Origin of the sequence: Protofrankia sp. CiP3 (genome assembly GCF_917627345.1) — a bacterium.
GTDB lineage: Bacteria > Actinomycetota > Actinomycetes > Frankiales > Frankiaceae > Protofrankia.
Genome location: NZ_CAKJTM010000033.1, coordinates 1 through 49,846 on the forward strand (window position 1 = coordinate 1; position 49,846 = coordinate 49,846).

Annotated in this window: 38 protein-coding genes and 1 pseudogene; 31 read left to right on the forward strand and 8 right to left on the reverse strand. The window is 67.1% G+C overall.

What is annotated here, in order from left to right:
• Positions 1–268, forward strand: a pseudogene (locus MJ797_RS13460) (ABC transporter ATP-binding protein); the annotation flags it as partial.
• 162 nt (positions 269–430) lie between these two features.
• Here the strand turns inward: MJ797_RS13460 and MJ797_RS13465 are convergent.
• Positions 431–1,420: an acyl-CoA desaturase gene (locus MJ797_RS13465; protein ID WP_239334694.1), complete on the reverse strand. Its 990-nt coding sequence runs from the start codon at positions 1,418–1,420 to the stop codon at positions 431–433.
• Positions 1,421–1,892: 472 nt separating this feature from the next.
• Here MJ797_RS13465 and glmU point away from each other — a divergent pair, with 472 nt between their 5' ends.
• The 3 genes from glmU (at position 1,893) to MJ797_RS13480 (ending at position 5,641) form a co-directional block, all read left to right on the forward strand.
• The gene (glmU, locus tag MJ797_RS13470) at positions 1,893–3,389 is read left to right on the forward strand and encodes a bifunctional UDP-N-acetylglucosamine diphosphorylase/glucosamine-1-phosphate N-acetyltransferase GlmU (RefSeq protein WP_239334695.1); all 1,497 of its coding nucleotides are present in this window, start codon (positions 1,893–1,895) and stop codon (positions 3,387–3,389) included.
• A 61-nt stretch (positions 3,390–3,450) separates the two neighbouring features.
• Positions 3,451–4,425 (forward strand): ribose-phosphate diphosphokinase, encoded by a 975-nt coding sequence (locus MJ797_RS13475; protein ID WP_239334696.1) that lies wholly within the window; start codon positions 3,451–3,453, stop codon positions 4,423–4,425.
• 124 nt (positions 4,426–4,549) lie between these two features.
• Entirely contained in the window at positions 4,550–5,641 is a 1,092-nt protein-coding gene (locus MJ797_RS13480; protein WP_239334698.1) for an esterase family protein, read from the forward strand.
• A gap of 91 nt (positions 5,642–5,732) precedes the next feature.
• On the opposite strand, the gene MJ797_RS13485 is transcribed toward MJ797_RS13480, so the two are convergent.
• On the reverse strand, positions 5,733–6,428 hold the full coding sequence (locus MJ797_RS13485) for a NeuD/PglB/VioB family sugar acetyltransferase (protein WP_239334700.1): 696 nt from the start codon (positions 6,426–6,428) through the stop codon (positions 5,733–5,735).
• A 167-nt stretch (positions 6,429–6,595) separates the two neighbouring features.
• Between MJ797_RS13485 and MJ797_RS13490 the strand changes: the two genes are divergently transcribed.
• Both MJ797_RS13490 and pth read left to right on the forward strand, forming a co-directional pair.
• Positions 6,596–7,237 (forward strand): 50S ribosomal protein L25/general stress protein Ctc, encoded by a 642-nt coding sequence (locus tag MJ797_RS13490; protein ID WP_239334747.1) that lies wholly within the window; start codon positions 6,596–6,598, stop codon positions 7,235–7,237.
• A gap of 19 nt (positions 7,238–7,256) precedes the next feature.
• A complete protein-coding gene (pth, locus tag MJ797_RS13495) occupies positions 7,257–7,862 on the forward strand; it encodes an aminoacyl-tRNA hydrolase (protein WP_239334702.1) in 606 nt (201 codons plus the stop codon).
• A gap of 57 nt (positions 7,863–7,919) precedes the next feature.
• On the opposite strand, the gene MJ797_RS13500 is transcribed toward pth, so the two are convergent.
• Positions 7,920–8,921, reverse strand: a complete 1,002-nt coding sequence (locus MJ797_RS13500; RefSeq protein ID WP_239334704.1) for a TolB-like translocation protein — start codon at positions 8,919–8,921, stop codon at positions 7,920–7,922.
• A 74-nt stretch (positions 8,922–8,995) separates the two neighbouring features.
• On the reverse strand, positions 8,996–10,372 hold the full coding sequence (locus tag MJ797_RS13505; protein ID WP_239334705.1) for an MFS transporter: 1,377 nt from the start codon (positions 10,370–10,372) through the stop codon (positions 8,996–8,998).
• 429 nt (positions 10,373–10,801) lie between these two features.
• Between MJ797_RS13505 and MJ797_RS13510 the strand changes: the two genes are divergently transcribed.
• The 8 genes from MJ797_RS13510 (at position 10,802) to MJ797_RS13545 (ending at position 23,339) form a co-directional block, all read left to right on the forward strand.
• Positions 10,802–15,688 (forward strand): DUF4082 domain-containing protein, encoded by a 4,887-nt coding sequence (locus MJ797_RS13510; RefSeq protein WP_239334706.1) that lies wholly within the window; start codon positions 10,802–10,804, stop codon positions 15,686–15,688.
• A gap of 88 nt (positions 15,689–15,776) precedes the next feature.
• On the forward strand, positions 15,777–16,823 hold the full coding sequence (locus MJ797_RS13515) for a Gfo/Idh/MocA family protein (RefSeq protein ID WP_239310934.1): 1,047 nt from the start codon (positions 15,777–15,779) through the stop codon (positions 16,821–16,823).
• Positions 16,820–17,821 carry an SDR family NAD(P)-dependent oxidoreductase gene (locus tag MJ797_RS13520; protein WP_239334708.1) on the forward strand — a complete coding sequence of 334 codons (1,002 nt, stop codon included), beginning with the start codon at positions 16,820–16,822 and terminating at the stop codon, positions 17,819–17,821. Before MJ797_RS13515 ends, MJ797_RS13520 begins: the two co-directional genes overlap by 4 nt.
• Positions 17,818–19,041, forward strand: a complete 1,224-nt coding sequence (locus tag MJ797_RS13525) for a glycosyltransferase (RefSeq protein WP_239334709.1) — start codon at positions 17,818–17,820, stop codon at positions 19,039–19,041. Before MJ797_RS13520 ends, MJ797_RS13525 begins: the two co-directional genes overlap by 4 nt.
• Positions 19,038–20,219 carry a DegT/DnrJ/EryC1/StrS aminotransferase family protein gene (locus MJ797_RS13530; RefSeq protein WP_239334710.1) on the forward strand — a complete coding sequence of 394 codons (1,182 nt, stop codon included), beginning with the start codon at positions 19,038–19,040 and terminating at the stop codon, positions 20,217–20,219. The genes MJ797_RS13525 and MJ797_RS13530 overlap by 4 nt, the downstream gene beginning before the upstream one ends.
• Positions 20,216–21,559 carry a glycosyltransferase gene (locus tag MJ797_RS13535; protein WP_239334711.1) on the forward strand — a complete coding sequence of 448 codons (1,344 nt, stop codon included), beginning with the start codon at positions 20,216–20,218 and terminating at the stop codon, positions 21,557–21,559. Before MJ797_RS13530 ends, MJ797_RS13535 begins: the two co-directional genes overlap by 4 nt.
• Positions 21,556–22,698: a DegT/DnrJ/EryC1/StrS aminotransferase family protein gene (locus tag MJ797_RS13540; RefSeq protein WP_239334712.1), complete on the forward strand. Its 1,143-nt coding sequence runs from the start codon at positions 21,556–21,558 to the stop codon at positions 22,696–22,698. The genes MJ797_RS13535 and MJ797_RS13540 overlap by 4 nt, the downstream gene beginning before the upstream one ends.
• Entirely contained in the window at positions 22,695–23,339 is a 645-nt protein-coding gene (locus MJ797_RS13545; protein ID WP_239334714.1) for an acyltransferase, read from the forward strand. Before MJ797_RS13540 ends, MJ797_RS13545 begins: the two co-directional genes overlap by 4 nt.
• On the opposite strand, the gene MJ797_RS13550 is transcribed toward MJ797_RS13545, so the two are convergent.
• A complete protein-coding gene (locus tag MJ797_RS13550) occupies positions 23,261–24,907 on the reverse strand; it encodes a lipopolysaccharide biosynthesis protein (protein ID WP_239334716.1) in 1,647 nt (548 codons plus the stop codon). The genes MJ797_RS13545 and MJ797_RS13550 overlap by 79 nt on opposite strands.
• Positions 24,908–25,471: 564 nt before the next feature.
• On the opposite strand from MJ797_RS13550, the gene MJ797_RS13555 reads away from it, so the two are divergent.
• The 9 genes from MJ797_RS13555 (at position 25,472) to MJ797_RS13595 (ending at position 36,018) form a co-directional block, all read left to right on the forward strand.
• On the forward strand, positions 25,472–26,194 hold the full coding sequence (locus MJ797_RS13555; protein WP_239334718.1) for a DUF4082 domain-containing protein: 723 nt from the start codon (positions 25,472–25,474) through the stop codon (positions 26,192–26,194).
• Positions 26,195–26,563: 369 nt separating this feature from the next.
• Positions 26,564–27,466 (forward strand): hypothetical protein, encoded by a 903-nt coding sequence (locus tag MJ797_RS13560; protein ID WP_239334720.1) that lies wholly within the window; start codon positions 26,564–26,566, stop codon positions 27,464–27,466.
• Positions 27,467–27,892: 426 nt separating this feature from the next.
• On the forward strand, positions 27,893–28,894 hold the full coding sequence (locus MJ797_RS13565; protein WP_239334722.1) for an O-antigen ligase: 1,002 nt from the start codon (positions 27,893–27,895) through the stop codon (positions 28,892–28,894).
• A gap of 409 nt (positions 28,895–29,303) precedes the next feature.
• The gene (locus MJ797_RS13570) at positions 29,304–30,197 is read left to right on the forward strand and encodes a WecB/TagA/CpsF family glycosyltransferase (protein WP_239334724.1); all 894 of its coding nucleotides are present in this window, start codon (positions 29,304–29,306) and stop codon (positions 30,195–30,197) included.
• Positions 30,194–31,270, forward strand: a complete 1,077-nt coding sequence (locus MJ797_RS13575; RefSeq protein WP_239334725.1) for a glycosyltransferase — start codon at positions 30,194–30,196, stop codon at positions 31,268–31,270. The genes MJ797_RS13570 and MJ797_RS13575 overlap by 4 nt, the downstream gene beginning before the upstream one ends.
• A 100-nt stretch (positions 31,271–31,370) precedes the next feature.
• The gene (locus MJ797_RS13580) at positions 31,371–32,612 is read left to right on the forward strand and encodes a nucleotide sugar dehydrogenase (RefSeq protein ID WP_239334726.1); all 1,242 of its coding nucleotides are present in this window, start codon (positions 31,371–31,373) and stop codon (positions 32,610–32,612) included.
• 37 nt (positions 32,613–32,649) lie between these two features.
• Entirely contained in the window at positions 32,650–33,528 is an 879-nt protein-coding gene (locus MJ797_RS13585) for a glycosyltransferase family 2 protein (RefSeq protein WP_239334727.1), read from the forward strand.
• Between the two features lie 5 nt (positions 33,529–33,533).
• A complete protein-coding gene (locus tag MJ797_RS13590; RefSeq protein WP_239334728.1) occupies positions 33,534–34,562 on the forward strand; it encodes an NAD(P)-dependent oxidoreductase in 1,029 nt (342 codons plus the stop codon).
• A gap of 31 nt (positions 34,563–34,593) precedes the next feature.
• Positions 34,594–36,018: a hypothetical protein gene (locus MJ797_RS13595; protein ID WP_239334729.1), complete on the forward strand. Its 1,425-nt coding sequence runs from the start codon at positions 34,594–34,596 to the stop codon at positions 36,016–36,018.
• Between the two features lie 6 nt (positions 36,019–36,024).
• On the opposite strand, the gene MJ797_RS13600 is transcribed toward MJ797_RS13595, so the two are convergent.
• A complete protein-coding gene (locus tag MJ797_RS13600; protein WP_239334730.1) occupies positions 36,025–36,678 on the reverse strand; it encodes a PIG-L deacetylase family protein in 654 nt (217 codons plus the stop codon).
• A 171-nt stretch (positions 36,679–36,849) separates the two neighbouring features.
• Positions 36,850–38,184, reverse strand: coding sequence for a glycosyltransferase family 2 protein (locus MJ797_RS13605; RefSeq protein ID WP_239334731.1), 1,335 nt, complete (start codon positions 38,182–38,184; stop codon positions 36,850–36,852).
• 114 nt (positions 38,185–38,298) lie between these two features.
• On the opposite strand from MJ797_RS13605, the gene MJ797_RS13610 reads away from it, so the two are divergent.
• A complete protein-coding gene (locus MJ797_RS13610) occupies positions 38,299–39,516 on the forward strand; it encodes a glycosyltransferase (protein ID WP_239334732.1) in 1,218 nt (405 codons plus the stop codon).
• A 9-nt stretch (positions 39,517–39,525) separates the two neighbouring features.
• Here MJ797_RS13610 and MJ797_RS13615 read toward each other — a convergent pair whose 3' ends face one another.
• Positions 39,526–40,662: a glycosyltransferase gene (locus MJ797_RS13615; protein WP_239334734.1), complete on the reverse strand. Its 1,137-nt coding sequence runs from the start codon at positions 40,660–40,662 to the stop codon at positions 39,526–39,528.
• 14 nt (positions 40,663–40,676) lie between these two features.
• Between MJ797_RS13615 and MJ797_RS13620 the strand changes: the two genes are divergently transcribed.
• From MJ797_RS13620 to MJ797_RS13650, 7 genes are all read left to right on the forward strand, one after another.
• Positions 40,677–41,702: an NAD(P)-dependent oxidoreductase gene (locus MJ797_RS13620; RefSeq protein WP_239334736.1), complete on the forward strand. Its 1,026-nt coding sequence runs from the start codon at positions 40,677–40,679 to the stop codon at positions 41,700–41,702.
• Complete coding sequence (locus tag MJ797_RS13625; RefSeq protein WP_239334738.1) at positions 41,702–42,250, forward strand: dTDP-4-dehydrorhamnose 3,5-epimerase family protein; 549 nt, start codon at positions 41,702–41,704, stop codon at positions 42,248–42,250. Before MJ797_RS13620 ends, MJ797_RS13625 begins: the two co-directional genes overlap by 1 nt.
• Positions 42,251–42,593: 343 nt before the next feature.
• Positions 42,594–43,877, forward strand: coding sequence for a class I SAM-dependent methyltransferase (locus tag MJ797_RS13630; protein WP_239334740.1), 1,284 nt, complete (start codon positions 42,594–42,596; stop codon positions 43,875–43,877).
• A gap of 114 nt (positions 43,878–43,991) precedes the next feature.
• On the forward strand, positions 43,992–45,623 hold the full coding sequence (locus tag MJ797_RS13635; protein ID WP_239334742.1) for a hypothetical protein: 1,632 nt from the start codon (positions 43,992–43,994) through the stop codon (positions 45,621–45,623).
• Positions 45,624–45,777: 154 nt separating this feature from the next.
• Positions 45,778–46,698: a hypothetical protein gene (locus MJ797_RS13640; RefSeq protein ID WP_239334744.1), complete on the forward strand. Its 921-nt coding sequence runs from the start codon at positions 45,778–45,780 to the stop codon at positions 46,696–46,698.
• Between the two features lie 76 nt (positions 46,699–46,774).
• On the forward strand, positions 46,775–48,409 hold the full coding sequence (locus MJ797_RS13645) for a Wzz/FepE/Etk N-terminal domain-containing protein (protein ID WP_239334745.1): 1,635 nt from the start codon (positions 46,775–46,777) through the stop codon (positions 48,407–48,409).
• A 92-nt stretch (positions 48,410–48,501) separates the two neighbouring features.
• Positions 48,502–49,836 (forward strand): hypothetical protein, encoded by a 1,335-nt coding sequence (locus MJ797_RS13650; protein ID WP_239334746.1) that lies wholly within the window; start codon positions 48,502–48,504, stop codon positions 49,834–49,836.
• Positions 49,837–49,846 lie beyond the last annotated feature (10 nt).

The following is a 49,846-nucleotide window of genomic DNA, read 5'->3' on the forward strand; positions in this document are numbered from 1 at the left end:
CGCCGGCGGCGTCCGGACCGCAGCCGCGGGCACGGCCGCGCCCGCGGCGGGCCGGACGCGGGTCGCGCGCAAGGAACTCAACCGGCTGGAGCGCGCGCTGGAGCGGCTGGGACGGCAGGAGACCGCCCTGCACGCGGCGCTTGCGGAGGCGGCTGCCGACCATGAGCGTCTACTCGCACTCGACGCCGACCTGCGCGCGGTAGTCGCGGAAAAGGCTCGGACCGAGGATGCCTGGCTCGCTCTCGCGACCGACCTCGAGGATGCCTGACCCGTTTCATCCGGATAGCGCCCTTCAGCGCGCGTTTCGCGCAGCAACGAGGTACGCGTCAACCAGGTAAGCGCGCCCGGCAACAGGGATTCGGTTTGGCCGGCGACGCGGCCGGGGCGCGCGTCTGAACGCGCCCCGCCGGAATGACGCTTCCGAACACGCTCAGGACGTTGGCTGGACTTCTTTTGCCCGGATGCGTTCGGGATCCGGCCAACGGACATCATGGACGATTCGCAGCGTTTCCAACAGCTTGATCAGATAGGCGCTGGTGTCCAGTTGCCAGGGCTTGACCCCGTGGCGGGCCAGGGTTGGTTCGGCATGATGCAGGTTGTGCCAGGACTCGCCCATCGAAAGGAAGGCGAGCGGCCAGACATTTCCGGAACGGTCCCGCGATTTGTACGGGTGCTTGCCGACGACATGACAGATGCTGTTGGTCGACCATGTCACGTGGTGCAGCAGGGCCACCCGGACCAGGCTCGCCCAGAAGAACGCCTGCAGCGCGCCTTCGAACGAGCCGCGCCACAGCCCGCCGATGAGCGCGGGCGCGGCGAGGCTCACCGCGGCGCAGACCGCGAACATCCGGCTGACCCGGACCATGTCAGCGTCGTCGAGCAGGTCCGGGGCGTATCGGCGCTGGTCGGTCTGTTCGACGTCGAACAGCCAGCCGATGTGAGCGTGCCACAGGCCCCTGGCCACCGCCCAGGTGCCGGTGCCATAACGCCACGGTGAGTGCGGGTCACCGTCCTTGTCGCTGAAGGCGTGGTGGCGCCGGTGGTCGGCGACCCAGCGGATCACCGGTCCCTCGATCGCCATGTTGCCGGCGATGGCGAGCGCGACACGTACGGGCCTGGAGGTCTTGAAGCCGCGGTGTGTGAAGTAGCGGTGGAAACCAATGGTCACGCCATGGCCAGTGATCATATACATGGTCGCGGCCAGGAGCACGTCCTGCCAGCTGATCCACCGATTCCACAGCAGGGGTACCGCCGCGGCCAGCGCCGTCAGGGGAAGCACGATGATCGTGGCCAGCGTGATCTGTTCACCGCGGGCCTTGAGCGATGAACGCGGCGCGACGGTGTGGCGAGGCGGGGCGGTTACACCAGGTGCCGCGCGGGCTGTGACGCCCGTCGCGTTCACTGTGTCTGTAGTGGTCATGAGACAATCCCGCCCATCGGTCGTGTTCGTCGCCACGACGGCTTCCGTTGGGTCACGGTAGCTTGTTGCGGCAGTGTGTGGTGCTCGCCACGGGGAACATCCATGCGAACAATCCGTGCGGCCGGGCTGACCGTCATGAGCCGGACACCCGTCGGCGTGATTGTGCGATCTTTGGCGGATTGGGTTCGTGCTGGTATACTGCGATCGATTTTCCTCGATCCGCCGTGGTGTAATCGGCAGCACAGGAGATTTTGGTTCTTCTAGTCCACGTTCGAGTCGTGGCGGCGGAGCGAGAGGTTCGACCGATGGCTACCGGCGTGACGTGCGGTCGGTTTATCCTCGTTGGGTTGCTTGTCGTCGCCCGAATTGTTCTTCCTGCCCATGATGGCGGCCGGTAAACCGTATCCGGTAAGCCGTGACCCGGTAAGCTCACCGTACACTGACGTTGATGTCCGCGATCACGGGAGCTCGTGTGAGCCAACCACGTCCGGCGGCAGTTGTCGTCCTCGCGGCAGGCGAGGGTAAACGGATGCGTTCCACCATCCCCAAAGTGTTGCAGCGTATTGCGGGTCGATCCCTGCTTGAGCACGTCCTCGCCGCGGTGGCTCCGCTCGACGCGCGGCGGCAGCTCGTGGTGGTCGGGCACGCGCGGGAGCAGGTGATCACGGCGATCGCCGGACGAGCCCCGGCCGTGTCGCCGGTCGTGCAGGACGACCAGCGTGGCACCGGGCACGCGGTCCGGGCCGCGCTGCGGGCGGCGGCGGGTATCCGGCCGGATGAGCTGGTGGTCGTGCTCCCCGGGGACACCCCGCTGTTGACCGGCGCGACGATGGTGGCGCTGCTGGCCGAGCATGTCCGCGCGGCCGCGTCGGCAACCGTGCTGACCGCCGAGCTTTCCGATCCGACCGGCTACGGCCGGGTGATTCGTGGACCGTCGGGTGACGTCCGGGCGATTGTCGAGCAGTCGGACGCGGACCCCGCCACCGCGGCCATCCGCGAGATCAATACCGGGGTGTACGTGTTCACGGCGGGTCCGTTGGTCGAGGCGCTGACAGCCCTGACAACTGACAATGGGCAGGGCGAAGAATATCTGACCGACGTGATCGGGGTGCTTTTCGCACGCCGGCAGGCCGTGGCCGCCTGTCCGCTCGACGATCCGGGCGAGGCGTTCGGAGTGAACGACCGGGTCCAGCTCGCCGCGGCCGGCATCACCATGCGGGACAGAATCGTCACCGCGGCGATGCGGGCGGGCACCACGGTGGTGGATCCGTCCACCACCTGGATCGACGTCGATGTCGTCCTTGAGGCGGACACGACGCTGCTGCCGAACACGTTCCTGCACGGCAGCACCCGGGTGGCCGCCGCGGCCGTGGTCGGTCCGGACTGCACCCTGACCGACACGGTGGTCGGGGCTGGGGCCACCGTCAGCCGTACCACCGCGGCCGATTCAGTGATCGGGCCGGATTGCGTTGTCGGTCCGTACACGCACCTGCGCCCGGGGACGCACATCGGGCGCGGGGTCAAGCTGGGTGCCTTTGTGGAGACCAAGTCAGCCCAGGTCGCTGACGGTGCGAAAGTGCCCCATCTGGCTTACGTCGGCGACGCGGTGATCGGCGAACGTAGCAATATCGGGTGTGGGACGATCTTCGCTAACTACGATGGCATTGCCAAGCACCGTACGGTGATCGGCATGGATGTCAAGATCGGTAGCGACACCGTGCTGGTCGCGCCGGTGCGGGTGGGAGACGGTGCGTACACGGGTGCCGGTTCGATTATCACCGAGGATGTGCGGCCGGGAGCGCTGGCCGTTCGGGAGGGCCGGCAGCGCACGATCGAGGGATGGGTGCAACGGCGCCGGCCGGGAACCGCGGCGGCTCGGGCCGCAACGGACGATGCGGCTGGTGAACCCGGCCGGACGGCCACCTCCGCCACCATTGCTGGCATGACCGGCGGCGGGGGCCGACCGTAGATACCTACCGGGTGCCGATGGGAACCGAGCGTAATCGAATGGACCAGGTTGGAGAATCCTGATGGGCTACCAGACCGAGAACCGGCGCAACCTGATGCTTTTCGGTGGTCGGGCACATCCTGAACTGGTGGCCGAGGTGGCCAGCGCGCTTGACGTCGTGCCGGTGCCCACCAGCGCCTATGAGTTCTCCAACGGAGAGATCTTCGTAAGGTTCGAGGAGTCGGTTCGCGGGTGTGACGCCTTCGTGCTGCAGTGTCACTCCGCGCCGGTGAACACCTGGCTGATGGAGCAGCTCATCATGGTGGACGCGCTCAAGCGCGCAAACGCCAAACGCATCACCGTGGTGGCCCCCTTCTACCCCTACGCCCGGCAGGACAAGAAGCACCGCGGCCGGGAGCCGATCTCGGCCCGGCTGATCGCGGACCTGTTCAAGACCGCCGGTGCGCACCGGCTGATGTCGGTCGATCTACACACCGCCCAGATCCAGGGGTTCTTCGACGGGCCGGTTGACCATCTCTTCGCGTTGCCGTTGCTCACCGACTACATCGAGAGCAAGCTCGACACCTCCGCTGTAACGGTGGTGGCCCCGGACGCCGGCCGCGTCCGCGTTGCCGAGCGCTGGACCGACCGGCTCGGCTGCCCGCTCGCCATCATCCACAAACGACGCGACCCGGATGTACCGAACCAGGTCAAGATGTTCGACGTGGTCGGAGAGGTCAGGGGCCGGACCTGTGTCGTCGTCGACGACATGATCGATACTGCGGGCACCATCACCAAGGCTGCCGAGGCGCTGAGCGAGAACGGCGCAACCGAGGTGATCGCCGCGGCGACCCACGGCGTGCTTTCCGGTCCCGCCGTCGACCGCCTGAAGAACTCCGACATCAGTGAGGTCGTGCTCACCAACACGTTGCCGCTACGCAGCGAGGCCCGCATTGACAAGATCACAGAATTGTCGATCGCGCCGCTGTTGGCCGCTGCGATCAGGGCCGTTTTTGAGGACGGATCGGTGACTGAGCTCTTCGGCGGGGACGCATGACCGCCGGATCAGCTGTGTATCCGCCTGTCTGACCGCGAGTGTCCGTGTTGATTGTTCCGGCGCTGCCCCGGCAGCCCGCGCGGACACGAGCGGCGCGGGACGCATCGGGCCCGGTGACCGTGCGATGAGTGGTTTGCCCGTTCTGTCCGGCGCCTTCATCGGTGCTCTGCTCATGGCGGCGACAGCCACATGGATCGTGCTGTTCCGTATCCACCGGAAGCTGTCGCGAGCGCCCAGGGCGGTGGTCTGTCTCATGGCCGTGCTGCTCACGATCACGGTGGCGGCTGACGCGGTCAACGCCTACTTCAGCTACCTCCCCCGGCTCGGGGATGTGATCGGAGCGGCCACGGAGGGGGGCTCCGACCCACATCTGAGGACCACGGACCTGCGCCCTTCGACGACGTCAGCCACCGTGCGTTCGCATCCGCACGGAGCGGTTCTGGCCCTCCCAGTCCCCGACAGGGGCAGCGGATTCGGGGCGACGACCGCACTCGTCTATCTTCCACCGCAGTACTTCGACCGGTCACAACGGCGCTTTCCGGTGCTTTACCTCATCCACGGGTCACCTGGGATTCCAGCTGACTGGTTGCGGGGTGGGCAGGCGGCCGATGCCGGTGACCGGGTCGCGGTCACCGGCCATCCGGTGATCATAGTGATGCCGCGCATGAGCCACGGCTGGCTTGACGACCCCGAGTGCGTTGACGGCATCGGTGAGCGCGTCGAGACCCACCTGCTGCGTGATGTCGTACCGGCGGTCGAGGCGACGCTGAGGATCGAGCCCGGATGGACCAACCGGGGCATCGCCGGGATGTCCGCCGGCGGTTACTGCGCGCTTAATCTTGGGCTGCGGAACAGGTTCATGTTCGGATCGATCATAGACATGTCCGGGCTGACCCGCCCGACCCACACCGGCGGCCTGAGGCCGTTGTTCGGCGCTGGTCCACAGGCGCCGGCCGCCGCGCTGGCGAACAGCCCGGATCTCTACATCGATGGCCTCGGTCCGGGCCCGCGGCCGCAGGTCTGGCTTGACGTGGGACGTCATGACCGCAAGGTCGCGGGCGCCATGAGGCACATGCACGATCTTCTCGACGCGAACGGCTACCTGGTGCAGCTGCATGTGCGGCCGGGAGTACACACGTTCACCGTCTGGCGGCCGGCGTTGCGGGACGCGCTTTCCTGGTTCGCGGCTGACGTCGCGCGGGTGTCCGCCGCGTAGCGACCCGCAGGCAGGGGATCCGCGCTGGGCAGGAGGCCGGCACCGCGCGCCGCCGGTCCCGGGCACTGGACCGGTGGTCGGCGGTCGGTGGTTAGTGGTCAGTGCGGACCGTGCTGTTGCCGACGCTGGTAGCGGGCTCGGCGCCGCGCAGGAAGCGGCCCGGGTTGCCGACCCAGACCTCGGCCGCGGGCACATCGGCGAGTACGACCGTGCCCATGCCGACCGTTGACCACGGGCCGACCGAGAGGTTCTCCCGGACCAGTGCGCCCGCGCCGACGTAGGCGCCCGCACCCACACGCACCCCGCCGGCCAGCGAGACCGACGCGCAGATCGTCGCGAAGTCCTCCACGACGTCGTCATGGGTGAGCACCGAGTTCGGCATGACCGCCACGTGGTTACCAATAGTGACAGCAGTGGTCATGGCGATGCCACCCAGCAGGATCGATCCGTGACCAACCGTGCAGGACGGCGGTACATGAACCCCAGGATGGACGACGGTGGCGAAGCGCTCCGCGCCGATGCCACCCGCGGCCAGCCGGGCGGCGAGCCGCGCTCGTACCGCGCCGGAACCGGGGCAGAGCACCACCACCGCGTCCGGCATGCTGGCGATGACCTCGGTGCCACCGAGCACGGGCAGACCGTCCAGCACACAGCCCCAGCGGGCCGGGTTGTCGTCGGTGAAGCCGAGCAGCCGATGGCTGTCCGCGGCGTACACGGCCTGCGCCGTCTCACGGGCGAGCCCGCCCGCACCGACCAACAGCAGCGGCTGACGTGCGCGATCTGTCACGGGACCTGTTATAACTCGTACCGATGAGGGGCTGACCCACCGGAGGGCGGGTCAGCCCCGCCGCGTCCCGTCCGGTACTGTGAAGGACCGCGCTGTTCCGGCAGGCGCTTCCCGCTTGTTTCGCGCCGCGCCGTTGTTCCCCAGGCTGTAGGAGGATGAGTACCGCCATGTCCGAGGTCCGCATTGCCGCGGAGCCGCGTACCGAGTTCGGCAAGGGCGGGGCTCGTCGTACCCGCAAGGCCGGCAAGGTCCCGGCCGTTCTGTACGGTCACGGTCAACCGCCCCGCCATATCTCGCTGCAGGCCCACGAGCTCCTGCACGCGTTCAAAACCGATGCCGGCACGAACGTGCTGCTCCGGCTGGAGCTGTCCGACGGGACTCAGCTCGCTCTTCCCAAGGACGTCCAGCGGCATCCGATCAGAGGTAGTTTCGAACACGTCGACCTGGTCATCATCCGTACCGGCGAGCGGGTCACTGTGGAGATCCCGGTCGTACTGGTCGGTGACGCCCACAGCGACACTCTCGTCGACCAGCAGCTGACCACCGTCTCGGTGCGGGCCGACGCGACTGACATCCCTGGGTCGATCGAGGTCGACATTGCCGGCCTCGAGCCCGGCGCGAACATCAATGCTGGTCAGCTCGTCCTGCCCGCGGGTTCCATCCTGGACACCGACGCGGGGCAGGTCGTCGTCCAGGGGCTGGCGAAGCTGACGGTCGCCCAGATGGACGCCGAACTCGCCGGGGCCGAGCAGGCAGCCGGCGGCGCGACAGCCGCCGCGGCGGGCGAGAAGACCGACGCTTCGGCCTGATGAGCCCGCTGGCGGTGTCATGACCGGCTTGGGAGCCGATGGCGTGGCTGCCGGGCCATGGCTGGTCGTCGGGCTGGGCAATCCCGGTCCGACGTACGCCGGTAACCGGCACAACATCGGCTTCATGGTCCTCGATCTGCTTGCCGAGCGGGTCGGGGACCGTTTTCGGACCCATCGGGCACGCGCCGACGTCGTGCAGACGCGGCTTGCCGGCGCCCAGGCGGTGCTTGCCAAGCCACATTCCTTCATGAACGCCTCGGGCGGCCCGGTCGCGGCTCTGCGTACCTTTTTCAAGGTTGATGCAGGACGAGTTCTGGTCGTGCACGACGAGCTGGATATCCCTTTCGGAGCTGTCCGGCTCAAGCTCGGCGGCGGCGACAACGGTCATAATGGTCTACGATCCGTTACGGCTTCGCTGGGCTCGCGTGACTACCTGCGAGTTCGGCTCGGTATTGGGCGTCCACCCGGTCGGATGGACCCCGCCGACTTCGTCCTGCGGGACTTTTCCTCGGTTGAACGCAAGGAACTCGCCTTCGTGGTGGACACCGCGGCGGACGCGGTCGAACAGGTCGTCGCCGAAGGGCTGGCCGCGGCCCAGAATCGTTTTCACGCACTGACCCGGTAGCGGCCCGGCCCGCTGGCCGGCTGGCCCGGTAGTGACCCGGTCGATGCGCCGCTCCGGTCAGCCCGAGATCCCGGTCTGGACGAAAGCGGGCGACCACGCCTGCGCCACCAGCACCCGAGGGGCACCGGAGCCATCAGCGGCCACTCCCCACACATCGTTGATCACGCTGTCCTGGTCCGAGGTTCTCGGCAGGCCGTAGGCAACGGTGTTCTGGTCGAACCAGGCAGCCTGGTCATCGACACTACGGGTTTCGGCGAGCGGCGTCTCGCGCATCGTCGCGAGGTCCAGCACGGTCAGCCGCCACTGCACCAGGCTTCCCTGGGCGCGTTTCTTGAAGGCGATCCGGGTTCCGTCCGGTGACAGGGATGGGCACTCGACGTTGGTCGTCAGGGCGCGCAGCGTCCGCGTCCTGATGCTGCCGACCACAAGATAGGTCTGGCCACCGGTGGACAGCGTCGCGTACAGGCGGTCATCGTCATGATCGAAGGTCACTCCCCAGAAGTTGGCGTCGGTGGGGTGGATCTCCTTGCCATCCCTGGTGACGGTGAACGACTCGAGATTGCCGATCTCCCGGCCGGCGGAGACGTCGTAGAGCGTCGTAGCGGTCGAGAAACCCGCGCTTGCGTAGGAATGGCCCGAGACGAACGTGGTTACCGCGGCCAGCCGGCCGTCCGGGGACAGGCGGGCCCGGCTCGGAATGCCCACGATGTTGAAGCCGTGCCGCACCTGCATGTCCGGAGAGAACGTGAACGCCTTGTAACTGGTGTAGATGCCCGGGCTCGCCGCCAGGCACAGCCCGACCGTCGCCACCATGTCGACACGGTCGCACTGCAGGTTCGTGACGACGCGCGGAGCGTTCAGGTCGTTGAGTTTCGCGACGGACACCTCGCCGTAGCTAGGCCCCCGTTCGCTGCTGCGGAAAACGACCACCGGGGTGCGCAGCAGCGAGGTCAGGTCGATCGGACGCGGGCTTGCGGCCTGGGCCGCTACCGGGGACGAGCGGCGGGAGAGGCTGATTCCATAACCGATAGTGAGCGCGACGGCACACAGTACGACCACCGCGAATGCTGTGCGCCGACGCCAGCGGTTCGAGCGCGGCACGGCCGATCTGGCTGATGATCTGGTGCTGGCGGTCACATCGTCCTCCGCAGAGCTGACCATGCGATGGCAAGGGCGACGGCAAGGAGAACAGCAGCCGCGGTCAACGCGGTTTCCACACCGGCGGCCGTCCACAGCGCGCCGAAGGCGGCCGAGGCCGCCAGCTGACCGAGTGACACGCCGCTCTGCACCAGTGCCAGGCCGGTGGTTCGAGCTCCGGCGGGTAGCGCGGCGCTGGTGAGTGCTGACAGGACGCCGTCGGTGGCAGCGTAGTACAGGCCCAGGAAACCCAGACAGCACAGTAGCGCGGTCATCCCCCGCAGCGGCGACAGCAGCGTCACGTAGACACCCAGCAGAGCTCCGAAGCCGCCGAGAAACACCCGGGCCCGCCCGATCCGGTCCGCCAGCCGTCCGAGCGGAACCGAGGTGAGCAGGTACATACCAGATGTTCCGGCCGCGAGCAGGGGGAACATCGTCGGCGTGATCTCGAGAGTTTGCTGCATGCGCAGGTAGATGAACGCGTCGCCGATGGTTGCCAGCGCCAGCACGCAGCCGGCCACCAGAATCCGGCGCAGCCGCCGGTCGGTCACGGCGAGCATCATATCTCGCAGTGACATTTTCATTGCTGGTTGCGCCGGAATATCGGAAGGGGCCGCAGTGCCAGCGGGGGCCGACGGGCCGGGCCGCCCATCAGCGCCCGAAGGTTTTATGATCGTGATCCCCGCCGCGCTGCCGGGCTGTGCGGCGGCTTCGGGAGCCGGGTGGCGATCGACGAAGAACACCAGGACAGCCAGGCCCACCACACCGGCACACGCGCTGACCGCGAAGACGAGGCGGTAACTGCCGGGAACGGTCGACAGGACCGCGAACGCCGCCACCGGGCCGAGCATCGCGCCGAAGGTGTCCATGGCCCGGTGCACCCCGAAGGCGACTCCGAGACCGTTCTCGGTGGCGGCCAGCGAGAGCAGCGCGTCCCGAGGTGCGGTCCGGATGCCCTTACCTACCCGGTCGGTCACGATCGAACCCGAGACGACCGCCGCTGAGCCCCCGGGTACGAGCAGAGCGAGCCTGGAGAGCACCGACAGCGCGTAACCCGCCGCGGCCACGTCACGGTGCCGTCCGAGGCGGTCCGAGGCTACGCCTCCCGCCAGCCGGACCAGCGCGGTCACACCTTGGTACAGGCCGTTGACGACGCCGACCTGGAGCGGGCTGAAGCCGAGGGAGAGGACGAGGTACAGCGGCAGCACCGCGGTGACCATCTCGGTGGACAGATCGGTGAGCATGCTGGTGAGGCCGAGCATGAGTACGACCGGGGCGACGGCCAGGCCCGCGGGGCGTCGGGCCGGCCGCGGCTGATCGGATGCGGCGTCCGGCGGGTGGGGCGGTGGACCGTCACGCAGTGTCGAGTACATGGGCACTTTTCCCTTTGGGCAGGTTAAGAATCAACTGTCAATATTTAATACGACTTTTTGTCAAAATTTTTCCTAAATTTATGATTCGCTGTTGACCGGCGATCGGGCTGTGTGTCGTTAAGGGGACAATTTTCTGGTCATCGCCACAACATGCGGACTGAGACTAGATATGCAACGCCATATAGGGTAATTTCTGCTGGTCGGGCTCCGGTAGGGGGGTAGTCCGACGTCCAGGAGGGGGCTGCTTCGCCGGGGGCCGGCGCGGTGCCGCGGTACTGCCGTGGCAGGCGGGCCACCGCTGGGGAGGCTGGGGGGGTCGAGCATGTCATGTCGATATATCACCAATTTTCGGACTCCGTCCATCCTGGGGGCTTTGCGTGACCAAATGACGTTCTTCCGGGGGCGTCTCCGCAGGTAGGAGTCCTGCAGGTGAGAATTTCAAACAGCGGAAAAATGCTGTCCTCGTCGCTGGCCGCAAGCAAAACGAGGGCGCATTCGCGCCTCGTCTCGCCGCTCGCTTCACGATGGATTGTCCTGTCGGTAACGGTCGGGATTCTGATAGCCCTTTCCGTACCGCTTGCCTCTCGTGCGCGCGCGGCCGACCCATGTGGCCCGCCAGTCGTCAACCCGATCGCCTGTGAGAACACCAAGACCGGTTCGCCGCAGTCCGAATGGGACCTCGCCGGCACCGGCGGCGACACCATCCAGGGATTCAGCACCGATATCAGTGTCAATGCCGGCGGCACGGTGCACTTTAAGATCAAGACCAGTGCCAGCGCCTATCGGCTCGATATCTATCGGCTCGGCTGGTACGGCGGTGACGGAGCCAGGAAGATGGCCACCGTCAACCACTCCGGCGTGCAGAGCCAGCCTGCCTGCCTCTTCTACACCGCCACCAACCTCACCGACTGCGGCAACTGGGCGGAGTCCGCGACCTGGGCGGTGCCGAGCAGCGCGGTCTCCGGCGTCTACGTGGCCAAGCTGGTCCGTACCGACACGGGCGCGGACAACCACATCGTCTTCGTCGTGCGCAACGACGCGAGCCACTCGGACGTGCTGTACCAGACCTCCGACACCAGCTGGCAGGCGTACAACTCCTTCGGCGGGGCGAGCCTGTACCCGGGGCCGATCGGGCGCGCCTACAAGGTCAGTTACAACCGTCCGTTCACAACTCGTGGTGACGTTCCGGACGGCCGTGACTTCGTCTTCGCCAACGAGTACCCGATGATTCGTTTTCTTGAGCGAAATGGTTACGATGTCTCGTACGCCAGCGGTGTCGACACCGATCGCTACGGCAGCCTGCTGACCAACCACCGGACGTTTCTTTCGGTCGGCCACGACGAGTACTGGTCGGGCCCGCAGCGGGCGAATGTCGAGGCGGCCCGGGACGCCGGTGTCAACCTGGCCTTCTTCAGCGGCAACGAGGTCTACTGGAAGACCCGCTGGGAGCCGAGCACCGAGGGGTCCAACACCCCGTACCGGACCATGGTCACCTACAAGGAGACCTACCTCGACGTGGTCGACCCGCAGGACCCGCCGACATGGACCGGCACCTGGCGTGACCCACGCAAGAGCCCGCCAGCCGACGGCGGCCGTCCGGAGAACTCGCTGACCGGTACCGCCTACATGGTCAACAGTGACGACCTCACCATGATGGTCCCGGCCGCGGACGGCAAGATGCGCTTCTGGCGCAACACCGCTGTCGCCAGCCTGGCGCCCGGGACTTCGGCGGCTCTCTCCCAGCACTCGATCGGGTACGAGTCCGATGAGGATCTCGACAACGGCTCCCGCCCGGCCGGCCTCGTACAGCTGTCGACGACCACCGGCGCTGTCAGCCAGTACCTTCAGGACTACGGGACCACGGTCGCGGCCGGTACGACCACGCACCACATGACGCTCTACCGCGCCGCGAGCGGCGCGCTCGTGTTCGGCGCGGGCACCATCCAGTTCACCTGGGGCCTGGATGCCGTGCACGACGGCACGGCAACGGCGGTTGACGCCAACATGCAGCAGGCGACGGTGAACCTGCTGGCGGACATGGGCGCGCAGCCGGCAACGCTGATGCCAGGGCTGGTCACGGCCACCGCGTCGACGGACCACACGGCACCGTCGGTGGCCATCACCTCGCCGGCCGCCGCAACAGCCGTCACCAACGGCAGCCAGCTGACCGTGACCGGTACCGCTGCCGACGCCGGTGGCGGAGCCGTCGGTGGTGTGGAGGTCTCCATCGACGGCGGCGCCACCTGGCATCCGGCGACCGGGCGCGAGAGCTGGACCTACACCGGGACGGTCCACGGCCTCGGGGCAGTCACGATCAAGGCCCGTGCGTCCGACGACAGTGCCAACATCTCGGCGCCGGTGACCGTATCGGTCAATGTCAGCTGCCCGTGCATGGTTTTCGGTTCCGCCGTGACCCCGAAGACGCCGGCGGTCGCCGACACGACCGCGCTGGAACTGGGCGTCCGCTTCACCGCTGACGTCGACGGCTGGGTCACCGGAGTCCGTTTCTACAAGGGCAGCGGAAACACCGGTACGCACACCGGGACGCTGTGGTCGGCCACCGGCACCCAGCTGGCCACCGCCACCTTCACCGGGGAGAGCGCGTCCGGCTGGCAGCAGGTCACCTTCGCGCAGCCAGTGCAGATAACCAGGAACACCGCCTATGTCGCCTCCTACTGGGCGCCGGGCGGGCACTACGCGGCGGACGCGGGCTTCTTCGAGGTGACCGCGGCTGACGCCGTGCCGCTGCACGCGGCCAAGGACTCCGGGAGCGCTCCCAACGGGGTTTACCGCGCGGGCGGCACCGGGTTCCCGACCAGCACGTACGGATCCACCAACTACTGGGTGGACCCGGTGTTCTCCGATGTCGCGCCGCCTGACGTCACCCCGCCGACGGTGACGGGCCAGACACCGCTGCCCTCGTCCTCCAGCGTGTCGACGGCGGTGACCCCGACAGCGGTCTTCAGCGAGGCCGTGCAGCCCGGGACAATCACCTTCACCGTCGGCGCGGGTGGGCAGAACGTGGCGGGCGGCGTCGGGTACGACGCGGCGACCAGGACCGCGACATTCACACCGACCGCGGCGCTGGCTACCGGTACGACTTACACGGCAACCGTCAGCGGTGTGCGGGACATCGCGGGCAACCTGCTTGCCGCTCCGGTGACGTGGACCTTCACCACCACGCAGCAGCCACCGGCGGACGGCCTGTGCCCGTGCGGTATATGGCCCGACTCCGCGACTCCGGCGAATATCACCGAAGCCGACACCGGCGCGGTCGAGCTCGGGGTCAAGTTCCGCTCCGACGAGGATGGAAAGATCACCGGTATCCGGTTCTACAAGGGGCCGGCGAATACCGGCACCCACACCGGGACGCTGTGGTCGTCCACTGGTACCCAGCTGGCTACCGGTACGTTCAGCGGGGAGAGCAGCACGGGCTGGCAGACGCTGACGTTCGCCACTCCCGTGTCCATTGTCAAGGACACCACCTACATCGCCTCCTACCACACCACCACTGGCCGCTACTCGACCACGCTCAACCAGTTCGCCTCAGCTGGGGTCGACAACCCGCCGTTGCACGCGCTCGCCAGCGGGCAGGACGGGCCGAACGGTGTCTATGTCTACGGCAGCCATGCGTTCCCGACGCAGCCGTCGACCACGAACTACTGGGTTGACGTGGTCCTGTCGCTACCGCCGGACGTGACCCCGCCGACGATCACCAGCACGGCCCCGGGCGCGGGCGCGAACAGCGTCCCGGTCACCTCGGCGATAAAGGCGATCTTCAGCGAGCGCGTCACGCCGTCGAGTATCACGATGCGGCTGACCGACGCCCAGGACAACAGCGTCGTCCCGTCGACGGTGGCCTACGACGCGCCGAGCAGGACAGCGACACTCACGCCGACCGCGACGCTGGCGACCGGTCACGTCTACACCGTGTCGGTATCCGGGGCGACCGACCCGACCGGCAACATGATGGCGCCCGTATCCTGGTCCTTCACCACCGCGGGCCGGTGCCCATGTTCGATTTTTGATACGACTTCCGTCCCCGCGACGCTGGATTCCGGCGACACCCAGGGAGCCGAGCTCGGCGTGCGCTTCAGCGCGGATACCAGCGGCTGGGTGACCGGGCTGCGCTTCTACAAGAGCGTGGCGAACACCGGCACGCATGTGGGCACGCTGTGGACGAATAACGGCACCGCGCTCGCGACCGCGACCTTCACAGGTGAGACCGCGTCCGGATGGCAGCAGGTGAGCCTTTCCGCGCCGGTCGCGATCACCGCCGGCACCACCTATGTTGCCTCTTACCACGCGCCGAACAGCCATTACTCGGCTAGCGCCGGCGTACTGAGCACCACCGTCAACAATGCACCCCTCCATGCACCGGACAGCGCTACCGCGGGCGGCAACGGACTGTACCTGTACGGCGCTGGTGGATTCCCTGACCACAGTTTCGCCGGTGCCCACTACTGGGTGGACGTGGTGTTCACCACGACCGCGCCACCCGACAATACACCACCGGCGGTAGCGGTACGATCGCCCTTGGGCGGTGCGTCGTCGGTCCCGGTGGACGTGGCGCCTCAGGCGGCCTTCACGGAGGCGGTCGTCCCCTCGACGGTCACCATGACCCTGTCCGGTGGGGGCGGCCCGGTCAGCGGCTCGGCCGCCTATGACGCCGCCGCGTTCACGGAGACCTTCACCCCCGCCGCCGCCCTGACGCCGAGCACTCAGTACACTGTCACCGTCAGTGGTGCCAAAGATGCGGCTGGGAATACGATGTCGTCCACCAGCTGGACGTTCACCACAGCCAGTGCATCAAGTCCGACCGGACCGTTCTCACTTTGGAGTGATTCGACAGTGCCGGGATCTGTCGACGCGGGCGACACCAACGCGGCTGAGCTGGGGGTGCAGTTCATACCCTCCGTGAATGGCCGGATTCTCGGCGTTCGTTTCTACAAGTCGGCAGCCAACACCGGTACGCACACGGGCACGCTGTGGAGCGGCTCCGGCACGGCGCTGGCCACCGCTACGTTTACCGGTGAGTCGACTACCGGATGGCAGGAGGTTCGTTTCTCGACGCCGGTTGCTGTTACGGCAGGTAGCACCTACGTGGTCTCCTACCACACCAGCGTCGGCCACTATTCCGTCAATGGTGGCTACTTCCTGTCGTCCGGGCTGGTGAGTGGCCCGCTCACCGCGCCGTCCAGCCCTTCGTCTGGTGGTAACGGCCTGTATATCTACTCGGCCACCTCGGTGTTTCCAACAAGCACGTATAATGCCGCCAACTACTGGGTTGACGTAGTGTTTGACCCGACTTCGTAGTCCTGTCGTCGTGGGGTGATTTGCCGTGGAGTTCGCCGGGCACGCTCGCGTGCCCGGCGAACTCGTACCGTCTTTTGGGGGGAAAGCGTTGTCCTTGATCGGTGCGGCCGTTGTCGGTGCGGGGTACTGGGGTCCCAACCTCGTCCGAAACCTCCGGGGAAGCTCGGAGTTCCGGCTCAGGTGGCTGTGCGATATTGACAGCGACCGCGCCCGTGCGGTCGCCGGTTCGTACGGCGATGTCCGGGCCACGGACCGGCTTGATGACATTCTTGATGATCCGCAGGTGGGCGCGGTGGCCATTGCCACGCCGGCTGCCACACATGTGGATGTCGCATTGAGGGCGCTGGACGCGGGCAAGCACGTGCTCGTCGAAAAGCCGCTCGCCTCGTCGGTGGCGGAAGGCCGCAAGCTGGTCGACGCGGCGGAGTCCCGTGGCCTCGTTCTCATGTGCGACCACACCTACTGCTACACGCCGGCGGTTATGAAGATCCGCGAACTGGTCCGGGCCGGTGCCCTCGGCGAGATCCAGTACGTCGACTCGGTGCGGGTCAATCTCGGTCTCGTCCAGCGTGACGTCGACGTGATCTGGGATCTTGCTCCGCACGACCTGTCAATCTTCGACTTCATTCTGCCCGATGGAGTGACGCCCGAAGCCGTGACGGCCACCGGTGCCGACCCGATCGGCGCGGGCAGGGCCTGCGTCGGCTACCTGTCGATGGCGCTGTCCAACGGCGCGATCGCCCACACCCATGTGAACTGGCTATCGCCGATCAAGGTCCGGACGGTGATCGTCGGCGGTTCGCGGCGGACCCTCGTCTGGAACGACCTGGACCCCGCGCAGCGTCTGTCGATCTATGACCGCGGGGTCGATCTCGCGGAAGCCAACGTGCTGGAAAGTGAGAGCAGACGGAACATGATGATCTCCTACCGCAGTGGCGACATGGTCGCCCCCGCGCTGGCCGAACGGGAAGCGCTGAGTACGGTGATGACCCAGTGGGCGACGGCCATCGAAAGCGGGAGCCCGTCCGCGACCGATGGTCGCGCTGGCCTGCGGGTCCTGGGAATGCTTGAGGCCGCCTCGCGCAGCCTGCGTTCGGGCGGCGCCCGCGTCCCGCTGCTGGAGGTCGCCCGATGACCACGGCCCCGCGGAGCGCCGCTGTTGCCCTCGCCGGCACTCGCTGCCTGGTCACCGGTGGTGCCGGAACGATCGGCTCGACCGTGTGTGACCAGCTTGTCGAGGCCGGCGCGGCCGAGGTCGTGGTGCTGGACAACCTGACCCGCGGCCGCGAGGCCAACCTGGCCACCGCCCTGAGGTCCGGGCGGGTGCGTCTGGTCACCGGTGACATCCGCGACCGCGCGTTACTGGCGGAGCTGATGCCCGGAACCGACATCGTGTTCCACCTGGCCGCGATCCGGATCACCCAGTGCGCCGAGGAGCCCCGGCTGGCGCTCGAGGTGCTTGTCGACGGGACCTTCGACGTCCTGGAGGCCGCGGTTGCCAGCGGTGTGCCCAAGGTGGTGGCCTCGTCGTCGGCATCCGTGTACGGCCAGGCGGCGGTGTTCCCCACCTCCGAAGATCATCATCCGTACCACAACGACACGATCTATGGCGCGGCAAAGGTCTTCAACGAAGGCCTTCTCCGTAGCTTCTACGCCATGTATGGCCTTGATTACGTAGCGCTGCGCTACTTCAATGTGTACGGGCCGCGGATGGACGTGCACGGTGTTTACACCGAAGTCCTGGTGCGCTGGATGGAGCGGATCGCCGCTGGCCAGCCGCCGCTCATCCTGGGCGACGGCACGCAGACCATGGACTTCGTATTCACCACGGACATCGCTCGGGCCAACCTGATGGCGGCGCAGGCGGACATCACCGATGAGGTCTTCAACGTCGCGTCTGGTGTTGAGACGTCGTTGCGTGAACTTGCCGAGGCCCTGGCCGCGGTGATGGGCGCCGGTCATCTCGGTCTGGAGCACGGGCCCGCGCGCCGGGTGAACCCGGTGGCCCGTCGCCTCGCGGACACCTCGGCCGCCGCGTCCCGGCTGGGTTTCAAGGCCGAGGTCGGCCTCACGGAAGGCCTGCGGCAGCTGGTCGCATGGTGGCGCGAGGCGCGGCCGGAGCTCGGCTCATGAGCCCGCTGCCCGCGCTCACGCGGCCCCGCGAGCTCGTGGTGTGCAGCTCCGGTACGTCCTGGGACGGGATCTGGTTCCCGATGCGCCATGTTGCGCTGCACCTGTCGCGCCAGCTCCCGGTGCTGTGGGTCGACCCGCCGATCTCCTACCTGACGCCGCTGAAGGACCGCAACACCGCCGCTGCCCTGCGTCGTCCCCGGCTGCGCGTGGTCCAGCCGGGGATCATCCGGCTGACGCCCGTCACCCCGCCCGGGGTAAGCCGTCCGGTCATGCGGGAGGCGGCGAGGCTGGCCGCCCGTGACGCCGTCCGGCGGGCTCTGCGGCGTATCGGTGCGACCGTTCGCGCGGTCATCGTGGACTCCCTTGCCGACCTGCTCGATGTCGCGCCCGGGGCCCGCCGGGTCTTCTACGGCACCGACGACTTCGTCGCGGGTGCCGAGCTGATGGGCGTGTCCAGGCCGTGGCTGGAACAGGCCGAGCGGCGCCAGCTCACCAAGGCGCACGTGGTCGTGGGAGTCTCCCCGGTACTGGTGGACCGGTGGCGGGCCATGGGCACCGAGCCGGTGCTGGTGCCCAACGGTGTCGACGCCGGTCACTTCGCCGGCTGTGACAACGCGCCACTGCCCGAGGACGTGCACCTGCCGTCCCCGATCGCGGGTTTTGTCGGGCACCTGTCCGACCGCATCGATCTGACGCACCTGGAGGCGGTGGCCGATCGGGACATCTCCGTCCTCCTCGTCGGGCCGCGGCAGGCGACATTCGAGATCAAGCGTCTGGACGCGCTGCTGTCACGGCCCAACGTGGAGTGGGTGGGCCCGAAGGCGTTCGCGGACCTGCCGTCGTACCTGCGCATGATTGATGTGGGGCTCACCCCGTACACCGATTCCGCCTTCAACCAGGCCAGTTTTCCGCTCAAGACCCTTGAGTACCTGGCCGCGGGCCGGGGCGCGGTAAGTACCGACCTGCCCGCCAGCCGCTGGCTGGACACTGACCTGATCAGCATCGGCGCGAGCCCGCAGCGCTTTGCCGCCCAGACCGCGGCGGCGCTGGATGTGCCCCGTACCGACAGCCTCGCGGCTGACAGGCGCACGTTCGCCGACCGTCATGACTGGGCGGCCCGCACGGCTGAGCTGGCCGAGCTGTGCGGCCTGCCGGCCGGGCCCGCCGGTGATCGTGCGAGTGTCACGGCGCTCACCACGGTGAAGGCGGCCGATCGATGAGCCCTATCCCGGTGATGACGCCCTGGCTGGGTGAGCAGGAGGCACAGGCCGCGGCTGACGCGGTCCGGTCCGGATGGGTTGCCCAGGGGCCGCGGGTCGCCGAGTTCGAACGCGCCTTCGCGGACAGGCTCGGTGGTGGTGAGGCGGTCGCGGTGTCGTCCTGCACGACCGCGCTGCATCTCGCGTTGGTGCTGCTGGATATCGGCCCGGGTGACGAGGTGGTGGTGCCGTCCCTGTCGTTCATCGCTACGGCGAACGCCGTCCGTTATGTCGGCGGCACTCCGGTGTTCGCCGATGTCGAGGCGTCGACCGGGAACATCACGGCGGACACGGTGGCTCCCGTGCTCACCAGCCGCACCCGCGCGGTGATCGTTGTTCATCAGGGCGGGGTACCCGCGGATGTTGCCGGGGTGTCGCGACTGTGCGGGCCGCGCGGTGTCGCCGTGGTTGAGGATGCGGCCTGTGCCGCCGGCTCGACGATGAACGGCCGGTGGGTCGGCGCGGGCGCGCCGCTTGCGGCCTGGTCGTTCCATCCGCGCAAGCTGCTCACCACCGGTGAGGGGGGGATGCTCACCACGACCGATCCCGCCTGGGCCGCACGTGCGCGGCGGCTGCGCGAACACGGGATGAACGTGAGCGCGGCCGAGCGGCACCGCAGCCGGCAGCCGGTGCTGGAAAGCTATGGCGAGACCGGTTTCAACTACCGGATGACCGACATCCAGGCCGCGGTCGGGCTGGTCCAGCTGGCAAAGCTCGACGCGATGGTCGAACGTCGCCGCATCCTCGCCGAGCGCTACCAGCGGTTGCTCGCGGTGGTTCCAGGTTTGGTGACCGTCAGTGACCCGCCGGGGGGGATGGCCAACTACCAGAGCTTCTGGGTGGTCCCACCGCCGACCTCGGCGGTGGGCCGCAACGAGCTGCTCGCTCTCCTGGCCGAGCGCGGTATCTCGGCCAGGCGCGGCATCATGGCCTCCCATCTGGAACCCGCCTATGGCGGGCAGCGGCGTGATGATCTTCCCGTCACCGAATGGCTGACTGAGCAGTCGCTGATCCTGCCCCTGTTCCACACGATGACCGAGCAACAGCATGATCAGGTGGTGGGCGCGCTGCTGGATGCCATCACCGGTGGCGCGCATGTCGTGGATGGCGTTGTCGGACAGGGTGTGCACAGCTCGTGAGGATCTTGGTTTATCCCCACCTGATGGAGATCGGGGGAAGCCAGCTCAACGCGGTGGAGCTGGCGGGGGCCGTCCGGGATCTGGGCCATGACGTGACCGTCTTCGGGGTGCCCGGCCCGCTTGTCGAAACGGTGCGTGCGCTCGGGCTTGACTACGTCGCGTCGCCGAAGCCGGGGCGGCGGCCGTCGCCCCGGGTGATGAGCGCACTGTGCCGGGTGGTGCGCGAACGGCGGATCGAGCTGGTGCACGGCTACGAGTGGCCGCCGGCGTTGGAGGCCTTCTTCGGGCCGCGCACGAGGCTGGGCGTGCCGGCCTTCGCCACGGTGATGTCCATGGCGGTTGCGCCGTTCCTGCCGTCCAGCATGCCCCTGGTGGTCGGCACGGAGCTGATCGGCGAGTCCGCCAGAGCTGTGCGGCGCGGTCCGGTCGACCTCATCGAGCCACCGGTCGACGTGCGTGCCAACGCCCCGGACGCGGTTGACGATGCCGCGCTCACCCAGCTGCGAACCCGTTTCGACCTGAGTCCGGCCGATCTTCATGTGGTTGTGGTGTCGCGGCTCGCCACCGAGCTGAAGTTGGAAGGGCTCCTGGCCGCGGTTGACGCTGTTGCCCGGCTGGCGGTGGACCTGCCGGTGCGGCTGGTGGTGGTGGGTGACGGCCCCGCGCGGGAGCAGCTTGCCGCGCATGCCGCGCGGATCGGCGCCATCCGGGGCGGCAAGGTGGTCGTGTTCACCGGCGAGCTCACCGATCCGCGGCCCGCGTACGCCCTTGCCGACATCTCGATCGGTATGGGCGGGTCGGCACTGCGGGCCGCGGCTTTCGCGAAGCCGTTGATCGTCCAGGGTGAGGGCGGTTTCTTCGAGCTGCTGGGTCCCGAAAGCGTCGATGCGTTCCTCTGGCAGGGCTGGTACGGCATTGGCGAGGGCGACCGGATCAGCGGTGCGCGTCGACTGATCAAGATTCTTAAACCATTGCTTACGGACGCGGATCGCCGCCGCCAGCTGGGCGACTATGGTCGCGATCTGGTGACGCGGCGTTTCTCGCTGGAGCGCGCGGCTCGTGTCCAGGAGGCGCTCTACGCCCGGACGCTCCAGGCCGGCGTGGGCCGGCCTGAGGTGCGTACTCTCGGAGTGAGCGCGGCGGGCCTGTTCGCCCACGAGGTGCGGCGGCACTACGACCAGCTGCGTGGACAGGCGGCGTTGGACGACTTCAACGCCCGTCGTGTCCAGCCAGGTAATCCCCCGGCCCGGTCGGCCGCTTCCAGTCAGTCATCTTCAGATCCGGTGGCTCCGGGCTTCGCGAAGCTGCCGTCTTACCCCATTGAAGGGACGTCGCGGTGACCACGATTCCGTTGGTGGATCTGGCGGCTGCACAGGCTGAGATCGCCGAGGAGGTGCGGGCCGGGTTCGACGAGGTGCTCGCGACCACCGCGTTTGTCGGCGGGAAGCAGGTTGCGGCCTTCGAGCGCGAGTACGCCGACTTCTGCGGTGTCGGGTACTGCGTGGGTGTGGGCAACGGCACCGACGCTATCGAGCTGGCGCTGCGCGCGGCCGGCGTCGGTGCCGGCACTGGCACTGGAGCCGCTACCGGTGGCAATGCCGGTGCTGACGAGGTCATCCTGCCGGTGAACACCTTCGTGGCCACGGCCGAGGCGGTGCTGCGCGCGGGCGCGCTGCCGGTGTTCGCCGATGTCGACGACGAGCATCTGCTGCTGGATCCGGACGCGGTGGGCGCAGCGTTGACCGAGCGTACTCGCGCGGTGATCCCGGTCCATCTGTACGGGCAGGCCGCGCCGGTCGAGCGGATCGCGGCCGCCTGCCGCGCCGGCACGATCGTCCTTGAGGACGCCGCGCAGGCACAGGGCGCTGCCCGCGGCGGACAGGCCGCTGGCGGGCTCGGCCTGCTGGCGGCCACCAGCTTCTACCCGGGGAAGAACCTCGGTGCCGCCGGTGACGCGGGTGCCGTGCTGACCAATGATGCCGAGCTCGCGCGCAAGGTGCGTCTGTTGGGCGCGCACGGCAGCGAACGCAAGTACGTGCACGAGTCGTTGGGCTTCAACTCGCGCCTCGATACCCTCCAGGCCGTTGTGCTGCGGGCCAAGCTGACCAGGCTGGCCCGGTGGAACGAGGCGCGAGCGGCCGCGGCGGTCCGTTATGACGAGTTGTTGGGCGACGACCCCCGGGTCCGGCTACCGGCGACGCTGCCGGGCAACATCCATGCCTGGCACCTTTACGTGGTGCGGATTCCCGACCGGGACGCGGTACTGGCCCGGTTGCACGAACAGGGCGTGGGAGCCGGGATCCACTACCCGGTGCCGTTGCATCTGCAGCCGGCCTTCGCGGGGCTTGGCCACGCTGCCGGTGACTTCCCCGTCGCGGAGAAGGCCGCTGGAGAGATTCTCTCCTTGCCGTTGTATCCGCACATCACCCCTGAGCAGCAGCGGCGGGTCGCCGATGAGCTCCGGCGGGCGCTGCCATGACGGACTTTTCCAAGCCTCGGGAGGCTGCCAGGCCCTCCGGCGATGCCGTGTTCGTCCATCCCCACGGCCTGTGCGAGAGCGACGACGTGGGCCCGGGAACCCGGGTCTGGGCGTTCGCGCACGTGCTGCCGGGTGCCGTGATCGGCGCGGGCTGCAACATTTGTGATCATGTTTTCGTCGAGTCCGGCGCCCGGATCGGTGACCGGGTGACGGTGAAGAACGCGGTGCTCGTGTGGGACAAGGTGACCGTGGAGGACGATGTCTTCCTGGGCCCGAACATGGTCTTCACCAACGACTTCCGGCCGCGTGCCGAGGTGAAGAAGACGCGGGACGCGCTGGCTCCGACGCTCATCCGCCGTGGCGCGACGATCGGTGCCAACGCGACGATCGTCGCCGGGGTGACCGTGGGTGTGTACGCGTTCGTGGCCGCCGGCGCGGTCGTCATCCGGGATGTGCCCGCGTACGCGCTGGTCGCGGGCAATCCTGGACGGAATCTGGGCTGGGTCTGTTCCTGTGGGGACAGGCTTGATCCCGATCTGCGCTGCGTGGCCTGCCTGACGGCCTACCGGCCGGCGACCGGCACCGACGGGCTGTGCGAGGCCGTGCCCTCGGCGTCCGTTTCGGCCGTTTCGACGCCGTAGGACGCGTCTCGCGGCGGCTGGTGCGGCTCTGGCCGTACCAGCCGCCGCAGCGGGAACAGGGGCACGGCGCATGCGGCCAGCCCGGCGAGGGGGAGCAGCAGCAGCTGGGCGAGGTCCCCGCGTACCACCGTGCCGAGCCCCACCATGACCAGGACAAGGGCCGTGGTTGCGACAACAGGGCGGCCGCAGTACCGCAGCGCGGCGATGGGCCGTACGTCCGCCCTGGCGATGGCGAAGATGAACGCCGGGCCTACCACGACCACCGCCACCGCGGCTTGGGCGAACGCAAGGCCACCGATCCCGCCTGCCCGCGCCCCGATGAACAGGGCCGGGGTGAGCGCCGCCAGCCAGCTGCCCTGGACGGCGAAGACCGCGCGCGAACGGCCCGCGCCCACCAGCAGGTCATAGGCGAGTTCAGCCGCGACCCGGCACGCCCCGAGGACCGCCAGCCACCGCAGGGCGTCAGCTGCGGCATCCCATTTCGGGCCGTAGACGATGTGGATGAGGGGCCCGGCGAGCACCGCGATGATCGCGCAGACCGGCAGGGTCGCGGCCATCAGCAGCGCGATCGAGCGGGCGAACGCGTCGGTGAGCGCGTTGCGGTCGGTGGACAACCGAGCGAACGCCGGCATGGCCACCCTGCGCACGGCCAGCGAGAACATGTTCACCGGCCAGCTGGAAAGGTTGAACGCGAGCATGTAGAAGCCAAGGGCCACCGGGCCCAGGACAGCACCGACGACCACGTAGTGGATATTGAGCACTCCGAAGACCAGCAGGCTCGACCCGGCCAGCGGCAGGCCGAAGTCCAGCAGGCCACGTACCTGGTGCCGGTCGAAGCCGAACCTGATCCGCGCGCCGGCGAAGGCAAAGATCATTATCGAGGTGGTGAGGTTACCGGCCAGATAGCCGATGACCAGGCTCCAGGCACCGTGCCCGAGGGCGGCAAGACCGATCGTGACACCTGTATTGACAGCGAGTGCGGCGAGGTCGGCAATCATTCGCCGGCCCTGCTGGAACGCGCGGGTGAGCAGGGCGGCGGGTACGGATGCCACCCCGTCGACAATCATGCTCAGGGCCAGCACCCGGACCAGACCGGTCGCCGCGGGTGAGCCGAGCAGGTCTGCGATAGTCGGCGCCAGCACCAGGGTAAGCAGGTAAAGCCCGATGCTGAAGCCGGTCGACAGCGTCTGGACGGTTGGGGCGATCAGCCGTGGCTCCCCCGGCCAGCGCACGATCGCGAGCGAGACACCCAGTTCGTTGATGGACAACAGGGCGTTGAGGACGACCAGCGCGACCGCGAAGTCCCCGTAGTCCGACGGGCTGAGCAGCCGGGCGAGCACGATCCCGGTGACCACGGTGCCCAGCCGGCTGAGCGCGTTGTTCAGGAGGCTGAAGCCGAGGCCGCGCCGTACCGCCCCGCCGAGCCCTGTTCCGCCGCTGTCGTTCCTGGTGCCGCTGTCTTTGACGCCGTCCTCCTGGGTACCGCCAGCCGGCCCTGGAGCCGGCTCGGGTGGAGTCCGTGGGGACGGCATCCCCGGTGTTGACGCGCTTGCCGGCATGTTCGGCATGGTTCCCCCATCTGCGACTGGCCAGGTGATGTCGCGGCCATGCGGTGCTTATCGAAGCATGGCTCTGCTATGATCTACGCCGGTCCTCGATAATGTCATCTGGAAACAACATAATGACAACGCGGTGTGGCCCCTTCGTTCCTTCGGGAGTGCACGCGGGCCGCATTTTCGGGGTATCTTACTTAAAGTAAGAGATGTATCACTTTAGGTAAACATGCTGCTTCTAAGTGGTCGGCGCTGGAAGTCCTTCGGGGGTTGTCGGATGCCAGGTGGATGCGTCGCGAGGCGGAGGAGGCCCTGGTAGCGGTGTTCTACCTGGGCTGACGACAACGACGCGAGGCGCCGGCTGGCGCCGGCAGGCCCTGGATGAACTTCCAGCGCCGACCACTAAGCACATGCGGCGTGTTCACTTGGCATCGATCGCGTCGCCAGGCGGCGATCAATTGAATCGGTGTTCCGACCAAAGGATATGTCTGTATGACGACCTCCATGCGTCCGGCGTGCGGGGCCACCAGCCCATCCGGGCACGGGTCTGGCCGGCCGCGGCGTCCGGTGGGCCGAAGGATGCGCGATCATAAGCTTGCCGTGTCGGTGGCGGCCCGGACGCCCGCGCCGCCCAGCGGCGATCGCAAGTGCTACCGCTTCTCGCCTTGTCTCGCGACGGTCCTGCTCGTGGGGGCGATGGGGTTCGCGGCCGCCGGGTGCAGCGATTCCGCCAGCGGCAATCCGAGGCTGCCGGCAAGCCTGCCCCCGCGGGGGGACCCGCAGTTGATCTCACTCTGGAGTAATGACGCGAAACCCGTGCCTGAGGCCGATCCGGACCCCGCCGCGGTTGAGGTCGGGATCCGGTTCCGTGTCGACACCCCAGGTGACATCCTTGGAATACGCTTTTACAAGGGCCCTGACAATATCGGCGAACATACGGTCAGCCTGTGGTCCGGCGCCGGTGACCGGCTGGCGACCGCCACGGCCGTCAGCGAAAGTGACACCGGCTGGCAGGTGGTGATGCTGGCCAAGCCGGTGTCGGTCCAGGCCGCTACCATCTACACGGCCTCGTATTTCGCGCCGACCGGGCATTATTCGGCGACCCCTGAGTTTTTTGATCAGGCCGTGTCGGCCAACGGGCCGTTGCGCGCCGCTGGGGCGACCAGCGGGGTGTACCACTACGGCGGCGGCTTTCCTGACGCTACCTACCGTGACTCCAACTACTGGACCGATGTGCTGTTCCGGCCGGGGTCAGGATCTTCGGGCGATCCGGTGGCCCCTTCTATGACTCCAGTCTCATAGTGTATGGTTACTGTTAGTGGCGCACTCGGTTGTTGTGCAAAGAGCGCCCCGCCGTTTTAGATCATCGGATCCATCAAGCGGACGGCAGGTGGGGATGGGCTGACCAGCGACCGCAAGCGGGATCGACGCGTACAGCGGTCGGTCTCAGGGTTCAGGTGGCGCTCTCTTCCTGTCACCTGGTGTTCACCCGCATGAGATTATGTAGTTGTGCCGGCGGGGCTGGCTTGGTAACTTGTTGGCCTGTTGGCGCTTGTGTTACACGGTCAGGAGAAGCCCCGGCACTCTTCTCGCTCTGATGACGGCCGTGTATCTTGGATCTGATCCGGTGTCGGCGCAATGCTGACCCGCGCTGGGGGGCAAGGGGCACGAGTGTATTTTTCGGATTTCATCGCGGTTCTTGTCCGTCGTTGGTATATCCTATTCATCGGTGTTGTTCTCACCGGCCTGGCTGGGGTGGGCGTACACGCCACCATCGGTCCAACATTCCAAGCCAACGCAGCCTTGGTGGTACTGCCGCCGACGTCAGACTCTGGTACCACCAGCACCCCCGCGAGCCGAAACCCGTATCTGTCCCTGCCGCTCGGTAACACCGCGGACGTTCTGACCCGGATCATGGCCACTGAGGCGGTCCGGCAGGAGCTCAAGGCCGCGCATGCGACGTCGGCGTACACGATCGCGTTGGTCTCCGACGGTTCCCCGGTGCTTGAGATCGCCGCGACGGACACTTCAGCGGCCACCGCGACCAACACCGCCTCGGTACTGGTGAAAACGGCCGAGAGCGAGCTCGAAAAGCTGCAGGTCATGCAGAATGTCCCGAAGAACTCGATGATCCGGGCCAGTCAGCTTATTTCTCCGGGCGAGCCCGATGTGCTTCACGGGAGCCAGATCCGGGCGCTGCTCGGTGTAGCAGCCCTCGGTCTCATCCTTTCGGTCACGGCCTGCTTCGTCGCTGAGGGGGCTTTTACCGGCCGGCGGGCCGCCTTGGCCGCGGCTGTCCGCGGCCGGCGCAGCGATGCTCGGGGCGGGGGGCGCTCGAAGGACGCGGTCCGGTCGGGAGGCACTTCCCGCGGCTCCGCGACGCCCATGGAGGAGCAGGACATCGATGATCTGGAGGGCGACGGCAGCGACGACGACACCGATTCCCAGGGCCTGGAGAAGCTGGAGTGGGACGGTGACCGTGACAGCGGGGAAGAGGAGGAGCGGCTTAAGCAACCGGACGCCCGTGAGACAACGATGGTTCTGGTAGGCCTACGCCGACGTTCCGACAAGTAGCCCTCGATGCTCGGCCTGCCCGTCGGTATCGCTCGTTTCGCGCTGGCTCGGCGTTACCTTCCGCGTGTAGACGTCACCTCTTTGCTGTCTCTTTACGTGTTGCTTCTTCTCGGTATCCCGTCACAGTTGATTTTTGGCCCTCTTGGCGCCGCCGGCACGCCAGCCAACCTGTTGGGGATGCTCTGCCTGTTATGGTGGATTCTTGCGGTCATGCTGCCGTTCGGCGGCGTGGCGACAGGCCCGCAGCCCATCCGTATAGCAATGGTTTTTCTGGCCACGATGGTACTGGGCAGCTATGCGGCCGGCGCGCTGCGCGCGGATATCGTTCCCGAGGAGCTGCGCGCCGCTGACCGTGGTCTGCTGCTCCTGGTGACCTGGGCCGGCGTGGCCCTGATAACGGCGGACGGCGTCCGGTCGTGGCGCCGGTTGGATGTTCTGATCGGCCGCCTCGTGGCGATGGGTGTCTTTCTCGCGGTGCTCGGCATCCTGCAGTTCTCGATCGGGCTCAACATCGCCGGTTACATCCACATTCCGGGCCTGCGGGTGAACGGCACCCTCGATCTCATCTCCGCCCGGTCGATATTCCGCCGGATCACCGGTACCGCGAGCCATCCGATCGAGTTTGGCGTTGTACTGGCGATGCTGCTGCCCCTCGCGATAAGCCGTGCGTTCGCCGCGCCGGCGAAACTGAAGGTGCGACGCTGGCTCGCGGCGGCCAGCATCGGTGTGGCTCTGCCCATGTCGGTGTCACGCTCGGCAATTCTCGCCATCGCGGTGGTCGCCTTGTTCATCATCCCGAGCTGGGACCGCCGTCGGCGGCTCGCCACCTTCAAGGTGATGCCCCTGTTTCTTGTCGGCATGAGACTAGCGATTCCCGGACTGCTCGGTACGATCACGAGCCTGTTCACCGGTATCAGCAACGACCCGAGTACCAAAGGGCGTACCGAGGACTATGCTGCGGCCGCGAAGTACATTGCCGTGCATCCACTGTTCGGGCGAGGTTTTCGAACGTTCATCCCGAGCCTGTACAGGTTCCTGGACAACCAGTATCTGATGACTATCGTGGATGCCGGTTTGATCGGGTTGGTTCTCCTGTTGCTGGTCTTCCTGGTCGGGATCTTCACGGCTCGTGGTGCCCGGCGACGCAACGAAGATCCATTTTATAAGGATCTTGCCCAGGCGGCTGCGGCGGGCATCGGGGCGGCAATGGTCAGCTTCGCGACTTTTGACGCGCTCAGCTTCCCGATGTGTGGCGGCCTGCTCTTTTTGCTGCTGGGGCTTGCCGGAGCGATGTGGCGGCTGTCGGGCCAGCCCGATGATCGTATCGAAAAAAATGATCATGAGTTTCATGTGTCTGCCACAACCGCACCGGCCGCGCTTCCGGCCGCCCAGCCTTTGGCTGACCAGATGATTGGCGCGGCCCATTGATCGATACGGTGGGTCGCGCCGTTATCCCCCGCATGGCTTGATGAGGCTCTCACCAGGCCTTTTCCTGTATTTGTGGAGAGGCTCGCACTCGCCGCCCTCCGCTGTCGCTCCCAACGGGCTCCCGTCGCTCCGACGGTGGTTTTCTGATTCCGTGACGAGGGTTGTCCATGGCTGTGCGCCGGGGCCGTCATCGGTGATACTGGCGCTAGCCGAATCTGCTAGGCTTGATTGAGCAGACCGGACTATGCCATACCTGGGGGGATGGATGACGGGGGCTCAGTCGTCTAGGGATTGTGCTGTCGTTGGCGTAGCCGTGGGTGGTGAGAGTGAACCGTCGGTAAACGCCGACGCGGATTCTGGGTTACCCTCAGCCTGCTTGCCGTCAACCCGCAGCCGCTTCGCTCGAGGGATGCTGCGCGGAGTAACCAAGGAAAGCGCATCCCTCCCGTCCATCGAGCTGCAGGGCATCCCTCTGGTATGCCTCACGGTCGCGGATGCGCGTATCGCGGTCCGGACCGCGATGGAAGATCCCAGTCCCGCCCTTGTGGCCTATGTCAACGCGCACTCGCTCAATCTTGCCTACACTGATGTCGCTTATCGGGCCGCGTTGCAGCGGGCACACCTGGTGCTGCCGGACGGTATCGGCGTCGCGGTCGCGGCCAGGATGCGAGGCCTGCGTTTTGCCGCGAATCTCAACGGTACGGATTTCACTCCGGTGTTACTCGCCCTTGCCGCCGAACAGGGGTATCGGGTCTTCCTGTTCGGCGGTCGCGGTGCTGTGGCCAGCCAGGCCGCCGAGGCGCTGCGGGCGCGGATTCCGGGGTTGTGTATCGCCGGTGTACGGGACGGCTACGGCTGGGCGGACGACCCGGATTCCGTCGTTGAGGAAATCAGGGCGGCGCGAGCGGATCTGCTGGTGACCGCGCTTGGCAACCCGTTACAGGAGCTCTGGCTGGACCGCTATCTGGAGGCCACTGGCGTACGGCTCGGCGTCGGGGTCGGCGCGTTCCTCGACTTCACGGCCGGCCGGGTTCCGCGTGCTCCGGATTGGATGATCAAAAATCGGCTGGAATGGGTGTGGCGTCTCAGCGTCGAGCCGCGCCGGATGTGGCGCCGGTATCTGGTCGGCAATCCACTTTTCATCTGGCGGACGCTGGTGAGCAGACAGCCACCCGCCCAGCTTCGGCTGAGCCGGCGCATCCTCGCTGGAACGTATCCGCTTCCAGCCGGATCGTGGGGCGTGCACCGTCAGCAGCCCGCCACCGACGCCGGGCTGGTCCCGTCGGTGCGGGGGCCACGGTGACCGCGGATCTCCAGCCGGCCAGCTCCGCCGAGCGGCCGGTCGCGGCGTTGTCCGCCGTGGCTGCCGGGCCGGCGGATGCGGAGCAGCCGGATGCGCCGGATGTGACGGATGTGACGGTGGTTGTCGTCACCCGCAACAACGCTGATGTCATCGTGGATTGCCTGGCCGCGCTGCCAGCGGCCTTCGATGGCGAGCTCTCCTGGCGGGCCGTGGTCGTCGACAACGCCTCGGTTGATGACACGGCGCTTCTGGCGGCGAAGGCCAATCCTGACGTGCTGCTGTTGGCGACCGACGCCAACAGCGGATACGCGGCGGGTCTCAACGCTGGCCTGGCTGCGTTGACACCGCGGCGCGCGGTTTTGGTGATCAATCCCGACGTGCGGCTCGACCGTGGCAGCGTCCAGGCGCTGTGGGCGGCCCTGCGGCCCTTTGACACCGGCATCTGTGTACCGAGCCTGCGCGATGCGCGCGGCCAGTTGCGCCACTCACTGCGCCGTGAACCCACAGTGCTCCGGGCGCTGAGTGAAGCGGTGCTTGGCAGTGACCGGTCCGGGCGGACGGCGACCTTGGGTGAGGTCGTCATAGATGATCGTTTGTATGCCTCACCCCAGGTCGCGGACTGGGCGTCCGGTGCCGCAATGTTGATCTCCAAAGAGTGTCTGGATGCGGTGGGCCCGTGGGACGAGTCCTTTTTCCTTCAGTCGGAGGATGCCGAGTTCATTCTCCGCGCTCGTGACCATGGCTTCCTGCTTCGCTATGTACCATCGGCGGGCGCTGTCAAGCTCGATGACGAACGGCACTCAACGCCGCAGTTGTGGGCCTTGGGCCAGATGAACAGAGTACGGCTGCAACTGCATCGCCGAGGTCTGGTTGCCGCGCACGCGATGCGCTGGGTGCTGGTACTCAACGCGGCTCTCCGCGCCCGCCGTTCGCCGGCCCACGGACGGGCACTACGACTGCTGCTGTCCATCAACCCCGGGGTCGGCTTTCCACCGGTGGCCTCGTTGATCGAGGCTTCTGTCGTATCGAGTGATCTGTCCATATCGAGTGATCCGTCGATGGTCAATTCATGATCATATCTACGGTACGGGAAGTCGTGGCCTGGCCGGTCCGCGCTGGGGAACCGCCGCAACTCTGCGACGGGCTTACGCTGAAGAGCTCTTGGGGGAGACAGTGACACAGAACCGGGATACCGACACGGACACCGTTCGACCCGCGGTGACGTCGTTCCCAACGGACGTGGTCATCGTGGGGGGCTGCGGCCACGTAGGGCTCCCGCTGGGTGTCGCGCTGGCTTCGCGCGGCCGGCGGGTCCTCCTGTATGACATCGACGCGGCGGCGGTGGGAGTCGTCAACGATGGTCGTCTTCCCTTCCGGGAACCGGGCGCTGGCGAACCGCTCGCCGAAATGACGGCGGCGGGCCGGCTGCGCGCCACGACCGATCCAGCGGTGATCTCCGAGGCCGAGCACGTGGTGGTCGTTGTGGGTACGCCGGTGGACGGGCATCTCAACCCCGACCCGCAGGTGGTGCCCAGGGCGATACGTACCTTCTCAGACCGTCTCGTCGATGGCCAGCTGCTGATCCTGCGCAGCACCGTCTATCCGGGCGTGACCGCGCTGGTGGAGAAACTCATCTCGGAGATCGGTCGGGACGTCCAGGTCGCCTTCTGCCCGGAACGCATCGCCGAGGGCCGGGCCATGACCGAGCTGTTCGAGCTTCCGCAGATCGTCGCCGCCCGTTCCGACGCCACCAGGGCGCGGGCAACCGCCCTCTTCGCCGTTCTGACCAACGAGATCGTGGATCTTCAGCCTGAAGAGGCTGAACTCGCGAAGTTGTTCACCAATACGTGGCGGTACATCAAGTTCGCGACCGCCAACCAGTTCTACATGATTGCGAACGATCTCGATCTTGACTTCGAGCGCATCCGCGACGCGCTGGGCCACAACTATCCGCGGGCGGCGGACCTGCCCGGCGCGGGCCTCGCCGCCGGCCCATGCCTGTTCAAGGACACGATGCAGCTGGCGGCCGTAACCAACAACACGTTCGCTCTCGGCCATGCCGCGATGTTGGTGAACGAGGGCCTCCCGCTCTACCTGGTCTCCCGCCTGAAGGAACGTTTCGACCTTGCCGGGATGGTTGTCGGCATACTCGGGATGGCCTTCAAAGCCGGCAGCGACGACACCCGGGCAAGCCTGTCGTACAAGCTTCGCCGAATTCTCGACTACTCGGCGGCCGGTACGCTCTGCACGGATCCGTATGTCAGTACCGACGGCCGCCTGCTGCCGTTGGAGACTGTTGTCGAGCGGGCGGACCTCCTCGTCATAGCCGCGCCGCATCCGGACTACGCCGAGCTGCGGACCGAAAAGCCAGTGATCGACATCTGGAACTTGCTCGGTGCGGGCGTGCGGGTATGATTCATTTCTTGGCCGCGGGCGGTACGGAGAATATCCGATGACGCCGCGGGTGTCGGTGGTGATGCCGGTCTACAACGAGGGCGACGCTATCGTCCCAGTACTCGACCGGTTGCTCGAATCCGTGGTCCTCCCTTGCGAGATCATGGTTATCTACGATTTCGACGGTGACAGCACGGTGCCGAGTCTGGTCGCCTACGCGGAGAAGGACGCGCGGGTGCGGCCGGTCCGCAACACCTACGGGCGGGGGCCGGCGAACGCGATCCGTTTCGGTATAGAGCACGCGGTCGCACCGGTCACCGTGGTGACGATGGCGGACGGCAGCGATGATCCGCGCCAGATCGATGAGCTGGCGCGGCTGGTTGACCGTGGTGTGGTGGTCGCCGCGGCATCCCGTTACATGCCCGGCGGCCAGCAGGTGGGCGGCCCCCTGGTCAAACGGGTGTTGTCGCGCGCGGCCGGCAGGTCCCTGTCGGTGCTCACGCGTATCGGTACCCGGGACGCGACGAACAGTTTCAAGGCGTATTCGACGAGTTTCGTCCGGAATGTCGGGATTGACAGCAGATCTGGTTTTGAGATCGGTCTTGAGCTGACTGCCAAGGCCCGTCGTCTCGGCCTGCCCGTCGCTGAGATCCCGACGATATGGCTTGACCGGGCGCTGGGCGAGTCAAATTTTGACCTTGCTCGCTGGCTGCCCGAGTACCTCCAGTGGTACCGCTTCGCCTTCGGTCGGCGGTTGACCGTCGGCGAGTTACAGGCCTTACGGCACACGGCGGGATCCGGTGGCCCCGGCCCACGAAACGGAAGCTATCCCCGGCCGCGTGTCCCGAAGGCCGAGAGCGCTAAGGCTCCACTCGAAGGTGGCGCGCAAACTGGTTCCGCCGCGTCGGCGGAGGCCCTGACAGATAGTAAGGAATGAAACAGATGGCAACTGTTCTGGTGACCGGTTCGGCCGGTTTTATCGGTGGTTATGTCGTGCAGGATCTCCTGGGTCGTGGATACGACGTGGTGGGTCTGGACAACCTCTCGAAGTACGGGCCGGTCGCTCGCAGCTATGATGATCATCCGAATTACCGGTTCATCGAGGGCGACGCGCGGGACACCGACCTGCTGAGCGAGCTACTCGTTGACTGCGACCATTTCATCGCCGGCGCGGCCATGATCGGTGGAATTTCCTACTTCCACACCTACGCATATGATCTCCTCGCCACCAACGAACGCATCATCGCTTCATCCTGCGACGCCGCTATCCGGGTCTTCCGTGCTGGCGGGCGGCTGCGGAAGGTGACATACCTCAGCTCGTCCATGGTGTTCGAGTCGACCGACCGCTGGCCGTCGGTGGAAGGAGACGAGCGCACGGTCGCACCGCCGCTTTCGTCCTACGGCTTCCAGAAGCTCGCGGTCGAGTACTTCGCCCGGGCGGCCTGGGACCAGTACGCGCTGCCCTACACGATCGCACGGCCTTTCAACTGTGTCGGTGTTGGCGAGGGCCGAGCGCTCGGCGAGGTCGAGGTGCTGTCCGGCAACGTCAAGCTGGCCATGAGCCATGTGGTGCCCGACCTGGTTCAGAAGGTGCTCAAGGACCAGGACCCGCTGCACATTCTCGGTGACGGCAGCCAGGTGCGGCACTACACCTACGGTGGGGATCTGGCCGCGGGGATCGTGACGGCGATGGAGCATCCGGACGCTCTCAACGAGGACTTCAACCTCTCCACCGCGCGGTCGACCACGGTCCTTGAACTGGCTGAGCTGATCTGGAAGAAGATCAAGGGCCCGGACGTGGAGTTCCGGTACGTCAGCGACGACCCCTTCCAGTACGACGTGGCCAAGAGGGTGCCGAACGTGGACAAGGCCCGGCGTGTTCTGGGTTTCATCGCGGACACGCCTCTTGACGTCATGTTGGACGAGGTCATCCCGTGGATCAAGCAGGCGGTCGCGGACGGCCGGATCTAGAGCGGGATCTGGAGCTGGCTGGAGGTCAACGATGGCACCACACAGCCCCGGCGCTACCGCTGTCGCCGCTGACCGGGCCGGCGTCACGCACCGGCGGTCGCGTGGGCTCGCCGCCCGCGCCGAGCTGTCGGACCGCCTCCGGTCCCTGTTCCCGCTGGACTCCGGATCGCCGATCCGTCCTGGCAAGGTGCTGCTCGCGCTGGCGGTGCTGGCCGCCGGCACCCTGATCTCGCTCGCCCGCCAAGGCGGGATCGGCGCGCTCGACACCATGTGGGCCGAGGACGGGCACATCTTTCTGGAACAGTCCGTGCGTTTGTCCGTGCTGGACGCGTTCACCACCACATATGCCGGATATCTGCATGTTGTGCCGAGGACGATCGCGGGGCTCACGGCTTTGTTGCCCCTGCGGGACGCGGCAGCGAGTTTCGCGGTCCTCTCGGCACTGCTGCTTGCCGCCACCGCTGTCTTCGTTTATGTCGCAAGCGGTGCCACGCTGCGGCACCGTCCGGTGCGGCTGGTATTGGCCGCTTCCTTCGTCGTACTGCCGATCGGCCAGGGCGAGGTCCTCAACAACGTTGCCGCGAACCTTCACTTCCCGCTGATGGCAGCGAGCTTGTGGGCATTGTTGTGGAATCCGCGCAGGCGGATTTTTGGCGCGGTCGCCGCACTCGTGCTGGCTCTTGCCGTGCTCTCTGATCCGACCATGATTCTGCTCGCTCCGGTTGCCGTGCTACGGGGAGTGCTGTTGCGCGGGGTCCGCGGGTGGGGCCCTGGCGGCGTGCTGCTGGCCGGAGTCGTCATCCAGATGATTCCCCGGGTGACTGGTCACACGGACCGCGCGTTCGCGCCGCTGGCGCTCAGCCCGTTGAAGATCCCGGTTTACTTTGCGCACAATGTGCTGGCTGGCGGGCTGTTCGGGGACAGGTTGCCAGGCCGTTCGGTGACATCCCCCCGGGCAGCGCTGTTCGTACTGCTGGCGCTCATGGTGCTTGGCGTGCTGGTCGCCCTTGCCTGGAAGCGCCGGCGGGCGCCATCCAGCTGGCTGGCTTTGATCATGGTGGGGCAGAGTGTGCTGTTTTATGCCGGGCCGGTGCTGCTCGCCGGTGCGGCAACCCCACGCTACGCACTCGCACCGGCGCTGATGCTCCTGTCGGCGGCCGCTGTCGTCGTGGACGCGACTGCCGACGATGGTGGCGACCTGCTTGCGGGCACAACATCCCGGCAGGCCGGATTGCGTCAGTACTCCTTCGTGCTGCTGCTGTTGCTCGCTATGGCAAGCGGGTTCCGGATGGACAACGCGCGCGGTGCCGGCCCCCGCTTCAGCCAGGAGCTGAGTACCGGCCGAGCGCGTTGTGCGGTCGCCCTGCCCAGCGCTGACTCCGGCTCGGTCACGGTCCGTGTCAGCCCGCCAGGATGGTCGGCGAGCCTGCCCTGCCAGGCCGTGCTGACCCGTTGACCGCGGTCACCATCGTGCGACGACCTTTCGGGCGTCGAAACCCTCAGCGTAGCGAGTGCCGCACTCGACTCCGCGTAGCCGCAGTACCGAACGGAAGGTCTCCTCGTCGAACCAGGGCTTCGCCTTCTGGCTGGGGAAGTGCTCGGTGATGTGGGCGAGCTTCGCCGCGACGGTTTTCGCCGACAACGGTACATAGAGCGTGGGGCGCATCGTGTTGCCATCCCACTTCGGGATCTCGTAGCCGAGAATCAGCGCTCCGCGAAACGCCTGCCAGGCAAGATCACCGATAGTTCGATGGTCCTGATGCGCATCGGTCAGTGACGGCGCGAACACCACATCAGGCTGGACCTGCCGCGCGATCTGGAGCAGCACATCCTTGACGCCGCCCCATTCCCGGGGGAGGAAGCCGTCCCGGACATCATGTAGATGCAGGGAGCCGAGCGAGCCGCCCCCCAGGTTCCGGGCGCTCGTCTCGGCTTCGGCGCCGCGTTCGCCCGATCCGGTGAAGACGACCCAGTGCACTGACGCTGTGGGATACCGGGCGAGGAGCTGGATGATGGTGCCGCCTGCGCCGATCTCCACGTCGTCCGCGTGCGCCCCGAGGGCGAGTATCCGGTAGCCGTGCCCATCGGCGGGCGGCGCGGCCGTCATTTCCAACATCGGCGATTACCCTCGCGTCGTGCGAAGGCGACCATGCATGCGCCAACCGTAGCCAGCCAGCCCGCCGAAGCGTTCAACCTCCACCGGTGCGCACCTTTCATCGTCCAGCATCCGGGTCGCCGTCGGCCGTGTCTACGATCATGATCGTGCGGTGCGCGGCCGGTTGGCACATCAGCTTCCCTTCCTGGGAGTACCCGGCCACGACAGCCGAACACCCAGGGCGGAGCGGGAAAATCTGTCGCAATGCCGCCGGACGGGCGCGCAACGACGGCTATCGATCATGCCGCGTGATCTCGGCCCGCGCTGTTCGCGGACCGTGCGCGGTGCGGCGGCCGCGCCCTGCTCGACGGCGATGGCCGGGTGCGACGGGAACGAGCCCGCACGGTCGGGTTTCGGCCAGGCCACGGGCCGTTCTCCCCGGAGAAAACGCCGGATCCCGCCGAGTGCCACGGCTTGCAGGAAGAACACCTGGGCCGCGAGGCGTACCGGCGCGGGCGGGTCGCCACCATGGATCATCGTCGCCAGGCTGCCCGCTCCCGCGACGTTACCGGCCAGGAACAGGCGCGCGACCCAGCTGCGCCGGGCCGCGGGAACGCTAACCCCGATCAGCATGACGTGGGCTATCGGCCCGAACGACGACCGTACCAGCCGGTGTCCCCACAGCTGTGGGGTGACCGGCAGGGCACCTGGCAGCAGCGCCTCCCTGCGGCGCCAGAGCATGTCGAGGTTGCCGGCCACCACCCGGGTCCGCCGTTCCCATTCCTCGCTGTACGTGGGGCTGGCGGTCTCGACCGAGTAGGCGGACGGCTCGTAGACGACCCGCAGTCCCGCCTCGGTGATGTCCAGAGCGAGCCAGGCGTCGTCCACCGCGACGTCCGGGGGCAGTGCCCGAAAGGCGTTCCGGCGGAACGCGAGCATCTCGCCGACGACTCCGATGGTCTGGCCGATAGCCGACTCGCACTGTTTCAGCCAGGACTCGAACCGCCAGTAGAAGCCCTGGACACCAGCGGGGTCGTCGACCCGCTTCTCGCCGGCGACCGCACCGACTGCCGGGTTACGGAAATGGCGCGCCGCTGCCCGCAGAGAACCGGGGGCCAGGTGCGCGTTCGCATCCGAGAGCACCACGATGTCGTGGTTCGCGGTGGCGACCCCCCGGTTGACGGCCTCGCATTTGCCCAGCCGCACCCCGGCCGACAGCACCGTGACGCCGGGGCGTCGAGCCGCCCGCGCGGTGGCCGAGTCATCCGCGACAACAATGATCTCAAGCGGGCCTGGGTATCCGGTGGCGGATAGCTCGTCGATTTTATTTTTGATCACTGTCGCCTCGCGGTACGCCGAGACGACCACGGACATTGACGGCCAGGCGTCAGGATCTTCCGGCTCCTCGGCCGGGTGGCCACGGCTTTTCAATGCGACGTATAGCGGATACAGAGCATGGCCGTACATGGCTGTCGCTCCTAGTGAGAATATCATTGCTTTGCGTCCAATGCTGCGTGCTCCCATCACGGAGGACACCGTAGTCTGTGTTCGTGGAATAACCATTTGAAGTCAGGATGTCATTGCCTGTTGCTCTAGGGCGCAGGCTGGGCGTCCGGGGGAGCGCATGCGGGAGAGTGGCTGATGGCTGACGCGGAGCGTTGGATTGTTGCGGTCGAAGAGCCGTTCCTGCCCGCTGACGCCGGTGGCCGGGTGGAGACGCTGACCTTTCTGGCCGCCGCCGCGGCGGCCAGAATCGGGCTGCGGGTGCTCGTCCCGACGCCCACCGCGCTCGACCTGGCCGCCTATCAGGCCGCGGTGCCCGGTGCTGCGATCATCGGACTACCGCGTGACCTGAGCGTGTCAGCGCATCTGGGGCTGGCGCCGTATGCCTATGCCTCACGCCCGATCGGCGCCCTGCGGCGTGTACTCGCTGTCACGCCGCCCTGTGCCGAAGCTGTGATCAGCTACAGCTGCCGGGCCGCGCATGTGGGCGAACAGATTGCCCGGGCCTGGCGCATTCCGCACCTTGTCCGTGCCCACAATATCGACTCCCAGTACTTCCGGGAACTGGCGGGCGCCGCCTCGTGGATGCGCTCGGTGGCCTATGGCATCGAATACCGCAAGCTGCGCAGAGCTGAACGCGTTCTGCACCGCTCGCCGACCGTCACCTGTATCGCGGACATTTCCGTGGAGGACCATGCCTGGCGCCGAGCGCGTTGTGGTACGCGCGCAATGCATCTGCCCCCGTTCCTGCCTGCCCAGGTGGGCACGGCGTCCGCCGAGGCTGGCATGATCAAGCGGGACCCCGGCCGGTTGTTGTTCGTCGGCTCCCTGGACACCCCGACCAACACCGAGGCGCTGCGCTGGTTTCTCGCCCACTGCTGGCCGGCCGTGCGTGCCCGCCATCCGCATGCCTCGCTCCAGGTCGTCGGGCGCCGGGGAGAAGCCGGTCTGCTGGCCTGGTTGCGGGGTCATGAGCAGGTCAGTGTCCATACCGATGTCACGAGCGTGCGGGGATACGTCACCAGCGCGGCAGTGTCGCTGAACCCGATGCGTTCGGGCTCCGGGGTCAACATCAAGGTGGTCGAGGCGATGGGAGCTGGTACCGCGGTGGTAAGCACGGGGATCGGCAGCCGTGGCCTCGGGTGGATACCCGGGCGTGATCTGCTCGTGGCGGAGGGCGCGCGCGGGTTCACCGACGCGGTCTGCCGGCTCCTGGACGCGCCCGGACTGGCTGTGCGGATCGGTGCCGCTGGGCGCGCGTTCGTCTCCCGCGAGCTCGACCGGGACGTGCTGCTGGAGCGGGTGCGGTCCGCGCTGGACCCGGCGCGTGGGGGCCATGAAGCCCGGGGGCCATGAAGTCCGGAGCTATGGTGCGGGCGGGCCAGCCAGGAGCCCCTTGAGGTATGAGCGATGTTCAGCCGCGGCGGCAGTGTCGCGCAGCGCCCAGGACAACACCGCGCGGCCCATATATCCGGCCACGAGCATCGCGCGCATCTGCCCTACCCGCGCCGGGGAGTTGTGCAGCGCCAGGTAGGTCACCATGGACGCGCCGCGCATCCGCAGCATCCAGGTCCTCGGCGCGCCTGAGCTGCCCGAGCCGTGCGGCACCAGCAGGTCCGTCCGCAGCCGTTGCCGCAGGCCGGCGTCACGGATCCGGCGCCCCAACGCCATATCCTCGTTGTAGACGAAGAAATTTTCGTCAAATCCACCTAGCGAAAGAAATGTTTCACGGCGGACGGCCATGCAGGCTCCGGTGAGCCACTCGACGTCTATCGGTTGGCCGATCTTCGGGCGAGCGAACAAACCGGCGGTCGGGACGATTTTATGCGCTCCAAGCACATGTATGAGGACCCGGCGCCGGGTCGGTTCCCAGCCCCCGTTGCCCAGCTCCGGCCGGTTGTCCGGGCCGATCGTCGTAGCGGCGCTGGTGGCGAGGCCCGGATCGGTACGGACATCCTCCACGAGCCAGGTGATGACCTCGATCGTCGGCCGGCTGTCCGGGTTCCCGAAGAGCAGGTAGTCGTAGCGCGACGTCCGTACTCCGATGTTGGCGGCCTTGGCGAATCCCTGGCCGCCACCGGAATCCACGTAACGACCGTGTGGCATGTCGGCGATGAGTTCGTCGACGCGGTCCGCGCCGGCGGCGTTGTCGACGATCACGATCGGGATGTCCGTGGGGAGCCCGGCCAGCATCCGCTCGAGCTGATCTCGGCTGTGATAGCTGACGACCACGAGCTCGAACGGCCATGTCTGTTGACTGCTGGAGTGAGTTGTCGTTACTGACCGTAGTTCGCGCACGTTGTGAGTGTGCCAGGTTGCCGTGCGCGGCTGGCGGGCTCTCGCGTCCGTGGACGGTGTGATGATCCGATTGAAGTGGGTATCCCGCAGGGGGATCCCGGCCCGGTGACGGGCCGCGCACGCTGGCCGGGCAGCCGGGTGGGATGGGTACGGCCCGCTGTCAACGGGTGGTGGGTAGCAGCCATCGCGTTTCGGATCCGGCATAGGAGGACATGTGGATGAAGGTGCTCATCACCGGTTCTGAGGGCTACCTGGGCGCGCTGGTCGCGCCCGAGCTGATGCGTGCTGGCCACGAGGTCCTCGGTCTGGATACGGGTTACTACAAGTCCGGCTGGCTCTACCGGGGCGCTGATCGCAGTCCGCAGACCCTGGACCGGGATCTGCGCCGTGTCACGATCGACGACCTGGCCGGCATGGACGCGATCGTGCACATGGCGGAGCTGTCCAACGACCCGCTGAGTGAGCTCTCGCCGGAGGTCACCTACAAGGTGAACCATGGGGGTTCCGTCCGGCTCGCGGCGCTCGCGAAACAGGCCGGCGCGTCCCGGTTCGTCTACATGTCGTCGTGCAGTGTTTACGGCATCGCGGTGGGCCGCGGCGTCACCGAGAGCGCCGCGCTCAACCCGCAGACCCCGTACGCGCGGTGCAAGGCTCTGGTCGAGCGTGACGTCGCGGCCCTGGCGGGCGAGGATTTCTCCCCCACCTTCCTGCGTAACGCCACCGCGTACGGCGCGTCCCCGCGGATGCGTTTCGACATTGTGCTCAACAATCTTTGTGGACGTGCCTGGACAGCCGGTGAGATCGCGATGACAAGCGATGGGACGCCGTGGCGCCCCCTTGTGCATGGCCTGGACATCACCAAGGCCGTCCGCTGCGTGCTTGCCGCGCCCCGTGAGGTTGTTCACAACGAGGTGTTCAACGTCGGCAGCGGTGCGCAGAACTATCAGATAAAGGAGATTGCGGACCTGGTCGCGAGCGTCTTCACCGATTGCCGCCTGAGCTTTGGGGACAGCGTTGGGGACAATCGCAGCTACCGGGTCGACTTTGACAAGATACATGCTGTTCTGCCGGGTTTTTCGTGTGACTGGGACGCGCGGCTGGGGGTCCGGCAGCTTTACGAGGTCTTCGCGCGCGTCCAGCTTGCCGGCGAGACCTTCACCGGCCGCGACCACAGCCGGCTCAGGCAGCTCCAGTACCTGCTTGACACCGGCCAGGTCGACGCCGATCTTTTCTGGACGTATTGATGATCATTACGCCGACCGCGCTGGCCGGGGTGTTCGTGGTGGATGTCGAGCCCGTGGCTGACTCCCGCGGCTTCTTCGCCCGGACCTTCTGCGCGCGCGAGTTTGCCGCGGCGGGCCTCGCGCCCGAGACGGCGCAGTGCGGCGTCGCCTTCAACCGCGTCGCCGCGACGATCCGTGGGATGCACTGGGCTGCCGAGCCGGTGCGGGAGACCAAGCTCGTGCGCTGTACGCGCGGGGCTGTGTTCGATGTTGTCGTGGACGTCCGTCCCAGGTCGGGGACTTATCTTCGGCACGTCGCGGTCGAGCTGACCGCGGACAGCCGCCGAGCGCTCTTCGTCCCGGCCGGGTTGGCGCACGGGTACCAGACGCTTGTCGACGCCACCGAGGTGACATACCAGATGAACGTGCCGTTCGAACCCGGCCATGAGCGCGGTGCCCGCTACGACGATCCCCGCCTTGGGATCAGTTGGCCACTGGCCGCCACAGCCGTGTCCGCCAAGGACCGTGCCTGGCCGCCGCTTGAGGCACCACCAGCTGCCACCGGCTGACCAGTGGTTCCACGTCCACACAGCCGCCGGCCTGGCCGCCTCTCCCGGGTGAGCCTCTACCATGGGGCACTGGCCAGGTTCCGCCACGGCCCGCGGGTGCGTGGAAAGAACGTGATTGCGTGCTTTTCGCCTGCTGGGGAGGCGATGAGCTCGCGACACACCGGGCGGTGGAAGTAGTCACCCATGGCAGGCGGTGTGCCGTGCGCATGGAAGTCGTCACAGCCATCGCATGTGCCTCATCTCGATCTGGTTGGGCCGTCGATCAGTTCGGGCAGCGGGCCAGTGGTGGCATAACCATGATTTTCGCGTCCCGCCGGGGCCGCAGGATTCAGGAGGGGAGCGCATGTCAATCGAGCACGCCGGCCAGTCAGGGACCCGCGGGCAGGCCGCGGCCGTACCGGTCGCGGCCTGCCGCTCGTGCGGTGGGCCGCCGCCGCGCCCGTTCCTGACGCTTGGACACACCCCCATCGCCAACAGACTGTTGCGGCCGGATGACCTGGCCGGGCCTGCGCCGGTCTTCCCGCTGGAAGTCGGTTTCTGTAGTTCCTGCACGCTGGTCCAGCTCACCTACGCCCTACCGGCTGAAGAGATCTTCAATGCGGACTATCCCTATTACTCGTCATTCAGCGACACGCTCTGCCGGCATGCTGAAAAACACGTCATCGATCTGATCGCAAGTCGCAATCTCGGTCCCGACAGCCTTGTCGTGGAGATCGCAAGTAATGACGGCTACCTGCTGCGGGCGTTCATCGAGCGGGGGATCCCGGTGCTCGGCATCGAACCGTCACCCGGGCCCGCGGAGGCGGCCCGTAAGGCTGGTGTGCCGACCCGCACGGAGTTCTTCGGTGCCGACCTCGCCCAGGCACTGGTTGCCGACGGGCTGCGCGCGGATGTCATCATCGCGAACAACGTGCTCGCGCACGTACCCGATCTGAACAGCTTCGTGGCGGGTATGTCAGTTCTGCTCGCGGACGATGGGATCATCACCGTGGAGAACCCGGGCGTGGGGGCGTTACTGGCAAACACCGAGTTCGACACGGTTTACCACGAACATTTTTGCTATTTTTCCACCATCGCGGTGGACGCCCTCATGCGTCGGCACGGTCTCAGCATGGTCGGGGTGACGGAATTTCCCGAGCTCCACGGCGGCACGCTGCGCTGGCGGATGCGGCGGGCCGCGGCCGATTGTGACGTGCCGCAGGTCCGCGAGCGCCTCGACAGGGAGCGCGCGGCCGGCCTGGACACCTTCGAGCGCTATGCCGGCTTCGGTGTTGACGTGCGTGAACTGCAGGCGGAGCTGCTTGCGCTCCTGCGGGAGCTGGCCGGGCACGGCCGGACGGTGGCCGGCTACGGTGCCGCGGCAAAAGGCGCCACCCTGCTGAACTCGAGCGGTATCACCACCGGCCTTGTCCAGTACGTGGTTGACCGCAACGTCCACAAGCAGGGCAAGTACATCCCGGGCGCGCGGATGCCGATCCTTTCTCCGGCGGTCCTGGCCCAGCGCCAGCCCGACTACCTGCTGTTGCTGGCCTGGAATATCCGGGACGAGATCATGGAGCAGCAGGCCGCGTATGCCCGCCGCGGCGGCAAGTTCATCGTGCCGGTTCCTCGGCCGGTCGTTTGCTGACGTTCGTGCGCGGCCTGCCGCGTCCGGGGAAGCCGGCGGTCGACAAATATTTGATCATGAAATTTTCCGTGCGCTCGAAGGCCCCGGGAGAACCGGGAAGCGTGGTGGCGGCCGATGGATGATCCTGTTGACCGCCGGCCCGCGGCAGGGCGCGGGCTGACGGAGGAGGGGCACATCGAGACGTTTGGGCGGATCGACTACAAGCCACGCCGGTACGGTCATCCACGCGAACATCCACCGGATGACCCTGCCGGTACCCGGGCCATCCGGTATGTTCCCGCCCGCCCGCGCCTTGAGGGGCTGGTCGATCTTTCGCGGCCACGGGCCGAGGACGGGCGGGAGCCCATGGTCCGCCGCGGCCGGCGCCAACGGGGCATCGGTCACGCCAGTGGCCGCTCGAAGGCCCTGTGGACGCTGGGCGACCAGGTCCTTTCCAGCGGTACCAACGCGCTCATCGCCTTCACGGTCGCCCGGCAGGTCTCGGCGGGCCAGTTCGGTGCGTTCTCGATCGCCTTCGCGCTGTTCGCGCTGATCATCGGCTTTTCCCGGGCGGCCAGTACGGCACCCATGGGTATGAAGTACGCCGATGCCTCCCCCGGGATCTTTCGGGCGGCGACCGCCGCGGCGACCGGTACGGCGCTGGTTCTCGGGATGATCACTGGCGGGTGCCTGGTTGCCGTCGGCACGGTACTGGGCGCGACGGTCGGTCTGACGGTGGTCGCGATGGGCCTGGTCATGCCAGGCCTGCTCCTGCAGGACGCCTGGCGTTACGTCTTCATCGCCCAGGGAAAGCCCGTGAAGGCCGCGGTGAACGACGCGGTGTGGACTGTGATCCAGCTGGGTGGCGTATTCGTTCTCTGTCAGCACGGCGTCCACTCGTCCGCGACATTCGTGCTTGTGTGGGGCGCGGCCGCCGCGGTGGCCGCGGTGGGAGGTGCCGTCCAGTCCGGCTGCTGGCCCGCGCCGGGCAGGTCCCGTGCATGGATCACATGTCACCGCGAGGCTGCGGGTTACCTGAGCGCCGAGTACATCACCGTGCAGGGCGCCCAACAGGGGTCGACGCTGCTGATCGGTGTATTCGGCACCGAGCTCGCGGTCGGTGCGCTGCGGGGGGTACAGACCCTTCTCGGCCCGACCACGATTCTTGCCGTCGGAATCATCAGCTTCGCGGTTCCGGAGTTCTCCCGCCGACGGGAGATGCCCGCACGGGCACGTATGCGCTCGGCAGCCATACTTTCCTGCCTGGTTGCCGGCGCCGGCGTGCTGTGGGGTGTGTTGTTCCTGTTTGTTCCCGATCGCGTTGGTATTGCACTGCTCGGTGACACATGGGCACAAACCCGCGGCATACTCGGTTTGACGATTATTCAGCAGGCGGGCGCGGCCGCCACGGTCGGCCCGGCGTGTATGCTTTACGCACTTGGCCAGCCAAAGCTCACTTTCCGCGTTCACTGTGTGCTCGCGCCGGCTTTGTTCGTGTTCCCGGTGGCCGGTCTGGCGTGTTGGGATCTGCGAGGGGCTGTTGTCGGGTACATCGCCGCGTTCTGGCTGACCGTGCCGTTGTGGTTCGTGCTGCTGCGCCGCGCCGCCTACCAGGCTAAGGCGTCATCCCGCGGCAGGGCCGGATCTCCCAGCGGGGCGGTGGCTCCAGCCACGGCACAGCACCCGGGCAAAGCGGATGATTTGCCGGGTGATCCATCGGCTGGCCGGCATCGTCGGGGCGGGCGGCAGATGCGGCAGATATCGTGAGTTCTCGGCGGAGCACGTTCTGTTCTGATCATGTCGTTGTGGTGGCGATGACCTTGGAACGCCCGGCAGCAGGGGTGCGGATCAAGGAACAGGGCTGGGGCGCGTGCATCGCGAAGCGGAAGATCTGGAGGAAACGCGTCGAGATGGTTTCGCGGTGAGACTGCACATCGTTTACCGATCCGTCGGCAGCGAGAATCGCAAGGACCGACCGGGTTTTTACAACAAGTCGCTGGCCCTGGCCTCGCTGTTGCGCGCGGTGGACAATGTTGATATTGAGACCGAACTTGTCTTCGTCAACGACGGGCCCATCCCCGCCGGCCGTCTGGAGATGATGGCCGGAGCCGGCGAGGTTCTCGGCGTTCGTTGCGGCAGCAACCGAGCGTCGTATCGATGGGTGCTGCGACTGCCCCGGCTGCGCGGCTGGTCGCCGGCTGATCTCGTCTGGTTTTCCGAGGACGACTACCTGTATACGGCCACCAGCCTGCGGGGTCTCATCCAAGCCGCGAATGAGCTGGCCGTCGCCGATTATTTCACCCTGTATGGTTCGACGCGTTTCGATCCGGCGGCCACCCGGCGCTCACCACTGATCGATGCGCGGGCCCGTTCCCAGGGGGATCCTGAGGCCGTACTCTTGGGCACAGCGCGCTGGTACCGGGCGGCGAGTTGCACCAGCACCTTCGGTGCGCGGATCGGGGCGCTGCTTGCCGACGAGCGGCTGTTGCGCAGCTGCCCGTTCGTCGGCGAGGCCTGGGACCACGCCACCTGTCTGGCCTACCAGGGATATCGACCGTTCGGCCTGCGGGAGCTTGCCGGCGGCAGGCCGGATCCCGGGCATATGGGCCGGCCGCGGGCTGCGGTTCGTCGAGGCGCGCTGGTCTGCGTGCGCAGCGTCGCCAACGCTGTTGCCCTGGCCCGGCCACAGCGCGCGCGGCGGACCCTGATGGCACCGGATCCAGATCTTGTCACGCATATGGAGCAGCGGTTTCTTGCGCCGGGCACCGACTGGGCCGCCGCGGCCGCCGCGGTCACGCAGTGGTCGCGCAGCCGTGATCAGGAGGGGCTGTGGGTCCGTTAGAGCGACCGGCAACAGGAGCGTGGATCAAGGAGATCTTCGATGTGCCGATCTCACCTGACTCGAGGGGAGCGCGCGGGTGACCCCGGTTGTCCAGCCCTCCGCTGAGCTGCCCCGGGGCACTGCGGGGGTGTCACTGGTGCGGATTCTGGGGCGTCGCTGGCTGGCGATTGTCATAGCGGTGGTCATCGGCGCGGCGCTGGCGCTCATCCTCGCCAAGCGACAGGCCCCGGTCTTCCAGGCGACGGGCCGGGTGTTCCTGAACACCTCGAACGCGGCGCTCGGCGCGGGTTCGGTCGACGCGACCAGGGCCGTCCAGACACAGGCCCAGTTCGCCGACTCCACCGCGGCCCTGGACCTGATCGCTGAGCAGCTCAAGGTGCCGCGGCTCTACGTGGCCAAACGGTTGAAGGTAACGCCGTCGGGGGAGGGCTACTTCTTCACGATCGTCGGCAGGGACAGCACCGCGGAGCGGGCGACACAGCTCGTCCAGTCTACCGAGACCGCTTACCAACAGCTACTTTCCCAGTACGGAAACGACAGCAGTGGTACTGTCCAGCGACTGACAAGCCTGCGCGATGAGATCTACAAAAACCTTCAGAAGCTACAGGCCCAGCAGGCCGCCCTGCCTCGTAATGCTGACGATCAGATTCTTGCCAGCCAGATCAGCAATCTCAACTCACAGCTCGCGGACCTCAACCGGCGGATTCCCGAGGCGCAGGTCAACGCCGCGTTGACCGCTGGTTCGGTGACCCTGGCGGAGCCCGCGCGTGCTGATGGCCAGGTCGCACCGCACCTGTTCCGTAACACGCTGGTCGGCGCGCTGGTCGGGCTCTTCCTGGCGGCAGCGGTGGTCTGGTGCGCCTACCTGCGCAGGCCAACAGCGCTCGACGGGCGTGGTGCGGCCGCCGCGCTGGATGCTCCTCTGATCGCCGCGGTTTCCGGTAAGCGGGGCGGTGGGCTGCCGACCGACGCCCTTGTCTCGGCCATGTCAGCGGTATTGTCGCCCGCTGTCACAGTGGTGGCCCTCGCTCCGGCGACGCGGGGCGATCTGAGCGCGGACCTGGTGGCGGCCGTTTCCGCAAGCTGGTCAGACGACCAGGGCGTTGTGTTGATCATTGATGCCTCCGCGGAATCGGAGGTTCGTGCGCCGCTGGAGCGGTTGCCTCGGGCGGTCTCCGGCGAGCTGCCCCGCTGGGCGCACGAGCCGACCTGCCTGGCCCGCTCATCCGGTACCGGCCGGGGGCATCTGCTGTACAACCGGGTCGCGCCGGCACGAGCCGCCCGCCCCGGTGGCCTCGCGCCCATCCTGGCGGACCGTGCTCCCGCGGTCGATCTCGTCATTCTGCTGGCCCCGGCGCTCGACGAGCTTCCGATGACAGCGGTGCCCGCCACACAGGCGGATGCCATCATCGTTTTCGTCAGCGGCGACTCCCCGCTCAAGGAGCTGTCGCGGATCCCGCGGCACTGGCCGGCGTTGGCCGAGCGGATTGTGGGCGTGGTCTTCGACGGGCGATCCGCTGTCCGGCGGTCCGCGCATGACGTGGCGCCTGTGAGCGCCACTGACGACCTTGTCGGTCCGGTCATGGGCGCGAGCGGCCGTGCCGCCGCCGCACCGGGCACCTCATCGAGCCCGTCGAGGGATACTGGGCGTCGCAGGAGCGGCAACAAGGAGGTTACGGACCGCTACCTTCGTCCCATGGGCAAGCGCTGAACGCCGGGGCGGTCACGGGAGGTGCTCGTGGCTGACGTCCGGACCGTCCATGCGCTCGGGGATGTCCCACGGACCAACCTGGATGGCCGCCTATGGCAACAAGCCTGACAATCCGCATCCCACGGAGCTGGGTGATCCCCGATCCGGATGCCGCGGTTACCGACCCGGCCGTGGTGCGCCGGCCGCTACGGCTGCTGACCATGTTGCTGTTCGGGGAGGTCTTCCTCCAGCGGCTGGCGGTCCCGGTCGGTTCCGCCCAGGTGCCGCTGATGCTGCCCGGGGTCCTCGGCGGCGCCGCGGTGTTGCTCGCGCGGGGTGACCTGGTGGCCGACATGGGCCGTACCCAGGCATATCTGGTCGCTATGGCGGCGTGCGTCAGCTCGGCGCTGGTCGTTTTCACCCGGGGCCTCGATGGCAACTCGCTCACGTCGCTGCTCTTGCTGGTGGTGACCTATGCGCCGTTCTGTTGTCGCCTGCGTGCTGACACGTCGGCGGCGCTCTTCCCTCGGCTGCTCGACCGTTTCGCGGTCATGACGGCAGTGCTGGCCGGCTTCGCGGTGGCGCAGTTCGGCCTTCAGCTGCTGGGCTGGCACTACAGCGACATCATCGGCGGGATCGTGCCACCCGAGCTGCTTATGCGGAACTTCAACACATCCTATCCGGTGGCATACGGCGCCAACCTGTACAAGGCGAATGCGTTCGTCTGTCTGGAGCCGTCCTTCTGCTCGCAGTTCCTCGCCATCGGTCTGGTTGTCTCGATATTGCGGGGTGTGCGCCGGTGGCGTTTGCCGCTCCTCGTGGTGGCGATACTGACCACGGTCTCGGGGACTGGCGTGATCCTGCTCGCCGCCGCGCTGGTGCTGCTCGCGGTCCATAAAGGACCTCGGTTCGCGGCAACGGCGGTGGCTGGTCTCGCGCTGGTGGTGACCGCCGTGAGTTTCACCCCGGCGGGGGACGTGTTCGCCGAACGCGCCACCGAGACATCCACGAGCAGTTCCAGCGGCAGCCTGCGTTTCGTCCAGCCCTACACCCGGACCTACGACCGGCTGGGCGGTGATCCGCTGACCGTGCTCTTCGGCTCCGGGCCGGGCTGGTCTGATCGGGATGCCGACGAGTTCATGCACAGCACCGGCCTGCCGTTGAACTACGCCATGCTGCCCAAACTCGTCCTCGAGTACGGTCTCGTCGGTGGGGCGGCCTTCCTGGTCCTGATCGTGCTGGCATTCGTGTGCGGATCCCCGTCGTTCGTCCTCTCCGGCGCGCTGCTGGTCTTCTACATGGTGTTGTCGAGCAGCCTGCTCAGCCCGGTTGTGGTTTACCTGGGGCTGCTTCTGCTGACCTGGTACGCGCGTGATATCTGGTACGTGCCCCAGCGGGGCCTTGGCGGGTCTTCGGTCCGGTCACGGGCGACCCGGCGGGTTTCCTGACCGCTTAGGG

Excerpts from the sequence above, each read along its gene's own strand:
- MJ797_RS13480 (WP_239334698.1), top strand. The coding sequence starts at position 4,550 with ATGAGTGGTTTGCCCGTTCTGTCCGGCGCCTTCATCGGTGCTCTGCTC.
- MJ797_RS13615 (WP_239334734.1), bottom strand. The coding sequence starts at position 40,662 with ATGCCGGATCCGAAACGCGATGGCTGCTACCCACCACCCGTTGACAGC.
- MJ797_RS13570 (WP_239334724.1), top strand. The coding sequence starts at position 29,304 with ATGCTGCGCGGAGTAACCAAGGAAAGCGCATCCCTCCCGTCCATCGAG.
- MJ797_RS13550 (WP_239334716.1), bottom strand. The coding sequence starts at position 24,907 with ATGCCGAACATGCCGGCAAGCGCGTCAACACCGGGGATGCCGTCCCCA.
- pth (WP_239334702.1), top strand. The coding sequence starts at position 7,257 with ATGACCGGCTTGGGAGCCGATGGCGTGGCTGCCGGGCCATGGCTGGTC.
- MJ797_RS13590 (WP_239334728.1), top strand. The coding sequence starts at position 33,534 with ATGGCAACTGTTCTGGTGACCGGTTCGGCCGGTTTTATCGGTGGTTAT.
- MJ797_RS13525 (WP_239334709.1), top strand. The coding sequence starts at position 17,818 with ATGAGCCCGCTGCCCGCGCTCACGCGGCCCCGCGAGCTCGTGGTGTGC.
- MJ797_RS13650 (WP_239334746.1), top strand. The coding sequence starts at position 48,502 with ATGGCAACAAGCCTGACAATCCGCATCCCACGGAGCTGGGTGATCCCC.
- MJ797_RS13635 (WP_239334742.1), top strand. The coding sequence starts at position 43,992 with ATGGATGATCCTGTTGACCGCCGGCCCGCGGCAGGGCGCGGGCTGACG.
- MJ797_RS13505 (WP_239334705.1), bottom strand. The coding sequence starts at position 10,372 with ATGTACTCGACACTGCGTGACGGTCCACCGCCCCACCCGCCGGACGCC.
- MJ797_RS13530 (WP_239334710.1), top strand. The coding sequence starts at position 19,038 with ATGAGCCCTATCCCGGTGATGACGCCCTGGCTGGGTGAGCAGGAGGCA.
- MJ797_RS13595 (WP_239334729.1), top strand. The coding sequence starts at position 34,594 with ATGGCACCACACAGCCCCGGCGCTACCGCTGTCGCCGCTGACCGGGCC.
- MJ797_RS13600 (WP_239334730.1), bottom strand. The coding sequence starts at position 36,678 with ATGTTGGAAATGACGGCCGCGCCGCCCGCCGATGGGCACGGCTACCGG.
- MJ797_RS13545 (WP_239334714.1), top strand. The coding sequence starts at position 22,695 with ATGACGGACTTTTCCAAGCCTCGGGAGGCTGCCAGGCCCTCCGGCGAT.
- MJ797_RS13610 (WP_239334732.1), top strand. The coding sequence starts at position 38,299 with ATGGCTGACGCGGAGCGTTGGATTGTTGCGGTCGAAGAGCCGTTCCTG.
- MJ797_RS13465 (WP_239334694.1), bottom strand. The coding sequence starts at position 1,420 with ATGACCACTACAGACACAGTGAACGCGACGGGCGTCACAGCCCGCGCG.
- MJ797_RS13490 (WP_239334747.1), top strand. The coding sequence starts at position 6,596 with ATGTCCGAGGTCCGCATTGCCGCGGAGCCGCGTACCGAGTTCGGCAAG.
- MJ797_RS13620 (WP_239334736.1), top strand. The coding sequence starts at position 40,677 with ATGAAGGTGCTCATCACCGGTTCTGAGGGCTACCTGGGCGCGCTGGTC.
- MJ797_RS13630 (WP_239334740.1), top strand. The coding sequence starts at position 42,594 with ATGTCAATCGAGCACGCCGGCCAGTCAGGGACCCGCGGGCAGGCCGCG.
- MJ797_RS13625 (WP_239334738.1), top strand. The coding sequence starts at position 41,702 with ATGATCATTACGCCGACCGCGCTGGCCGGGGTGTTCGTGGTGGATGTC.
- MJ797_RS13555 (WP_239334718.1), top strand. The coding sequence starts at position 25,472 with ATGCGCGATCATAAGCTTGCCGTGTCGGTGGCGGCCCGGACGCCCGCG.
- MJ797_RS13475 (WP_239334696.1), top strand. The coding sequence starts at position 3,451 with ATGGGCTACCAGACCGAGAACCGGCGCAACCTGATGCTTTTCGGTGGT.
- MJ797_RS13520 (WP_239334708.1), top strand. The coding sequence starts at position 16,820 with ATGACCACGGCCCCGCGGAGCGCCGCTGTTGCCCTCGCCGGCACTCGC.
- MJ797_RS13585 (WP_239334727.1), top strand. The coding sequence starts at position 32,650 with ATGACGCCGCGGGTGTCGGTGGTGATGCCGGTCTACAACGAGGGCGAC.